General features: G+C 52.5%; 54 protein-coding genes, 5 tRNA genes and 1 pseudogene (1 of these 60 running past the window's edge). 37 read left to right on the forward strand and 23 right to left on the reverse strand.

What is annotated here, in order from left to right; genetic code table 11:
• Window positions 1-95: 95 nt before the first annotated feature.
• From ACJHWT_RS15710 to csiR, 9 genes and pseudogenes are all read left to right on the forward strand, one after another.
• A pseudogene (locus ACJHWT_RS15710) lies at window positions 96-347 on the forward strand (hypothetical protein); the annotation flags it as partial.
• Window positions 348-482: 135 nt separating this feature from the next.
• Entirely contained in the window at window positions 483-803 is a 321-nt protein-coding gene (locus ACJHWT_RS15715) for a DUF5375 domain-containing protein (protein WP_000856729.1), read from the forward strand.
• Between the two features lie 14 nt (window positions 804-817).
• Window positions 818-3,151, forward strand: coding sequence for a primase-helicase zinc-binding domain-containing protein (locus ACJHWT_RS15720; protein ID WP_025491910.1), 2,334 nt, complete (start codon window positions 818-820; stop codon window positions 3,149-3,151).
• Between the two features lie 1,185 nt (window positions 3,152-4,336).
• Complete coding sequence (gene glaH, locus ACJHWT_RS15725) at window positions 4,337-5,314, forward strand: glutarate dioxygenase GlaH (RefSeq protein WP_000993114.1); 978 nt, start codon at window positions 4,337-4,339, stop codon at window positions 5,312-5,314.
• A gap of 19 nt (window positions 5,315-5,333) precedes the next feature.
• A complete protein-coding gene (lhgO, locus tag ACJHWT_RS15730) occupies window positions 5,334-6,602 on the forward strand; it encodes an L-2-hydroxyglutarate oxidase (protein WP_000271981.1) in 1,269 nt (422 codons plus the stop codon).
• Window positions 6,603-6,624: 22 nt separating this feature from the next.
• Entirely contained in the window at window positions 6,625-8,073 is a 1,449-nt protein-coding gene (gene gabD / locus ACJHWT_RS15735) for an NADP-dependent succinate-semialdehyde dehydrogenase (protein ID WP_000772878.1), read from the forward strand.
• 13 nt (window positions 8,074-8,086) lie between these two features.
• Window positions 8,087-9,367 (forward strand): 4-aminobutyrate--2-oxoglutarate transaminase, encoded by a 1,281-nt coding sequence (gabT, locus tag ACJHWT_RS15740; RefSeq protein WP_000097670.1) that lies wholly within the window; start codon window positions 8,087-8,089, stop codon window positions 9,365-9,367.
• Between the two features lie 237 nt (window positions 9,368-9,604).
• The gene (gene gabP, locus ACJHWT_RS15745) at window positions 9,605-11,005 is read left to right on the forward strand and encodes a GABA permease (RefSeq protein WP_001298180.1); all 1,401 of its coding nucleotides are present in this window, start codon (window positions 9,605-9,607) and stop codon (window positions 11,003-11,005) included.
• Between the two features lie 20 nt (window positions 11,006-11,025).
• Window positions 11,026-11,688, forward strand: coding sequence for a DNA-binding transcriptional regulator CsiR (csiR, locus tag ACJHWT_RS15750; protein ID WP_000156819.1), 663 nt, complete (start codon window positions 11,026-11,028; stop codon window positions 11,686-11,688).
• On the opposite strand, the gene kbp is transcribed toward csiR, so the two are convergent.
• Window positions 11,689-12,138, reverse strand: a complete 450-nt coding sequence (kbp, locus tag ACJHWT_RS15755) for a potassium binding protein Kbp (protein ID WP_000522415.1) — start codon at window positions 12,136-12,138, stop codon at window positions 11,689-11,691.
• Window positions 12,139-12,221: 83 nt separating this feature from the next.
• Window positions 12,222-12,380, reverse strand: a complete 159-nt coding sequence (locus tag ACJHWT_RS15760; protein WP_000508177.1) for a YqaE/Pmp3 family membrane protein — start codon at window positions 12,378-12,380, stop codon at window positions 12,222-12,224.
• 182 nt (window positions 12,381-12,562) lie between these two features.
• Between ACJHWT_RS15760 and ACJHWT_RS15765 the strand changes: the two genes are divergently transcribed.
• On the forward strand, window positions 12,563-12,862 hold the full coding sequence (locus ACJHWT_RS15765) for an ArsR/SmtB family transcription factor (protein ID WP_000137280.1): 300 nt from the start codon (window positions 12,563-12,565) through the stop codon (window positions 12,860-12,862).
• 9 nt (window positions 12,863-12,871) lie between these two features.
• A complete protein-coding gene (gene ygaP / locus ACJHWT_RS15770; RefSeq protein WP_001229479.1) occupies window positions 12,872-13,396 on the forward strand; it encodes a thiosulfate sulfurtransferase YgaP in 525 nt (174 codons plus the stop codon).
• A 46-nt stretch (window positions 13,397-13,442) separates the two neighbouring features.
• On the opposite strand, the gene stpA is transcribed toward ygaP, so the two are convergent.
• Window positions 13,443-13,847 carry a DNA-binding protein StpA gene (gene stpA, locus ACJHWT_RS15775; protein ID WP_000115388.1) on the reverse strand — a complete coding sequence of 135 codons (405 nt, stop codon included), beginning with the start codon at window positions 13,845-13,847 and terminating at the stop codon, window positions 13,443-13,445.
• Between the two features lie 666 nt (window positions 13,848-14,513).
• On the opposite strand from stpA, the gene alaE reads away from it, so the two are divergent.
• Window positions 14,514-14,963: an L-alanine exporter AlaE gene (gene alaE, locus ACJHWT_RS15780; protein ID WP_000492658.1), complete on the forward strand. Its 450-nt coding sequence runs from the start codon at window positions 14,514-14,516 to the stop codon at window positions 14,961-14,963.
• Between the two features lie 36 nt (window positions 14,964-14,999).
• On the opposite strand, the gene ACJHWT_RS15785 is transcribed toward alaE, so the two are convergent.
• Entirely contained in the window at window positions 15,000-15,344 is a 345-nt protein-coding gene (locus ACJHWT_RS15785; protein WP_000281320.1) for a DUF2002 family protein, read from the reverse strand.
• 151 nt (window positions 15,345-15,495) lie between these two features.
• Between ACJHWT_RS15785 and ACJHWT_RS15790 the strand changes: the two genes are divergently transcribed.
• The 14 genes from ACJHWT_RS15790 (at window position 15,496) to emrB (ending at window position 29,513) form a co-directional block, all read left to right on the forward strand.
• Entirely contained in the window at window positions 15,496-15,825 is a 330-nt protein-coding gene (locus tag ACJHWT_RS15790; protein ID WP_001295174.1) for a DUF883 domain-containing protein, read from the forward strand.
• Between the two features lie 247 nt (window positions 15,826-16,072).
• Window positions 16,073-16,318 carry a glutaredoxin-like protein NrdH gene (gene nrdH / locus ACJHWT_RS15795; protein WP_001223227.1) on the forward strand — a complete coding sequence of 82 codons (246 nt, stop codon included), beginning with the start codon at window positions 16,073-16,075 and terminating at the stop codon, window positions 16,316-16,318.
• On the forward strand, window positions 16,315-16,725 hold the full coding sequence (nrdI, locus tag ACJHWT_RS15800) for a class Ib ribonucleoside-diphosphate reductase assembly flavoprotein NrdI (protein WP_000080947.1): 411 nt from the start codon (window positions 16,315-16,317) through the stop codon (window positions 16,723-16,725). The genes nrdH and nrdI overlap by 4 nt, the downstream gene beginning before the upstream one ends.
• Window positions 16,698-18,842, forward strand: coding sequence for a class 1b ribonucleoside-diphosphate reductase subunit alpha (gene nrdE / locus ACJHWT_RS15805; RefSeq protein WP_000246584.1), 2,145 nt, complete (start codon window positions 16,698-16,700; stop codon window positions 18,840-18,842). The genes nrdI and nrdE overlap by 28 nt, the downstream gene beginning before the upstream one ends.
• A 9-nt stretch (window positions 18,843-18,851) precedes the next feature.
• A complete protein-coding gene (nrdF, locus tag ACJHWT_RS15810; RefSeq protein ID WP_000777931.1) occupies window positions 18,852-19,811 on the forward strand; it encodes a class 1b ribonucleoside-diphosphate reductase subunit beta in 960 nt (319 codons plus the stop codon).
• Window positions 19,812-20,166: 355 nt separating this feature from the next.
• Entirely contained in the window at window positions 20,167-21,369 is a 1,203-nt protein-coding gene (proV, locus tag ACJHWT_RS15815) for a glycine betaine/L-proline ABC transporter ATP-binding protein ProV (RefSeq protein ID WP_000985490.1), read from the forward strand.
• Complete coding sequence (proW, locus tag ACJHWT_RS15820) at window positions 21,362-22,426, forward strand: glycine betaine/L-proline ABC transporter permease ProW (RefSeq protein WP_000774965.1); 1,065 nt, start codon at window positions 21,362-21,364, stop codon at window positions 22,424-22,426. Before proV ends, proW begins: the two co-directional genes overlap by 8 nt.
• A 57-nt stretch (window positions 22,427-22,483) precedes the next feature.
• Entirely contained in the window at window positions 22,484-23,476 is a 993-nt protein-coding gene (proX, locus tag ACJHWT_RS15825) for a glycine betaine/L-proline ABC transporter substrate-binding protein ProX (protein WP_001216531.1), read from the forward strand.
• Between the two features lie 191 nt (window positions 23,477-23,667).
• Window positions 23,668-24,852 carry an MFS transporter gene (locus ACJHWT_RS15830; RefSeq protein WP_000165685.1) on the forward strand — a complete coding sequence of 395 codons (1,185 nt, stop codon included), beginning with the start codon at window positions 23,668-23,670 and terminating at the stop codon, window positions 24,850-24,852.
• 123 nt (window positions 24,853-24,975) lie between these two features.
• Window positions 24,976-25,713, forward strand: coding sequence for an L-valine exporter subunit YgaZ (gene ygaZ / locus ACJHWT_RS15835; RefSeq protein ID WP_000445658.1), 738 nt, complete (start codon window positions 24,976-24,978; stop codon window positions 25,711-25,713).
• Window positions 25,703-26,038, forward strand: coding sequence for an L-valine transporter subunit YgaH (gene ygaH, locus ACJHWT_RS15840; protein ID WP_000119759.1), 336 nt, complete (start codon window positions 25,703-25,705; stop codon window positions 26,036-26,038). The genes ygaZ and ygaH overlap by 11 nt, the downstream gene beginning before the upstream one ends.
• A gap of 90 nt (window positions 26,039-26,128) precedes the next feature.
• On the forward strand, window positions 26,129-26,659 hold the full coding sequence (emrR, locus tag ACJHWT_RS15845; RefSeq protein ID WP_000378442.1) for a multidrug efflux transporter EmrAB transcriptional repressor EmrR: 531 nt from the start codon (window positions 26,129-26,131) through the stop codon (window positions 26,657-26,659).
• Window positions 26,660-26,785: 126 nt separating this feature from the next.
• On the forward strand, window positions 26,786-27,958 hold the full coding sequence (emrA, locus tag ACJHWT_RS15850) for a multidrug efflux MFS transporter periplasmic adaptor subunit EmrA (protein ID WP_001295175.1): 1,173 nt from the start codon (window positions 26,786-26,788) through the stop codon (window positions 27,956-27,958).
• A gap of 16 nt (window positions 27,959-27,974) precedes the next feature.
• Window positions 27,975-29,513 carry a multidrug efflux MFS transporter permease subunit EmrB gene (gene emrB, locus ACJHWT_RS15855; protein ID WP_001295176.1) on the forward strand — a complete coding sequence of 513 codons (1,539 nt, stop codon included), beginning with the start codon at window positions 27,975-27,977 and terminating at the stop codon, window positions 29,511-29,513.
• A gap of 63 nt (window positions 29,514-29,576) precedes the next feature.
• Here the strand turns inward: emrB and luxS are convergent, their stop codons facing one another.
• From luxS to mltB, 15 genes are all read right to left on the reverse strand, one after another.
• The gene (luxS, locus tag ACJHWT_RS15860) at window positions 29,577-30,092 is read right to left on the reverse strand and encodes an S-ribosylhomocysteine lyase (RefSeq protein WP_001130208.1); all 516 of its coding nucleotides are present in this window, start codon (window positions 30,090-30,092) and stop codon (window positions 29,577-29,579) included.
• Between the two features lie 149 nt (window positions 30,093-30,241).
• Window positions 30,242-31,798: a glutamate--cysteine ligase gene (gene gshA / locus ACJHWT_RS15865; protein WP_000611804.1), complete on the reverse strand. Its 1,557-nt coding sequence runs from the start codon at window positions 31,796-31,798 to the stop codon at window positions 30,242-30,244.
• 72 nt (window positions 31,799-31,870) lie between these two features.
• On the reverse strand, window positions 31,871-32,299 hold the full coding sequence (locus ACJHWT_RS15870; protein WP_001287454.1) for a YqaA family protein: 429 nt from the start codon (window positions 32,297-32,299) through the stop codon (window positions 31,871-31,873).
• Entirely contained in the window at window positions 32,296-32,862 is a 567-nt protein-coding gene (gene yqaB, locus ACJHWT_RS15875; protein WP_000273309.1) for a fructose-1-phosphate/6-phosphogluconate phosphatase, read from the reverse strand. The genes ACJHWT_RS15870 and yqaB overlap by 4 nt, the downstream gene beginning before the upstream one ends.
• A 282-nt stretch (window positions 32,863-33,144) precedes the next feature.
• Window positions 33,145-33,221: transfer RNA gene (locus tag ACJHWT_RS15880), tRNA-Arg, on the reverse strand.
• Between the two features lie 63 nt (window positions 33,222-33,284).
• A tRNA-Arg gene (locus ACJHWT_RS15885) sits at window positions 33,285-33,361 on the reverse strand.
• A gap of 62 nt (window positions 33,362-33,423) precedes the next feature.
• Window positions 33,424-33,500, reverse strand: a tRNA-Arg gene (locus tag ACJHWT_RS15890).
• A gap of 198 nt (window positions 33,501-33,698) precedes the next feature.
• Window positions 33,699-33,775: transfer RNA gene (locus ACJHWT_RS15895), tRNA-Arg, on the reverse strand.
• A 3-nt stretch (window positions 33,776-33,778) separates the two neighbouring features.
• Window positions 33,779-33,871 (reverse strand) — tRNA-Ser (locus ACJHWT_RS15900).
• Window positions 33,872-34,186: 315 nt separating this feature from the next.
• Window positions 34,187-34,372 (reverse strand): carbon storage regulator CsrA, encoded by a 186-nt coding sequence (gene csrA, locus ACJHWT_RS15905; protein WP_000906486.1) that lies wholly within the window; start codon window positions 34,370-34,372, stop codon window positions 34,187-34,189.
• A gap of 234 nt (window positions 34,373-34,606) precedes the next feature.
• A complete protein-coding gene (gene alaS, locus ACJHWT_RS15910) occupies window positions 34,607-37,237 on the reverse strand; it encodes an alanine--tRNA ligase (protein WP_000047196.1) in 2,631 nt (876 codons plus the stop codon).
• A gap of 127 nt (window positions 37,238-37,364) precedes the next feature.
• On the reverse strand, window positions 37,365-37,865 hold the full coding sequence (recX, locus tag ACJHWT_RS15915) for a recombination regulator RecX (RefSeq protein ID WP_000140506.1): 501 nt from the start codon (window positions 37,863-37,865) through the stop codon (window positions 37,365-37,367).
• Window positions 37,866-37,932: 67 nt separating this feature from the next.
• Complete coding sequence (gene recA, locus ACJHWT_RS15920; RefSeq protein ID WP_000963143.1) at window positions 37,933-38,994, reverse strand: recombinase RecA; 1,062 nt, start codon at window positions 38,992-38,994, stop codon at window positions 37,933-37,935.
• 79 nt (window positions 38,995-39,073) lie between these two features.
• Window positions 39,074-39,571 carry a nicotinamide-nucleotide amidase gene (gene pncC / locus ACJHWT_RS15925; RefSeq protein ID WP_000132231.1) on the reverse strand — a complete coding sequence of 166 codons (498 nt, stop codon included), beginning with the start codon at window positions 39,569-39,571 and terminating at the stop codon, window positions 39,074-39,076.
• A 144-nt stretch (window positions 39,572-39,715) separates the two neighbouring features.
• Window positions 39,716-40,801: a lytic murein transglycosylase B gene (gene mltB, locus ACJHWT_RS15930; RefSeq protein ID WP_000476837.1), complete on the reverse strand. Its 1,086-nt coding sequence runs from the start codon at window positions 40,799-40,801 to the stop codon at window positions 39,716-39,718.
• A 255-nt stretch (window positions 40,802-41,056) separates the two neighbouring features.
• Between mltB and srlA the strand changes: the two genes are divergently transcribed.
• The 7 genes from srlA (at window position 41,057) to gutQ (ending at window position 46,004) form a co-directional block, all read left to right on the forward strand.
• Complete coding sequence (gene srlA / locus ACJHWT_RS15935; protein ID WP_000573321.1) at window positions 41,057-41,620, forward strand: PTS glucitol/sorbitol transporter subunit IIC; 564 nt, start codon at window positions 41,057-41,059, stop codon at window positions 41,618-41,620.
• Window positions 41,617-42,576, forward strand: coding sequence for a PTS glucitol/sorbitol transporter subunit IIB (gene srlE, locus ACJHWT_RS15940; protein ID WP_000196936.1), 960 nt, complete (start codon window positions 41,617-41,619; stop codon window positions 42,574-42,576). The genes srlA and srlE overlap by 4 nt, the downstream gene beginning before the upstream one ends.
• A 10-nt stretch (window positions 42,577-42,586) precedes the next feature.
• A complete protein-coding gene (gene srlB / locus ACJHWT_RS15945; protein WP_000216198.1) occupies window positions 42,587-42,958 on the forward strand; it encodes a PTS glucitol/sorbitol transporter subunit IIA in 372 nt (123 codons plus the stop codon).
• A 3-nt stretch (window positions 42,959-42,961) separates the two neighbouring features.
• Complete coding sequence (srlD, locus tag ACJHWT_RS15950; protein WP_001077354.1) at window positions 42,962-43,741, forward strand: sorbitol-6-phosphate dehydrogenase; 780 nt, start codon at window positions 42,962-42,964, stop codon at window positions 43,739-43,741.
• Window positions 43,742-43,846: 105 nt separating this feature from the next.
• Window positions 43,847-44,206: a transcriptional regulator GutM gene (gene gutM / locus ACJHWT_RS15955; protein ID WP_000252908.1), complete on the forward strand. Its 360-nt coding sequence runs from the start codon at window positions 43,847-43,849 to the stop codon at window positions 44,204-44,206.
• 66 nt (window positions 44,207-44,272) lie between these two features.
• Window positions 44,273-45,046 (forward strand): glucitol operon DNA-binding transcriptional repressor SrlR, encoded by a 774-nt coding sequence (gene srlR, locus ACJHWT_RS15960; protein ID WP_000804544.1) that lies wholly within the window; start codon window positions 44,273-44,275, stop codon window positions 45,044-45,046.
• Window positions 45,039-46,004, forward strand: a complete 966-nt coding sequence (gene gutQ / locus ACJHWT_RS15965) for an arabinose-5-phosphate isomerase GutQ (protein ID WP_001287404.1) — start codon at window positions 45,039-45,041, stop codon at window positions 46,002-46,004. The genes srlR and gutQ overlap by 8 nt, the downstream gene beginning before the upstream one ends.
• Here the strand turns inward: gutQ and norR are convergent.
• Window positions 46,001-47,515 carry a nitric oxide reductase transcriptional regulator NorR gene (gene norR, locus ACJHWT_RS15970; RefSeq protein ID WP_000010724.1) on the reverse strand — a complete coding sequence of 505 codons (1,515 nt, stop codon included), beginning with the start codon at window positions 47,513-47,515 and terminating at the stop codon, window positions 46,001-46,003. The two genes, gutQ and norR, sit on opposite strands and share 4 nt — an antisense overlap.
• A gap of 186 nt (window positions 47,516-47,701) precedes the next feature.
• Between norR and norV the strand changes: the two genes are divergently transcribed.
• A complete protein-coding gene (norV, locus tag ACJHWT_RS15975; protein ID WP_000029612.1) occupies window positions 47,702-49,141 on the forward strand; it encodes an anaerobic nitric oxide reductase flavorubredoxin in 1,440 nt (479 codons plus the stop codon).
• A complete protein-coding gene (gene norW / locus ACJHWT_RS15980) occupies window positions 49,138-50,271 on the forward strand; it encodes an NADH:flavorubredoxin reductase NorW (protein ID WP_000064720.1) in 1,134 nt (377 codons plus the stop codon). The genes norV and norW overlap by 4 nt, the downstream gene beginning before the upstream one ends.
• Before the next feature lie 223 nt (window positions 50,272-50,494).
• Here the strand turns inward: norW and hypF are convergent, their stop codons facing one another.
• From hypF to ascG, 3 genes are all read right to left on the reverse strand, one after another.
• Entirely contained in the window at window positions 50,495-52,747 is a 2,253-nt protein-coding gene (gene hypF, locus ACJHWT_RS15985; protein ID WP_001107662.1) for a carbamoyltransferase HypF, read from the reverse strand.
• 152 nt (window positions 52,748-52,899) lie between these two features.
• Window positions 52,900-53,427, reverse strand: a complete 528-nt coding sequence (hydN, locus tag ACJHWT_RS15990) for an electron transport protein HydN (protein WP_001078777.1) — start codon at window positions 53,425-53,427, stop codon at window positions 52,900-52,902.
• A 148-nt stretch (window positions 53,428-53,575) separates the two neighbouring features.
• Entirely contained in the window at window positions 53,576-54,586 is a 1,011-nt protein-coding gene (gene ascG, locus ACJHWT_RS15995) for a DNA-binding transcriptional regulator AscG (protein ID WP_032148775.1), read from the reverse strand.
• Between the two features lie 259 nt (window positions 54,587-54,845).
• Between ascG and ascF the strand changes: the two genes are divergently transcribed.
• On the forward strand, window positions 54,846-56,303 hold the full coding sequence (ascF, locus tag ACJHWT_RS16000; RefSeq protein ID WP_001107889.1) for a PTS cellobiose/arbutin/salicin transporter subunit IIBC: 1,458 nt from the start codon (window positions 54,846-54,848) through the stop codon (window positions 56,301-56,303).
• An 8-nt stretch (window positions 56,304-56,311) separates the two neighbouring features.
• A protein-coding gene (ascB, locus tag ACJHWT_RS16005; protein WP_000110356.1) for a 6-phospho-beta-glucosidase AscB crosses the window boundary here: on the forward strand, window positions 56,312-57,671 show its 5' portion. 65 nt of this gene lie beyond the right edge of the window; the window shows 1,360 of its 1,425 coding nt (coding positions 1-1,360); the start codon lies at window positions 56,312-56,314; its stop codon lies beyond the right edge, outside the window.

Raw genomic sequence — 57,671 nt, forward strand, 5'->3', positions numbered from 1 at the left:
ACAAAATGAGTCAAAAGTGATCTCCATCGATGTTATTCAGCGATCTGTTCAAATGTTATTACCCGATCTCGATGGAAGTTATTGAGTGATCTCCTTTCATGAAAATACGCACCTGTGACCGTCCTGACCTGTTCAGACGCAGCCCCGTAAACCGGCATGCGGTACTGAAAGAAATGGCCGGAGACCCGGAATTACAGAAATGGCGGGAGAAATATCTGGATATTTACCCGCAGGACACTGTTCCGGCCAGCCGGGCGGCACCGGTGGCGCGGGAATGGCGGGAAATTCCCCGCACGGAGCCTGACCCGGAAATCACCCCGGATAACAGTTACCGCAATTATCTGTAATTAAAAAACGACACCCGAAAAATTAAATGTGCGTATTCGCGCAGGGATACGCACGTCTTCAGGAGACGCAGATATGCCTTATCAGTTAATGCAACCGGCACGGAATGCAGTCATCTGTCACAGGGAGGAAAACAAATGAAAACACCCTTACCGCCCGTCTTACGCGCTGCCCTTTACCGTCGCGCTGTCGCCTGTGCCTGGCTGACCGTGTGCGAACGTCAGCACCGCTACCCGCATCTCACCCTTGAATCACTGGAGGCGGCCATCGCCGCTGAGCTGGAGGGCTTTTATCTGCGCCAGCACGGTGAGGAAAAAGGGCGTCAGATAGCCTGTGCCCTGCTGGAAGATTTAATGGAATCCGGCCCCCTGAAGGCCGCGCCGTCGCTGTCCTTTCTCGGGCTGGTTGTGATGGATGAACTCTGTGCCCGTCACATAAAAGCGCCGGTACTGCACTGAAGGAGAACAACACCATGAAAATGAACGTAACCGCCACCGTCAGCCATGCGCTCGGCCACTGGCCGCGTATTCTCCCGGCGCTGGGGATTCAGGTGCTGAAGAACCGTCATCAGCCCTGTCCGGTCTGTGGCGGGAGTGACCGTTTCCGTTTTGATGACAGGGAGGGGCGCGGCACCTGGTACTGCAATCAGTGTGGTGCCGGTGACGGCCTGAAACTGGTTGAAAAGGTGTTTGGTGTTTCCCCGTCCGACGCGGCCACAAAGGTGGCAGCCGTGACCGGCAGCCTGCCCCCGGCTGACCCGGTAGTGACGGCTGCCGCCGGTGCTGAAACAGACGCTGCCCGGAAGAACGCCGCCGCACTGGCACAAACCCTGATGGCGAAAACCCGTCCCGGAACCGGTAACGCCTACCTGACCCGCAAGGGCTTTCCCGGCCGGGAATGCCGGATGCTGACCGGCACACACAGAGCCGGTGGCGTGAGCTGGCGTGCCGGTGACCTTGTGGTGCCACTGTATGACGACAGCGGCGAACTGGTTAACCTTCAGTTAATCAGTGCTGACGGCCGTAAGCGCACCCTGAAAGGCGGACAGGTCAGGGGCACCTGTCACACCCTTGAAGGACAGAATCAGGCCGGGAAACGTCTGTGGATAGCGGAGGGATACGCGACCGCACTTACCGTGCATCACCTGACCGGTGAAACGGTGATGGTGGCGCTTTCTTCCGTGAATCTCCTTTCTCTGGCCAGCCTTGCCCGGCAGAAGCATCCGGCCTGTCAGATTGTCCTTGCTGCTGACCGTGACCTCAGCGGTGACGGCCAGAAAAAAGCCGCCGCAGCCGCAGATGCGTGTGAAGGTGTTGTTGCCCTGCCGCCGGTCTTCGGTGACTGGAATGATGCCTTCACGCAGTACGGCGGGGAAGCCACCCGTAAGGCCATTTATGATGCCATCCGGCCACCGGCTGAAAGCCCGTTCGACACCATGAGCGAAGCGGAGTTTTCCGCCATGAGTACCAGCGAAAAGGCCATGCGTATCTATGAGCATTACGGCGAGGCGCTCGCGGTCGATGCCAACGGCCAGCTTCTGTCCCGCTATGAAAATGGTGTCTGGAAGGTGCTGCCGCCACAGGACTTTGCCCGGGATGTGGCCGGGCTGTTTCAGCGTCTGCGCGCGCCGTTCTCCTCCGGGAAGGTGGCCTCCGTGGTGGACACCCTGAAGCTGATTATTCCGCAGCAGGAAGCCCCCTCCCGCCGCCTGATTGGCTTTCGTAACGGCGTGCTCGACACGCAGAACGGCACGTTCCACCCGCACAGTCCGTCACACTGGATGCGCACCCTGTGCGATGTGGATTTCACCCCGCCGGTGGACGGTGAAACGCTGGAGACCCACGCCCCCGCGTTCTGGCGCTGGCTTGACCGTGCCGCCGGTGGCCGTGCGGAAAAACGCGACGTGATTCTGGCCGCACTGTTTATGGTGCTGGCAAACCGCTACGACTGGCAGCTCTTTCTGGAGGTGACCGGTCCCGGCGGCAGCGGCAAAAGTATCATGGCCGAAATAGCCACCCTGCTGGCCGGGGAGGATAACGCCACGTCGGCCACCATCGAGACGCTGGAATCCCCGCGTGAACGTGCCGCGTTAACTGGCTTCTCACTGATACGCCTGCCGGACCAGGAAAAATGGAGCGGCGACGGTGCCGGACTCAAGGCCATCACCGGCGGCGATGCGGTGTCCGTTGACCCGAAATACCGGGATGCATACTCCACGCATATCCCGGCGGTGATTCTGGCCGTGAACAATAACCCGATGCGCTTCACCGACCGCAGCGGCGGCGTGTCACGCCGGCGGGTGATTATTCACTTCCCGGAACAGATAGCCCCGCAGGAGCGCGACCCGCAGCTTAAGGACAAAATCACCCGCGAGCTGGCGGTCATCGTGCGTCACCTGATGCAGAAGTTCAGCGACCCGATGCTCGCCCGGTCACTGCTTCAGTCCCAGCAGAACTCAGACGAGGCGCTGAACATCAAACGGGATGCCGACCCGACGTTTGATTTTATCGGCTATCTGGAAACCCTGCCGCAGACCAGCGGCATGTATATGGGGAACGCCAGTATCATCCCGCGTAATTACCGTAAATACCTCTATCACGCCTATCTGGCCTACATGGAGGCAAACGGCTACCGGAATGTACTCAGTCTGAAAATGTTCGGGCTGGGGCTGCCGGTGATGCTGAAGGAATACGGACTGAATTACGAGAAGCGCCATACCAAACAGGGGATACAGACCAACCTGACACTGAAAGAGGAAAGCTACGGCGACTGGCTGCCAAAATGTGACGACCCTGCAACAGCCTGACCCACCTGACCGGCATCTGCCGGTCTTTTTTTATCCCTGAATTCCCCGAAGGTGAACAATCCACTGTTCACCCTTCACCGTATATTCACCCGTTATCACACTGAAATTAAAAGAGAAAAACGAAAGGTGAACAGTGTGAACAATCAAATCAAAAAAAACTTTTTTCTCCCTGTGTGATTTCAGCACGGGGGATTAATCACCGGTATGAGTCACACCGGCAGAATGCCGGAGGTGAAGAATCGAATGTTCACCCTTCACCCATTATTCACCACCTATCCAACTGAAATAAAAGGAGAAAGCAGAAAGGTGAACAGTGTGAACAGTTCTTTCGAAAAAAAATTTTTTTCCTGTACGATATAGCATCAATCCAAGTAAAAATGCGCTTTCATTTCACATTAACTTACAGCCATTGGTATACGATTAGGTATACGTACAAAAACTGAATTAAACAAAATCATTAAAAATCAAAGCAATACAATATTTATTCAAACTCCGCCAGCCCAATCATGATTGGACGGTGTAAGGACTACACCAACAAAAACAGGAAGTTATAAGTCTCAGCAGGACACCGACCAGACGGTGAGGAGACAAAAAAGGATACGCAACGGAGTCGCGACTCCCTATGACATTAAAGCCCGCTGATGCGGGCTTTTTTATTGGTCCTGACCCGCCCTGAATAGAATTCATCCAATTACAGTCCAGACATATACAGTATCCCTCAGCTCAGTATGAGCTTCTCGACAAATGGTCACTGTTATTTACCCGTTGCCAGAAAGAGAATAATTTGCCCCCATAGCCAGCCTTCCCGGAATCTGTATATTCATTAATATTGTTATCGATTCCATCAAGTAACATAGGTTGGATGCGATTGATCTTACTCACATTAGTCGACACGGAACTCAGTAAGTTGAACTCTGGAAAAGCAGTTTAAATAGCATTTAAACAAATGCCACCAGTTCGAAAAAGAGTATAAGCACACTTAATATATTGTTTTAATTATTCATTTCCTTTCAACCCAATTCTTATCCCTCACATTATTTGTTATTAATTTGTTGTTTTTGATCGCAATAAGAAAACAATATGTAACTTTTATGCGCATTTTTCAGAAATGTAGATATTTTTAGATTATGGCTACGAAATGAGCATCGCCATATCACCCTACATCTCATAAGAGGATCGCTTCTGATGAATGCACTGACCGCCGTACAAAATAACGCTGTCGATTCAGGCCAGGACTATAGCGGATTCACTCTCATCCCGTCGGCGCAATCCCCGCGTCTGCTGGAACTCACCTTCACCGAACAGACGACCAAACAGTTTCTCGAACAGGTTGCCGAATGGCCCGTGCAGGCGCTGGAGTACAAATCTTTTCTGCGTTTTCGGGTAGGCAAAATTCTTGACGATCTGTGTGCGAACCAGCTGCAACCATTGCTGTTGAAGACCCTGCTAAACCGTGCTGAAGGTGCGCTGTTGATCAATGCGGTGGGTGTCGATGATGTGAAGCAAGCGGATGAGATGGTGAAGCTGGCGACGGCGGTAGCGCATCTGATTGGCCGTTCCAATTTCGACGCGATGAGCGGTCAGTATTACGCGCGTTTTGTAGTGAAAAATGTCGATAACTCAGACAGCTATCTGCGTCAGCCGCACCGCGTAATGGAGCTGCATAACGACGGCACCTACGTCGAAGAGATCACTGACTATGTGCTGATGATGAAAATCGACGAGCAGAACATGCAGGGTGGAAATTCGTTGCTGCTGCATCTCGATGACTGGGAACATCTGGACCACTATTTCCGCCATCCACTGGCGCGTCGCCCGATGCGCTTTGCCGCGCCGCCGAGCAAAAACGTCAGCAAAGATGTTTTCCATCCAGTGTTCGACGTTGATCAACAGGGTCGCCCGGTGATGCGTTATATCGACCAGTTCGTCCAGCCAAAAGACTTCGAAGAAGGCGTGTGGCTGAGTGAGCTTTCCGATGCCATTGAAACCAGCAAAGGCATTCTTTCTGTGCCCGTTCCCGTTGGCAAATTCCTGTTGATTAACAATCTATTCTGGCTGCACGGTCGCGACCGCTTTACTCCACACCCGGATCTGCGCCGTGAACTGATGCGTCAGCGTGGCTATTTCGCTTACGCCACTAACCACTACCAGACGCATCAGTAAGCGCAAAGGAATTGAGCGGATGTATGATTTTGTGATTATTGGCGGCGGCATCATCGGCATGTCGACCGCCATGCAACTGATTGATGTTTATCCGGATGCCCGCATTGCGTTGCTGGAAAAAGAGTCCGGTCCGGCCTGTCATCAGACAGGCCACAACAGCGGCGTGATCCATGCCGGGGTTTATTACACGCCCGGTAGCCTGAAGGCGCAGTTTTGCCTGGCGGGGAACCGCGCCACCAAAGCCTTTTGCGATCAAAACGGCATTCGCTATGACAACTGCGGCAAGATGCTGGTCGCCACCTCTGAACTCGAAATGGAACGGATGCGCGCGTTGTGGGAACGTACGGCGGCGAATGGTATCGAGCGCGAGTGGCTAAACGCCGAGGAACTGCGCGAGCGCGAACCGAATATCACCGGGCTCGGCGGCATTTTTGTGCCGTCCAGCGGCATTGTCAGCTATCGCGAAGTGACGGCGGCGATGGCAAAAATCTTCCAGGCCAGAGGCGGCGAGATTATTTATAACGCCGAAGTCAGCGCCCTCAGTGAGCATAAAAACGGCGTGGTGATACGTACCCGTCAGGGCGGTGAATATGAAGCATCGACGCTGATTAGCTGTTCCGGGCTGATGGCTGACCGGCTGGTGAAAATGCTCGGCCTCGAACCGGGCTTTATTATCTGCCCGTTCCGTGGCGAGTATTTCCGCCTTGCGCCGGAGCATAACCAGATTGTTAACCACCTGATTTACCCCATTCCCGACCCCGCGATGCCATTTTTGGGCGTGCATCTCACCCGCATGATCGATGGCAGCGTGACCGTCGGGCCAAACGCGGTGCTGGCTTTCAAACGCGAAGGCTATCGTAAGCGCGACTTCTCATTTAGCGACACGCTGGAGATTTTGGGCTCGTCGGGGATTCGCCGGGTGCTGCAAAACCATCTACGCTCAGGACTGGGCGAGATGAAAAACTCGCTGTGCAAAAGCGGCTATCTGCGGCTGGTGCAAAAGTATTGTCCCCGGCTTTCGTTAAGCGATCTCCAGCCCTGGCCCGCTGGTGTGCGGGCGCAGGCGGTATCGCCGGACGGCAAGCTGATTGACGATTTTCTGTTTGTCACCACCCCGCGCACGATCCACACCTGCAATGCGCCCTCCCCGGCAGCGACATCAGCAATTCCTATTGGTGCGCATATTGTCAGCAAGGTACAAACGCTGTTGGCAAGCCAGAGTAACCCCGGACGCACGCTGCGAGCGGCACGTAGTGTGGATGCCTTACACGCCGCATTTAATCAATAACCTTTGAAAACAGGACGTAACAATGAAACTTAACGACAGTAACTTATTCCGCCAGCAGGCGTTGATTAACGGGGAATGGCTGGACGCCAACAATGGCGAGGTCATCGACGTCACCAATCCGGCGAACGGCGACAAGCTGGGTAGCGTGCCGAAAATGGGCGCTGATGAAACCCGCGCCGCTATCGACGCCGCCAACCGCGCTCTGCCCGCCTGGCGCGCGCTCACCGCCAAAGAACGCGCCACCATTCTGCGCAACTGGTTCAATTTGATGATGGAGCATCAGGACGATTTAGCGCGCCTGATGACCCTCGAACAGGGTAAACCGCTGGCTGAAGCGAAAGGCGAAATCAGCTACGCCGCCTCCTTTATTGAGTGGTTTGCTGAAGAAGGCAAACGTATTTATGGCGACACCATTCCCGGTCATCAGGCCGATAAACGCCTGATTGTTATCAAGCAGCCGATTGGCGTCACTGCTGCTATCACGCCGTGGAACTTTCCGGCGGCGATGATTACCCGTAAAGCCGGTCCGGCGCTGGCGGCAGGCTGCACGATGGTGCTGAAACCTGCCAGTCAGACGCCGTTCTCTGCGCTGGCGCTGGCGGAACTGGCGATTCGCGCAGGCGTTCCGGCTGGCGTATTTAACGTGGTCACCGGTTCGGCGGGCGCGGTCGGTAACGAACTGACCAGCAACCCGCTGGTGCGCAAACTGTCGTTTACCGGCTCGACCGAAATTGGCCGCCAGTTAATGGAACAGTGCGCGAAAGACATCAAGAAAGTGTCGCTGGAACTGGGCGGCAACGCGCCGTTTATCGTCTTTGACGATGCCGACCTCGACAAAGCCGTGGAAGGCGCACTGGCCTCGAAATTCCGCAACGCCGGGCAAACCTGCGTCTGCGCCAACCGTTTATACGTGCAGGACGGCGTGTATGACCGCTTTGCCGAAAAATTGCAGCAGGCGGTGAGCAAACTGCACATCGGCGACGGGCTGGAGAATGGCGTCACCATTGGGCCGCTGATTGATGAAAAAGCGGTAGCAAAAGTGGAAGAGCATATTGCCGATGCGCTGGAGAAAGGTGCGCGTGTGGTTTGCGGCGGTAAAGCGGATGAACGCGGCGGCAACTTCTTCCAGCCGACCATTCTGGTGGACGTTCCGGCCAACGCCAAAGTGTCGAAAGAAGAGACGTTCGGCCCCCTTGCCCCGCTATTCCGCTTTAAAGATGAAGCCGATGTGATTGCGCAGGCCAATGACACCGAGTTTGGCCTTGCCGCCTATTTCTACGCCCGTGATTTAAGCCGCGTCTTCCGCGTGGGCGAGGCGCTGGAGTACGGCATCGTCGGCATTAATACTGGCATTATTTCCAATGAAGTGGCCCCGTTCGGCGGCATTAAAGCCTCGGGTCTGGGTCGTGAAGGTTCGAAGTATGGCATCGAAGATTACTTAGAAATCAAATATATGTGCATCGGTCTTTAACTGGAGAACGCGAATGAGCAGCAATAAAGAGTTAATGCAGCGCCGTAGTCAGGCAGTTCCTCGTGGCGTTGGGCAAATTCACCCCATTTTCGCTGACCGCGCGGAAAACTGCCGGGTGTGGGACGTTGAAGGTCGTGAGTATCTTGATTTCGCGGGCGGCATTGCGGTGCTCAATACCGGGCACCTGCATCCGAAAGTGGTTGCGGCGGTGGAAGCGCAGTTGAAAAAGCTGTCGCACACCTGCTTCCAGGTGCTGGCTTACGAACCGTATCTGGAGCTGTGCGAGATTATGAATCAGAAGGTGCCGGGAGATTTCGCCAAAAAAACGCTGCTGGTTACGACCGGTTCCGAAGCGGTGGAAAACGCGGTGAAAATCGCCCGCGCCGCCACTAAACGTAGCGGTACTATCGCCTTTAGCGGTGCGTATCACGGGCGCACGCATTACACGCTGGCGCTGACCGGCAAGGTGAATCCGTACTCTGCGGGCATGGGGCTGATGCCGGGTCATGTTTATCGCGCGCTTTATCCTTGCCCGCTGCACGGCATAAGCGAGGATGACGCTATCGCCAGCATCCACCGGATCTTCAAAAATGACGCCGCGCCGGAAGATATCGCCGCCATCGTGATTGAGCCGGTTCAGGGCGAAGGCGGTTTCTACGCCGCGACGCCAGCCTTTATGCAGCGTTTACGCGCGCTGTGTGACGAGCACGGGATCATGCTGATTGCCGATGAAGTGCAGAGCGGCGCGGGGCGTACCGGCACGCTGTTTGCGATGGAGCAGATGGACGTTGCGCCGGATCTTACCACCTTTGCGAAATCGATCGCGGGCGGCTTCCCGCTGGCGGGCGTCACCGGGCGCGCGGAAGTGATGGATGCCGTCGCTCCAGGCGGTCTGGGCGGCACCTATGCCGGTAACCCGATTGCCTGCGTGGCAGCGCTGGAAGTGTTAAAGGTATTCGAGCAGGAAAATCTGCTGCAAAAAGCCAACGACCTGGGGCATAAGCTGAAAGACGGATTGCTGGCGATAGCCGAAAAACACCCGGAGATCGGCGATGTACGCGGGCTGGGAGCGATGATTGCCATCGAGCTGTTTGAAGATGGCGATCACAGCAAACCGGACGCCAAACTCACCGCCGAGATCGTGGCGCGTGCCCGCGATAAAGGCCTGATTCTTCTCTCCTGCGGCCCGTATTACAACGTGCTGCGCATCCTTGTACCGCTCACCATTGAAGACGCTCAGATCCGTCAGGGTCTGGAAATCATCAGCCAGTGTTTTGCTGAGGCGAAGCAGTAGATCCGTACCCATGCCGGAGGCGACGCTGCGCGTCTTGTCCGGCCTACGCGAATCCAGGTCGGATAAAGCGTTTACGCTGCATCCGACAATCTGTACGTGAACAGGAATAAATCTATGTCGGCCGGATAAGGCGGAGCCGCTCTCCGGTAAAAAGAACCAATAACAATTACACGCGTGACCCGACGCGGGAAATGTCGGGGCGCTCTCCCAAGTGACACACTTTCGAGAGGATTCAGGATGGGGCAATCATCGCAACCACATGAGTTAGGCGGCGGGCTGAAGTCACGCCACGTCACCATGTTGTCTATTGCCGGTGTTATCGGCGCAAGTCTGTTTGTCGGTTCCAGCGTCGCCATCGCCGAAGCGGGCCCGGCGGTATTACTGGCCTATCTGTTCGCCGGATTACTGGTGGTTATGATTATGCGGATGTTGGCGGAAATGGCAGTTGCCACGCCCGATACCGGTTCGTTTTCCACCTATGCCGATAAAGCTATTGGCCGTTGGGCGGGCTATACCATCGGCTGGCTGTACTGGTGGTTTTGGGTACTGGTTATCCCGCTGGAAGCCAACATCGCCGCCATGATCCTGCACTCGTGGGTTCCAGGCATTCCCATCTGGTTATTTTCCCTCGTCATTACCCTCGCCTTAACCGGCAGTAATTTATTAAGCGTTAAAAACTACGGCGAATTTGAGTTCTGGCTGGCGCTGTGTAAAGTCATCGCTATCCTGGCCTTTATTTTCCTTGGTGCAGTCGCAATTAGCGGTTTTTACCCGTATGCCGACGTGAGCGGTATTTCAAGATTGTGGGATAGCGGCGGCTTTATGCCCAACGGCTTCGGTGCGGTATTAAGCGCGATGTTGATCACCATGTTCTCGTTTATGGGCGCAGAAATTGTCACCATTGCCGCCGCGGAATCCGACACGCCGGAAAAACATATTGTCCGCGCCACCAACTCGGTTATCTGGCGTATCTCTATTTTCTATTTGTGTTCTATTTTTGTCGTTGTGGCATTAATACCGTGGAATATGCCAGGGCTGAAAGCCGTTGGTTCTTATCGCTCGGTTCTGGAATTGCTCAATATTCCTCATGCGAAATTAATCATGGACTGCGTGATATTACTTTCCGTAACCAGTTGCCTGAACTCGGCGCTGTATACCGCTTCCAGGATGCTCTACTCCTTAAGCCGTCGCGGTGATGCTCCCGCGGTAATGGGTAAAATCAACCGCAGTAAAACCCCGTACGTAGCGGTGTTACTCTCCACCGGCGCGGCATTCTTAACGGTGGTGGTGAACTATTACGCGCCTGCGAAGGTGTTTAAATTTCTGATCGACAGCTCCGGCGCTATCGCCCTGCTGGTTTATTTAGTCATCGCCGTTTCACAATTGCGGATGCGCAAAATTCTGCGAGCAGAAGGAAGCGAAATTCGCCTGCGGATGTGGCTTTATCCGTGGCTCACCTGGCTGGTCATCGGTTTTATTACCTTTGTGTTGGTAGTGATGCTATTCCGCCCGGCGCAACAGTTAGAAGTGCTCTCCACCGGCTTATTAGCGATTGGGATTATCTGTACCGTGCCAATTATGGCTCGCTGGAAAAAGCTGATAATGTGGCAAAAAACACCCATTCATAATACGCGCTGATAATGATCAGGAGTCACACCATGACCATTACCTCTCTGGATGGCTATCGCTGGCTGAAGAACGATATTATTCGCGGCAATTTTCAGCCGGATGAAAAATTACGGATGAGTTTGCTGACATCGCGTTATGCACTTGGCGTCGGACCGTTGCGGGAGGCGCTTTCGCAACTGGTGGCAGAACGACTGGTCACGGTGGTGAATCAAAAAGGGTATCGGGTGGCGTCTATGTCAGAGCAGGAGCTGCTCGATATTTTCGACGCCCGCGCCAATATGGAAGCGATGCTGGTGAGTCTGGCGATTGCCCGCGGTGGCGATGAATGGGAGGCAGACGTTCTTGCGAAGGCGCATCTGCTCAGTAAGCTTGAGGCCTGTGACGCCAGTGAGAAAATGCTTGATGAGTGGGATCTGCGTCATCAGGCGTTTCATACTGCAATTGTGGCGGGCTGTGGTTCTTACTATTTGCTGCAAATGCGTGAACGGTTGTTTGATCTGGCAACGCGTTATCGATTTATCTGGCTGCGGCGAACAGTGCTTTCGGTGGAAATGCTGGAAGATAAACACGATCAGCACCAGACCCTGACTGCGACGGTACTGGCGCGAGATACCGCGCGCGCCAGTGAGTTAATGCGCCAGCATTTACTGACGCCAATTCCCATTATCCAGCAGGCGATGGCTGGCAATTAACTACTCTTCAGGAATACGCAACACTTGCCCCGGGTAAATTTTATCCGGGCTTTTTAGCATCGGTTTATTCGCTTCGAAGATTTTATTGTACAGATTAGCGTTACCGTAGACCTGTTTGGAAATGGCACTCAGAGTGTCGCCAGACTTAACGGTATAAAACTGGCTGGCAGTGGCTGGTGTCGCCGTTTTCACCTGATCATCGACACTGGCAATACCGGAAATATTCCCCACCGCAACAAGGATTTTCTCCTTCGCCTCCTGACTTAAGCCGTCACCCGTGACCGTCGCTTTGCCGTCGGCAATTTGAATGTTCACTTTATCGGCATCAGGTATACCGGTTTTGTTCAGATGCTCCTGCACCTTCTTCGCCTGATCGTCTTTATCGTGCTGACCTGTAACCGCGTCCCAGAGTTTTTCTCCGGCATCTTTCACAAAATTGAACAGACCCATAGCTACCTCATTCGTTAACGGAAACACTCAGAAAGTGTAGCAGAGGAACGCGGCGCGTTAACGCCGCGGGGGTGAACACAGGTTTAATCGCGGGTTTGCACCCAGAACGCGTGAATCAAACCGGGGATATACCCAAGCAGTGTCAGCAGAATATTAATAATGAACGCCCAACCGAACCCTTTACCGAGCAGCACGCCGAGCGGCGGCAGAATGATGGTGATGACGATTCTCCAGAAACCCATATGTACTCCCTATAAGAAAATTACTCATTGTTTAAAAAGAGATTTTATCTCTTAAGCGTAGTAATTTTAGCGGAGCCTGCCAGTTTCAGCTTACGCTTTTACTCTCATTTACGCTGCTGAGGCTGGTATATGTTGCATTTTTAATTTAGAGTTTACTTAATTTAGAAAATACTTAAATATCTATGACTGAACTCGCGCAATTACAGGCTAGTGCCGAACAGGCAGCGGCCTTATTGAAAGCAATGAGCCACCCTAAACGGTTGCTGATTCTGTGCATGCTTAGCGGTTCCCCCGGCACCAGTGCGGGAGAGCTGACGCGCATTACCGGACTAAGTGCCTCTGCAACATCACAGCATCTCGCTCGTATGCGGGACGAAGGGCTTATCGACAGCCAACGGGATGCCCAACGCATTCTATATTCCATTAAAAATGAGGCGGTAAATGCCATTATCGCCACCCTGAAAAATGTCTATTGTCCGTAAGGAGTCACTATGGCTTTGACAACCATTTCGCCGCATGATGCACAAGAATTAATCGCACGCGGCGCAAAGTTAATCGATATTCGTGACGCTGATGAATATCTTCGTGAACATATTCCTGAAGCAGATCTGGCTCCATTATCCGTGCTGAAACAGTCAGGTCTTCCGGCTAAATTACGTCGCGAGCAAATAATATTCCACTGCCAGGCAGGTAAACGCACCAGTAATAACGCCGATAAATTAGCAGCGATTGCCGCCCCCGCAGAAATCTTTTTACTCGAAGATGGGATTGATGGCTGGAAAAAAGCAGGATTACCAGTAGCGGTAAATAAATCTCAACCCTTGCCGTTAATGCGCCAGGTGCAGATCGCTGCGGGTGGTTTAATATTAATCGGCGTTATACTAGGTTATACCGTAAATAGCGGTTTCTTCTTATTAAGCGGCTTTGTTGGTGCCGGGTTAATGTTTGCAGGAATTAGCGGTTTTTGTGGGATGGCAAGGTTGTTAGATAAGATGCCGTGGAACCAACGAGCTTGAGAAGCGACGCCGGACGCGCCATAGCAGCAACATCCGGCCTCAGTAATTAGATCAGGAAATCGTCGAGAGATTTACCTTCTGCCAGCGCCTGAGCGATTGGCTTCGGTGTACGGCCCTGACCGGTCCAGGTTTTAGTTTCACCGTTAACATCGATGAATTTATATTTCGCCGGACGCGGCTGGCGTTTTTTACCAGCGCGTGGTGCCGCAGCAGAGCTATTACCCAATAACTCTTCCGGGTTAATTCCGTCAGCTTTCATCAGCTCCAGCCAGGTGCTAATTTTTTCCTGGCGCTCTGCCAGTTCACGCTGCTGTTGTTGTTCTTCTTCACGTCTTTCTTTAGTGACAACCCTGAATTTTTCGAGCATTTCTTCAAGAACGTCAATGGAGAATTCGCGAGCCATCGCACGGAGGGTGCGAATGTTATTTAAACTTTGTAACATTACGGACATAATAAAGAAAACCTTTTAACGCCAAAACAAAAAAGTATTTCGTCGCGTAGTGTAAGCGATCACTTATTATATTTCCACAAAATTTAATCTATTTACAGTCCTGCACGAGATTATTTCAGCTGTTATTTTCTGAAACCCTCAGAATAATTTCAAGATTATATATTAGCCATTTTGATGAGTAATTTAGGTTATTGGTGAACAGAGCGGCGCTCTCTGCTCGCTAATTCCGCAAGCCCGACAAAACCAAAGTGAATAAAAATGCAACTCAACAGAATAAAAGAAAACATCTATCACTGGTGCTTTCTGCTGTCAATGTACATTATCTGGCATAAAAAATGCTGAAAATGACCCGATCACTACATACACCGAATTCTCTACGCTTATAGCGTTACCCCCCCCCAAACCTTCATGAGTGAAAATAAAGGTAAACACATATCCAATTGATTTAATTAAAAATAAATCATATCGGCATGTAAAAATCCACAATGTGCAAAAAACGCGCCGCTACGGAATATTTTATCTACAAAAACAGATTAAATAAAAATTTTTCACTAATTGATTAGTCATAGCCAGCGATATACGCTATGCAAAAATGCAGATGGCAATGAGATCCACTGCTTTCATCTCCATTCACATCCCATTACGCTTTTATTAAGGAGCATTAGCATGTTCTCACCGCAGTCACGCTTGCGTCATGCAGTTGCAGATACGTTCGCGATGGTTGTTTACTGTTCTGTCGTGAACATGTGTATTGAAGTTTTCCTCTCCGGAATGAGCTTCGAACAGTCTTTTTATTCCAGATTGGTAGCGATTCCGGTAAACATCTTAATTGCATGGCCATACGGTATGTACCGCGATCTGTTTATGCGCGCAGCACGCAAAGTTAGCCCGTCGGGCTGGATAAAAAATCTGGCGGATATCATGGCTTATGTGACGTTCCAGTCACCGGTGTATGTGGCGATCTTGTTAGTGGTGGGCGCAGACTGGCATCAGATTATGGCGGCGGTCAGTTCAAACATCGTTGTTTCGATGTTGATGGGGGCGGTTTATGGCTACTTCCTCGATTATTGCCGCCGACTGTTTAAAGTCAGCCGTTACCAGCAGGTAAAAGCCTGACCCTTCTTTTCGCGACTGGCATCGCCAGTCGCGTCTTTAACTGGCTTCGCCAAATAAACCATTCAAATAACGTTCAAGCGCAACACGCGAACTAAAGCCATGCGGGATACCGTAATGCTCGTGTCGCTCGCCTGCTAAATAGAGCGGAAATTGTTGATAATGATCGCAAGTTTTAATATCGGAAGCGGGTTCAGCCAGTGTTGAACTACGTTCTTTTAATGTTGGATGAATCACCAGGGCGGTACGTCCCATTCGCGCTTCGCGATTAACATAGACATAATTTTCCCCACGGCGGTAACCATAAGCCTTCTGGGTTACCACATCGACAGTAAAACCGACTTTTTCAAGTACGCGCGCCACCTCGTCTGGTCGTAAATACATATTTGATCCTCGTTATTATCAACCGCGGGCCTACCTTACCTGATTGCGCATTCACAACGCTTTCAGAAAAGTCCATAAAGCTGCGATGAACCTCAGTTAAGAAAATTATGGTCTACACTGAAAATTACATCGAATTCTAATGGGGGATCATATGTTTAACCGACCGAACCGCAACGACGTTGATGATGGCGTGCAGGATATCCAGAATGATGTCAATCAATTAGCTGATAGTCTCGAATCTGTATTGAAGTCCTGGGGCAGCGACGCCAAAGGGGAAGCTGAAGCCGCACGCAGTAAAGCGCAGGCTCTACTGAAAGAAACCAGGGCGCGAATGCATGGTCGTACTCGCGTCCAGCAAGCCGCGCGTGATGCCGTTGGCTGCGCGGATTCTTTTGTTCGTGAAAGACCCTGGTGTAGCGTGGGTACAGCAGCTGCGGTAGGTATTTTTATCGGCGCACTGTTAAGCATGCGCAAATCGTAGTGCAATAATGATAATAAATACGCGTCTTTGACCCCGAAGCCTGGCTTCGGGGTTTCTTTTTGCCTGGTGAATCACAAAAATCCCCCTACCCCGTCACGCTTATACCCAGGGTAATTTCGACCACTATTTGCTATATATTGTATGGTTGAATCTTTTTTCAACTACATCTAGTATCTCTGTATCAACAGAGAGACAACCCGACGCGTATCATCGCGCCGTATCTTCATTTTAAACGGAAATACGAATCATGCGCATTACTATTTACACTCGTAACGATTGCGTTCAGTGCCACGCCACCAAACGGGCGATGGAAAACCGGGGCTTTGACTTTGAAATGATTAATGTCGATCGCGTTCCTGAAGCGGCGGAAGCGCTGCGTGCTCAGGGCTTTCGTCAGTTGCCGGTTGTGATTGCAGGCGATCTTAGCTGGTCTGGTTTCCGCCCGGACATGATCAATCGTCTGCATCCAGCGCCACACGCTGCCAGTGCATGAGCCAGCTCGTCTACTTTTCCAGCAGCTCCGAAAATACGCAGCGTTTTATCGAACGTTTAGGGCTGCCCGCGGTGCGCATCCCGCTCAATGAGCGGGAACGGATTCAGGTAGACGAGCCTTACATCCTGATCGTGCCCTCTTACGGCGGCGGCGGTACGGCTGGCGCGGTGCCACGACAGGTCATTCGCTTTTTAAACGACGAGCATAACCGGGCGTTGCTGCGCGGCGTTATTGCTTCGGGTAATCGCAACTTTGGTGAGGCATATGGCCGCGCCGGAGATGTGATTGCCCGGAAATGCGGCGTGCCATGGCTGTACCGCTTTGAACTCATGGGTACGCAAAGCGATATCGAAAACGTTCGTAAAGGAGTAACCGAATTTTGGCAACGACAACCGCAGAACGCCTGACGCAGGAAACTATGGATTACCACGCGCTGAATGCGATGCTTAACCTTTACGATAGCGCAGGTCGCATTCAGTTCGATAAAGATCGCCAGGCAGTAGACGCCTTTATGACGACGCATGTGCGTCCGAACAGTGTGACCTTCAGTAGCCAACAGCAGCGCCTGAACTGGCTGGTCAACGAAGGTTACTATGATGAAAGCGTTCTTAATCGGTACTCTCGCGACTTTGTCATTACGCTGTTTGCCCACGCACACGCCAGCGGTTTTCGTTTTCAGACATTCCTCGGAGCATGGAAGTTTTACACCAGCTATACGTTGAAGACATTCGACGGTAAACGTTATCTGGAAGATTTTGCCGATCGAGTCACGATGGTGGCGCTGACGCTGGCACAAGGCGATGAAACACTGGCGACGCAACTGACCGATGAGATGCTGTCAGGACGCTTTCAGCCTGCAACACCGACATTCCTCAACTGTGGTAAGCAGCAGCGCGGCGAACTGGTTTCCTGTTTTTTGCTGCGTATTGAAGACAATATGGAGTCGATTGGCCGGGCAGTAAATTCCGCACTGCAACTGTCGAAACGCGGCGGCGGCGTTGCATTTTTGCTGTCGAATCTGCGGGAAGCGGGCGCGCCAATTAAACGTATTGAAAATCAATCTTCTGGCGTGATTCCGGTGATGAAAATGCTGGAAGACGCATTTTCCTATGCCAACCAGCTCGGCGCGCGTCAGGGTGCTGGCGCAGTCTATTTACATGCCCATCATCCCGATATTCTGCGTTTTCTCGATACGAAACGGGAAAATGCCGACGAGAAAATCCGCATTAAAACACTGTCGCTGGGCGTGGTGATCCCGGATATCACTTTCCATCTGGCAAAAGAGAATGCGCAGATGGCGCTGTTTTCGCCCTATGACATAGAGCGAGTTTATGGCAAGCCATTTGCCGATGTCGCCATCAGTGAACACTATGCCGAACTGGTTGCCAATGAACGCATCCGCAAAAAATACATCAACGCCCGTGATTTCTTCCAGCGACTGGCAGAAATCCAGTTTGAGTCCGGCTATCCCTACATCATGTATGAAGACACGGTTAACCGTGCTAACCCTATCGCCGGGCGCATAAATATGAGCAATCTCTGCTCAGAAATTTTGCAGGTTAACAGCGCCTCAGAGTATGACGAGAATCTCGACTATGCCCGCACAGGCCATGATATTTCCTGCAATTTAGGTTCGTTGAATATTGCCCACACCATGGATTCCCCCGACTTTGCCCGCACGGTAGAGACTGCCGTGCGCGGTTTAACGGCGGTGTCAGATATGAGTCATATCCGCAGCGTGCCGTCCATCGAAGCCGGAAATGCCGCCTCACACGCCATCGGACTGGGGCAGATGAATTTACACGGTTATCTGGCGCGAGAAGGCATCGCTTATGGATCGCCGGAAGCACTCGATTTCACCAATCTCTATTTCTATACCATCACCTGGCACGCACTGCGTACCTCGATGTTGCTGGCGCGCGAACGCGGTGAAACCTTCGCCGGGTTCAAACAGTCACGCTATGCCAGTGGTGAATATTTTAGCCAATATCTGCAAGGGAACTGGCAGCCGAAAACGGCGAAAGTTGGCGAACTGTTTACCCGTAGCGGTATTACGTTACCTACCCGTGAGATGTGGGCGCAGCTGCGCGACGACGTGATGCGCTACGGCATTTACAACCAGAATCTTCAGGCGGTGCCGCCAACCGGTTCTATCTCTTATATCAACCATGCTACGTCGAGTATTCATCCGATTGTGGCGAAAGTAGAGATACGCAAAGAGGGCAAAACAGGACGCGTTTACTACCCTGCCCCGTTTATGACTAACGAGAATCTGGCGCTGTATCAGGACGCTTACGAAATTGGCGCAGAAAAGATCATCGACACCTACGCGGAAGCGACTCGCCATGTCGATCAGGGGCTGTCGCTGACGCTGTTTTTCCCCGATACCGCCACCACTCGCGATATCAACAAAGCGCAGATTTACGCCTGGCGCAAGGGTATCAAAACGCTCTATTACATTCGCCTGCGTCAGATGGCGCTGGAAGGCACTGAAATTGAAGGCTGCGTCTCCTGTGCACTTTAAGGAATATCTATGAAACTCTCACGTATCAGCGCCATCAACTGGAACAAGATATCTGACGATAAAGATCTGGAGGTGTGGAATCGCCTGACCAGCAATTTCTGGCTACCAGAAAAGGTGCCACTGTCGAACGATATACCTGCATGGCAGACATTAAGTGTCGTAGAACAACAACTGACAATGCGCGTTTTTACTGGCCTGACGCTGCTCGACACGCTGCAAAATGTTATCGGCGCGCCTTCGCTGATGCCCGATGCGCTCACGCCTCATGAAGAGGCAGTATTATCGAATATCAGCTTTATGGAGGCGGTTCATGCCCGCTCTTACAGTTCGATTTTCTCGACGCTGTGCCAGACCAAAGATGTCGATGCCGCCTACGCCTGGAGTGAAGAAAACGCGCCGTTGCAGCGAAAAGCACAGATTATTCAGCAACATTATCGCGGTGATGATCCGCTGAAAAAGAAAATCGCCAGTGTGTTTCTTGAATCTTTTTTGTTCTATTCCGGTTTCTGGCTGCCGATGTATTTTTCCAGCCGCGGAAAGCTAACCAATACCGCAGACCTGATCCATCTGATTATCCGCGATGAAGCAGTCCACGGTTACTACATCGGCTATAAATATCAGAAAAACCTGGAAAAGATCTCCCAGGCACGACGTGAAGAATTGAAGAGTTTCGCCTTCGATTTGTTGCTGGAACTCTATGACAACGAGTTGCAATACACCGATGAGCTGTACGCCGAAACCCCGTGGGCTGACGATGTGAAAGCGTTTCTCTGTTACAACGCCAATAAGGCGTTGATGAATCTGGGCTACGAGCCGCTATTTCCCGCAGAAATGGCGGAAGTGAATCCGGCAATCCTCGCCGCGCTTTCGCCGAATGCCGATGAAAATCACGATTTCTTTTCCGGTTCAGGCTCTTCATATGTGATGGGAAAAGCGGTCGAAACAGAAGATGAAGACTGGAATTTCTGAGGGGGTTATTTTCAAAAATATCACTACCCGCTGCAGGGAAATAATTCCCGCCAAATAGCTTTATATCACGTAAATAATTTGTGGTGATCTACACTGATACTCTGTTGCATTATTCGCCTGAAACCACAATATTCAGGCGTTTTTTTGCTATCTTTGACAAAAAATATCAACTTTTCTCGATTTGCTCTCAGCCCTTATATCATGGGAAATTCCGGCGATTTGCTCACATCAATATTCATGCCACATTTGCCCTCAGGGGTTGCCTCAGATTCTCAGTATGTTAGGGTAGAAAAAAGTGACTATTTCCATTGGGTAATGTATCGACATAAACAAATAACAGGAATCTTTCTATTGCATGGCAATTAAATTAGAAATTAAAAATCTTTATAAAATATTTGGTGAGCATCCACAGCGAGCTTTCAAATATATCGAACAAGGACTTTCAAAAGAACAAATTCTGGAAAAAACTGGGCTATCGCTTGGCGTAAAAGACGCCAGTCTGGCCATTGAAGAAGGCGAGATATTTGTCATCATGGGATTATCCGGTTCGGGTAAATCCACAATGGTACGCCTTCTCAATCGCCTGATTGAACCCACCCGCGGGCAAGTGCTGATTGATGGTGTGGATATTGCCAAAATATCCGACGCCGAACTCCGTGAGGTGCGCAGAAAAAAGATTGCGATGGTCTTCCAGTCCTTTGCCTTAATGCCGCATATGACCGTGCTGGACAATACTGCGTTCGGTATGGAACTGGCCGGAATTAATGCCGAAGAACGCCGGGAAAAGGCCCTTGATGCACTGCGTCAGGTCGGGCTGGAAAATTATGCCCACAGCTACCCGGATGAACTCTCTGGCGGGATGCGTCAACGAGTGGGATTAGCCCGCGCGTTAGCGATTAATCCGGATATATTATTAATGGACGAAGCCTTCTCGGCGCTCGATCCATTAATTCGCACCGAGATGCAGGATGAGCTGGTAAAATTACAGGCGAAACATCAGCGCACCATTGTCTTTATTTCCCACGATCTCGATGAAGCCATGCGTATTGGCGACCGAATTGCCATTATGCAAAATGGTGAAGTAGTACAGGTCGGCACACCGGATGAAATTCTCAATAATCCGGCGAATGATTATGTCCGTACCTTCTTCCGTGGCGTCGATATTAGCCAGGTGTTCAGTGCGAAAGATATTGCCCGTCGTACACCAAACGGCTTAATTCGTAAAACCCCCGGCTTCGGCCCGCGTTCGGCACTGAAATTATTGCAGGATGAAGATCGCGAATATGGCTACGTCATCGAACGCGGTAATAAGTTTGTCGGCGCTGTGTCTATCGATTCGCTTAAAGCCGCGTTAACGCAGCAGCAAGGTCTTGATGCGGCGCTGATTGATGCGCCGTTAGCGGTCGATGCACAAACGCCTCTTAGCGAGTTGCTCTCTCATGTCGGACAGGCCCCCTGTGCGGTGCCCGTGGTCGATGAGGACCAACAGTATGTCGGCATCATTTCGAAAGGAATGCTGCTGCGCGCTTTAGATCGTGAGGGGGTAAATAATGGCTGATCAAAATAATCCGTGGGATACCACGCCAGCGGCGGACAGTGCCGCACAGTCCGCAGACGCCTGGGGTACACCGGCTGCTGCACCGACTGACGGCGGTGGTGCTGACTGGCTGACCAGTACGCCTGCGCCAAACGTCGAGCATTTTAATATTCTCGATCCGTTCCATAAAACGCTGATCCCGCTCGACAGTTGGGTCACTGAAGGGATCGACTGGGTCGTTACCCATTTTCGTCCCGTCTTTCAGGGCGTGCGCGTTCCGGTTGATTACATCCTCAACGGTTTCCAGCAATTGCTGCTGGGTATGCCCGCTCCGGTGGCGATTATCGTTTTCGCTCTCATCGCCTGGCAAATTTCCGGTGTCGGAATGGGCGTGGCGACACTGGTTTCGCTGATTGCCATCGGCGCAATCGGTGCCTGGTCACAGGCAATGGTTACTCTGGCGCTGGTGCTAACCGCCCTGCTGTTCTGTATCGTCATCGGTTTGCCGTTGGGGATCTGGCTGGCGAGAAGTCCGCGAGCGGCGAAAATTATTCGTCCACTGCTTGATGCCATGCAGACCACGCCCGCGTTTGTTTATCTGGTACCAATCGTCATGCTGTTTGGTATCGGTAACGTGCCGGGCGTGGTGGTGACGATCATCTTTGCTCTGCCGCCGATTATCCGTCTGACGATTCTGGGAATTAACCAGGTTCCGGCGGATCTGATTGAAGCCTCGCGCTCATTCGGTGCCAGCCCGCGCCAGATGCTGTTCAAAGTTCAGTTACCGCTGGCGATGCCGACCATTATGGCGGGCGTTAACCAGACGCTGATGCTGGCCCTTTCTATGGTGGTCATCGCCTCGATGATTGCCGTCGGCGGGCTGGGTCAGATGGTGCTTCGCGGTATCGGTCGTCTGGATATGGGGCTTGCCACCGTTGGCGGCGTCGGGATTGTGATCCTCGCCATTATCCTCGACCGCCTGACGCAGGCCGTTGGGCGCGACTCACGCAGTCGCGGCAACCGTCGCTGGTACACCACTGGCCCTGTCGGTCTGCTGACCCGCCCATTCATTAAGTAACTCTGCACTTGCCCGGTGACGCCGGGCATTATCACCCTGCCAAAAAAAGGAATAACAATGCGACATAGCGTACTTTTTGCGACAGCGTTTGCCACGCTTATCTCTACACAAACTTTTGCTGCCGACCTGCCGGGCAAAGGCATTACTGTTAATCCGGTTCAGAGCACCATCACCGAAGAAACTTTCCAGACGCTGCTGGTCAGCCGCGCGCTGGAGAAATTAGGTTATACCGTCAATAAACCCAGCGAAGTGGATTACAACGTTGGCTACACCTCGCTTGCTTCCGGCGATGCAACCTTCACCGCAGTGAACTGGACGCCACTGCATGACAACATGTACGAAGCTGCCGGTGGCGATAAGAAATTTTATCGTGAAGGAGTATTTGTTAACGGCGCGGCACAGGGTTACCTGATCGATAAGAAAACTGCCGACCAGTACAAAATTACCAACATCGCGCAACTTAAAGATCCGAAGATCGCCAAACTGTTCGATACCAACGGCGACGGTAAAGCGGATTTAACCGGCTGTAACCCAGGCTGGGGCTGCGAAGGTGCGATCAACCACCAGCTTGCCGCGTATGGACTGACCAATACCGTGACGCATAATCAGGGGAACTACGCAGCGATGATGGCTGACACCATCAGTCGTTACAAAGAGGGTAAGCCGGTGTTTTACTACACCTGGACGCCGTACTGGGTGAGTAACGAACTGAAACCGGGGAAAGATGTGGTCTGGTTGCAGGTGCCGTTCTCCGCACTGCCGGGCGATAAAAATGCCGATACCAAACTGCCGAATGGCGCGAATTACGGCTTCCCGGTCAGTACCATGCATATCGTTGCCAACAAAGCCTGGGCCGAGAAAAACCCGGCAGCAGCGAAACTGTTTGCCATTATGCAGTTACCAGTGGCTGATATTAACGCCCAGAACGCCATTATGCATGACGGCAAAGCCTCAGAAGGCGATATTCAGGGCCACGTTGATGGCTGGATCAAAGCCCACCAGCAGCAGTTCGATGGCTGGGTGAATGAGGCGCTGGCAGCGCAGAAGTAATTTTTATTCGGGCGGATAAGGCGTTTTTGCCTCATCCGCCGCTCTGTACACAATGCCTGATGCGACGCTGGTGCGTCTTATCATACCTACAAACCACACCGCACATTTCAACAATCTATCTTTCATCCCATATTCATCAACATCCGCTATTATTGATTTCCAGCTTAATCATCACCTGATGAACAAAAATAATGACTAAACCTAATCATGAGCTTAGCCCGGCGCTGATCGTGCTGATGTCTATCGCCACCGGCCTGGCGGTAGCCAGTAACTATTACGCCCAGCCATTGCTCGACACCATCGCGCGTAACTTTTCCCTTTCCGCCAGTTCGGCAGGCTTTATTGTTACCGCCGCGCAGTTGGGCTATGCCGCAGGTCTGCTGTTTCTTGTTCCCCTCGGTGATATGTTTGAACGCCGCCGCCTGATTGTCTCGATGACCTTACTGGCGGCATGCGGCATGTTAATCACTGCCAGCAGTCAGTCGCTGGCGATGATGATCCTCGGTACGGCATTAACCGGTTTATTCTCGGTCGTGGCACAAATTCTGGTTCCGCTGGCAGCGACGCTGGCTTCACCGGACAAACGCGGCAAAGTGGTCGGCACCATTATGAGCGGTCTGCTGTTGGGGATCTTGCTGGCACGAACCGTTGCCGGGTTGCTGGCAAACCTCGGCGGCTGGCGCACAGTCTTTTGGGTTGCCTCGGTGTTAATGGCACTGATGACGCTGGCATTATGGCGTGGTCTGCCACAAATGAAATCAGAAACCCACCTCAACTACCCACAGTTGCTTGGTTCCGTTTTCAGCATGTTTATCAGCGATAAGATCCTGCGCACCCGTGCGTTGCTGGGCTGCCTGACCTTTGCCAACTTCAGCATTCTCTGGACCTCAATGGCCTTTTTGCTTGCCGCTCCACCTTTTAACTACAGCGATGGCGTCATTGGTCTGTTTGGACTTGCGGGAGCTGCCGGAGCGTTGGGTGCTCGTCCGGCGGGCGGTTTTGCCGATAAGGGCAAATCGCACCACACCACAACTTTCGGTCTGCTGCTGCTGTTACTTTCATGGCTGGCAATCTGGTTTGGTCACACTTCCGTACTGGCGCTGATTATCGGCATCCTGGTGCTGGACCTCACCGTGCAGGGCGTGCATATCACTAACCAGACGGTAATTTATCGAATACACCCTGATGCGCGTAATCGCCTGACCGCAGGTTACATGACCAGCTACTTTATTGGCGGTGCCGCCGGTTCGCTAATTTCAGCCTCAGCCTGGCAACATGGCGGTTGGGCTGGCGTTTGTCTGGCTGGCGCGACGATTGCCCTGGTTAACTTACTGGTCTGGTGGCGAGGTTTTCATCGTCAGGAAGCCGCAAATTAAGCAATCAGCAACCGTTTTCGTGGCTTTACACTTATAAGGGTGTTAAGAAGCCCATCAGTCTGATAAGGTTAAGATATTCATTCAGTCTATTTATAATATTAACAATCGTTAAGCGTACACTCTATGGAAAGCCCTACTCCACAGCCTGCTCCTGGTTCGGCGACCTTCATGGAAGGATGCAAAGACAGTTTACCGATTGTTATTAGTTATATTCCGGTGGCCTTTGCGTTCGGTCTGAATGCGACCCGTCTGGGATTCTCTCCTCTCGAAAGCGTTTTTTTCTCCTGCATCATTTATGCAGGCGCGAGCCAGTTCGTCATTACCGCGATGCTGGCAGCCGGGAGTAGTTTGTGGGTTGCTGCACTGACCGTCATGGCAATGGATGTTCGCCATGTTTTGTATGGCCCGTCACTGCGTAGCCGTATTATTCAGCGTCTGCAAAAATCGAAAACCGCCCTGTGGGCATTTGGCCTGACGGATGAGGTTTTTGCCGCCGCAACCGCAAAACTGGTACGCAATAATCGCCGCTGGAGCGAGAACTGGATGATCGGCATTGCCTTCAGTTCATGGTCATCGTGGGTATTTGGTACGGTAATAGGGGCATTCTCCGGCAGCGGCTTGCTGCAAGGATATCCCGCCGTTGAAGCAGCATTAGGTTTTATGCTTCCGGCACTCTTTATGAGTTTCCTGCTCGCCTCTTTCCAGCGCAAACAATCTCTTTGCGTTACCGCAGCGTTAGTTGGTGCCCTTGCAGGCGTAACGCTATTTTCTATTCCCGTCGCCATTCTGGCAGGCATTGTCTGTGGCTGCCTCACTGCGTTAATCCAGGCATTCTGGCAAGGAGCGCCCGATGAGCTATGAGGTTCTGCTGCTTGGGTTACTGGTTGGCACGGCGAATTATTGCTTCCGCTATTTGCCGCTGCGCCTGCGTGTGGGTAATGCCCGCCCAACCAAACGTGGCGCGATAGGCATATTGCTCGACACCATTGGCATCGCCTCGATATGCGCTCTGCTGGTTGTCTCTACCGCACCAGAAGTGATGCACGATACACGCCGTTTCGTGCCCACGCTGGTCGGCTTCGCGGTACTGGGTGCCAGTTTCTATAAAACACGCAGCATTATCATCCCAACACTGCTTAGTGCGCTGGCCTACGGGCTCGCCTGGAAAGTGATGGCGATTATATAACCCACAAGAATCATTTTTCTAAAACAATACATTTACTTTATTCGTCACTGTCGTTACTATATCGGCTGAAATTAATGAGGTCATACCCAAATGGATAGTTCGTTTACGCCCATTGAACAAATGCTAAAATTTCGCGCCAGCCGCCACGAAGATTTTCCTTATCAGGAGATCCTTCTGACTCGTCTTTGCATGCACATGCAAAGCAAGCTGCTGGAGAACCGCAATAAAATGCTGAAGGCTCAGGGGATTAACGAGACGTTGTTTATGGCGTTGATTACGCTGGAGTCTCAGGAAAACCACAGTATTCAGCCTTCTGAATTGAGTTGTGCTCTTGGATCATCCCGTACCAACGCGACGCGTATTGCCGATGAACTGGAAAAACGCGGTTGGATCGAACGTCGTGAAAGCGATAACGATCGCCGCTGCCTGCATCTGCAATTAACGGAAAAAGGTCACGAGTTTTTGCGCGAGGTTTTACCACCGCAGCATAACTGCCTGCATCAACTCTGGTCCGCGCTCAGCACAACAGAAAAAGATCAGCTCGAGCAAATCACCCGCAAATTGCTCTCCCGTCTCGACCAGATGGAACAAGACGGTGTGGTTCTCGAAGCGATGAGCTAACGCGTCATCTCGCTCAAAAATCCAGATTTATAAAAGAAAAAATGACTGGCCAGCATCGCAACATGCTGGCCTTTTTGGCAAGCAGGTCGGCTCAGCCGATGAGTTAAGAAGATCGTGGAGAACAATATGAGCGCAAATGCGGAGACTCAAACCCCGCAGCAACCGGTAAAGAAGAGCGGCAAACGTAAGCGTCTGCTCCTCCTTCTCACCTTGCTCTTTATAATTATTGCCGTAGCGATAGGGATTTATTGGTTTTTGGTACTGCGTCATTTCGAAGAAACTGATGACGCATACGTGGCAGGGAATCAGATTCAAATTATGTCTCAGGTGTCTGGCAGCGTGACGAAAGTCTGGGCCGATAACACCGATTTTGTAAAAGAAGGCGATGTGCTGGTCACTCTCGACCCGACAGATGCTCGCCAGGCGTTTGAAAAAGCCAAAACTGCACTGGCTTCCAGCGTTCGCCAAACCCACCAGCTGATGATTAACAGCAAACAGTTGCAGGCGAATATTGAGGTGCAAAAAATCGCCCTCGCGAAAGCACAAAGCGACTACAACCGCCGTGTGCCGCTGGGCAATGCCAACCTGATTGGTCGCGAAGAGTTGCAACACGCCCGCGACGCCGTCACCAGTGCCCAGGCGCAACTGGACGTCGCTATTCAACAATACAATGCCAATCAGGCGATGATTCTGGGGACTAAACTGGAAGATCAGCCTGCCGTACAACAGGCTGCCACCGAAGTACGTAACGCCTGGCTGGCGCTGGAGCGTACCCGTATTGTCAGTCCGATGACCGGTTATGTCTCCCGCCGCGCGGTACAGCCTGGGGCGCAAATTAGCCCAACGACGCCGCTGATGGCGGTCGTTCCAGCCACCAATATGTGGGTGGATGCCAACTTTAAAGAGACGCAGATTGCCAATATGCGTATCGGTCAACCGGTCACCATCACCACCGATATTTACGGCGATGATGTGAAATACACCGGTAAAGTGGTTGGTCTGGATATGGGCACAGGTAGCGCGTTCTCACTGCTTCCGGCGCAAAACGCCACCGGTAACTGGATCAAAGTCGTTCAGCGTCTGCCTGTTCGTATTGAACTGGACCAGAAACAGCTGGAGCAATACCCGCTGCGTATCGGTTTATCCACGCTGGTGAGCGTCAATACCACTAACCGTGACGGTCAGGTACTGGCAAATAAAGTACGTTCCACACCGGTAGCGGTAAGCACCGCGCGTGAAATCAGCCTGGCACCTGTCAATAAACTGATCGACGATATCGTAAAAGCTAACGCTGGCTAATCCAGAGGTGCGTGTGATGCAACAGCAAAAACCGCTGGAAGGCGCGCAACTGGTCATTATGACGATTGCGCTGTCACTGGCGACATTCATGCAGGTGCTGGACTCCACCATTGCTAACGTGGCGATCCCCACTATCGCCGGGAATCTGGGCTCATCGCTCAGCCAGGGAACGTGGGTAATCACTTCTTTCGGGGTGGCGAATGCCATCTCGATCCCGCTTACCGGCTGGCTGGCAAAGCGCGTCGGGGAAGTGAAACTGTTCCTCTGGTCCACCATCGCCTTTGCTATTGCGTCGTGGGCGTGTGGTGTCTCCAGCAGCCTGAATATGCTGATCTTCTTCCGCGTGATTCAGGGGATTGTCGCCGGGCCGTTAATTCCGCTTTCGCAAAGTCTATTGCTGAATAACTACCCGCCAGCCAAACGCTCGATCGCGCTGGCGTTGTGGTCGATGACGGTGATTGTCGCGCCAATTTGCGGCCCGATCCTCGGCGGGTATATCAGCGATAATTACCACTGGGGCTGGATATTCTTCATCAACGTACCGATTGGCGTGGCGGTGGTGTTGATGACACTGCAAACCCTGCGCGGACGCGAAACCCGCACCGAACGGCGGCGGATTGATGCCGTGGGGCTGGCACTGCTGGTTATTGGTATCGGTAGCCTGCAGATTATGCTCGACCGCGGTAAAGAGCTGGACTGGTTCTCATCACAGGAAATTATCATCCTTACCGTGGTGGCAGTGGTGGCTATCTGCTTCCTGATTGTCTGGGAGCTGACCGACGATAACCCGATAGTCGATCTGTCGTTGTTTAAGTCGCGCAACTTCACCATCGGCTGTTTGTGTATCAGCCTCGCGTATATGCTCTACTTCGGCGCTATTGTTCTGCTGCCGCAGTTGTTGCAGGAGGTCTACGGTTACACGGCAACGTGGGCAGGTCTGGCCTCTGCGCCGGTAGGAATTATTCCGGTGATCCTGTCGCCGATTATCGGCCGCTTCGCGCATAAACTGGATATGCGGCGGCTGGTAACCTTCAGCTTTATTATGTATGCCGTCTGCTTCTACTGGCGTGCCTATACCTTTGAACCAGGTATGGATTTTGGCGCGTCGGCCTGGCCGCAGTTTATCCAGGGGTTTGCGGTGGCCTGCTTCTTTATGCCGCTGACCACCATTACGCTGTCTGGTTTGCCACCGGAACGACTGGCGGCGGCATCGAGCCTCTCTAACTTTACGCGAACGCTGGCGGGGTCTATCGGCACATCCATCACCACCACCATGTGGACCAACCGCGAGTCGATGCACCATGCGCAGTTGACTGAGTCGGTAAATCCGTTCAACCCGAATGCTCAGGCGATGTACAGTCAACTGGAAGGGCTTGGTATGACGCAACAGCAGGCATCAGGCTGGATTGCCCAGCAGATAACCAATCAGGGGCTGATTATTTCCGCTAATGAGATCTTCTGGATGTCAGCCGGGATATTCCTCGTCTTGCTGGGGCTGGTGTGGTTTGCTAAACCGCCATTTGGCGCAGGTGGCGGCGGAGGTGGTGCGCACTAAGTACAACTAAGCCAGTTCATTTGAACTGGCTTTTTTCAATTAATTGTGAAGATAGTTTACTGACTAAATGTGCAGTTCCTGCAACTTCTCTTTCGGCAGCGCCAGTTCTTCGTTGCTGTTGATGCGCACGTCACGTTCCAGAATGTTACGCGCAATATCCTGCGCTTCCTGCAACGAGTGCATCTGGTAAGTGCCACACTGGTAGACGTTCAGTTCCGGGATCTGATTCTGATCCTGCACTTTCAGCACGTCTTCCATTGCCGCTTTCCAGGCATCAGCGACACGCTGCTCATCTGGCGTACCAATCAGACTCATATAAAAACCGGTGCGGCAGCCCATTGGCGAGATATCGATAATCTCTACACCATTACCGTTAAGATGGTTACGCATAAAACCAGCAAACAGGTGCTCCAGGGTATGGATCCCTCTTTCTGGCATCACTTCTTTGTTCGGCACGCAGAAGCGCAGATCGAACACGGTGATTGCGTCGCCATGCGGGGTGTTCATTGTTTTCGCCACCCGAACTGCAGGCGCTTCCATCCGGGTATGATCGACTGTGAAGCTATCTAACAACGGCATTTAGCCACCTCCGGTAATTTTTTTAAAAATTTTCTGAACTCTTTCTTCCCAGGCGAGTCTGAGTATATGAAAGACGCGCATTTGTTATCATCATCCCTGAATTCAGAGATGAAATTTTGGCCACTCACGAGTGGCCTTTTTCTTTTCTGTCAGGCGTGTTTTTCCAGCCACACCGCAAACGGTTCGGTATCAGCGGCTTCCATTTCCTGCTGACGGCGTTCAGACGCCTCGCGCTCGGCTACAAAATCCTCTTCGCGCAGAATTTCCAGCGGCTCTTCACGCAGCAGATTACGGTAGGCTTCTGCAAACGCTTTGCCTGTTCCGCCAATACCAGTATCAATCATAGACCTTAAGATACGGGCAGAGAAAGTCAGATCGGGATTATCGAAGCAGGCGACCAGTTCATCACACACTTTCTGATACGCTTCGCCGCCGTTAATGCTATCCAGCGTTTGCGCGACGCGTTTCAGATCGCGGAACAGATCTTTACCCACCTGCGGTAACGGGAACTGCGCAGTTTCGCAGCCGATACCCAGCGTCAGGCCCGGTTTGCGACCTTCGAGGATCACCCGGTTCCAGTTAACGCGTGTACAGGCAAGTTCGCTACTGCTCATTTCCGGTGCGTCAGCCAGCGCACACCAGACCATAAACAGGTCGAGGAATCGCACCTGTTGTTCATCTACACCAATCGGCGAGAACGGGTTGATATCCAGCGAGCGGACTTCAATATATTCAATGCCGCCACGTAACAGCGCATCAGAAGGCGACTCACCACTGCGGGTAACGCGTTTTGGACGAATCGGCGCGTACAGTTCGTTTTCAATCTGCAGCACATTGCTGTTGATTTGCAGCCGCTTACCGTCTTTCTCAATACCAATCTTCGCGTACTCTTCCGATGGCGTTTTGATTGCCTGTTTAAGGCCCGCCACGTACTCGTAGAGATCATTGAAGGTGATACCAAGATTGCTTTGCGATTTATTGGTATAGCCAAGATCGCTCAAACGAAGAGAGGTCGCATACGGCAGGTAATACATACCGCACTCGGTTTTCTCAAACGGCAGCGACGTTGGTTTTCCTTGCAAGAAAGAAGAACAAATCGCTGGAGACGCACCAAACAGATAAGGAATGACCCAACCGAAGCGATAGTAGTTACGGATAACACGGAAATAACCCGCAGATATTTTCTCTTTGGCATCAGCGCCCGAGATATCACCGCACTTCGCTTGCCAGAATGCCATTGGCAAAGAGAAATTATAGTGCACGCCGGAAATGGTTTGCATCAGCGCGCCGTAGCGATTTTTCAGCCCTTCACGGTACAGCGTTTTAAAGCGACCGGTGTTAGAAGTGCCGTACTGTGCCAGTTCGATGTCCTGACCTTCTGCGATGTAGCATGGCATACTTAACGGCCACATCCGCTCATCGCCCATATTGCGCGCCGTATAACGATGCAGATCGCGCATAAAGGTCAACATATGTTCAATATCACCATCCACTGGTGTAATGAATTCCAGCAATGCTTCCGCAAAATCGGTAGTAATCCATTTGTGCGTCAGTGCGGAACCTAATGCTTCAGGATGACCTGTTGTTGCCAGTGTTCCATCAGCATTAACACGCAAAGTTTCGCGCTCCAGCCCACGCTGTATCCCCTTTAACGCCTGAGGATGTTTTTCCAGCCAGGCCAGCGCCTGTGATACGTCCGGGATCAAATTGACCTCCCGCCTGTCAAAATCGTTTTAATTAGCATAACTGTAATGGTGACCATATGTGCAGGCCTACAATTAGTGCCACCACATCATGCCCTGAACGGTCGCTGCTGCAACTGCAACATAGCGTAACGCTTTACCAAGGCACAAAAAAAAGATTACCGGCCCCCAGGAGATGCGCATCCATCCCGCTAACAGACACAGTAAATCGCCAACCACGGGCATCCAGCTTAATAATAGTGTGACTGCACCATAGCGTTTCAGCCAGCCGGTAGCTTTCTCTTGCCAGCGCGATGTTTTACGCAATGGAAAGAAACGCCCAAGGATAACGTTAGTTAACCCTCCAAGGCTATTACCCATTGTTGCTGTTAAAACTAAAACCCAGGGATGACTGATCCCGGAAAGCAACATTGCCACCAGCACGACTTCGGAGTTGCCGGGTAATAGTGTAGCGCTGAGAAAACTACTGGCAAACAACGAGAAAAGCGATAACGCTTCACTCACAGCAAGCGAACATCCACGGCGTCCATGCCTGCTGCACGGGCCGCCTGAATACCGAAATCGGCATCTTCAAAGACCACACACTGCGTCGGTTGCACGCCCATACGCTGCGCGCACAACAAAAATGTGTCTGGCGCGGGTTTATGGTGTTTGACGTGATCGGCAGCGACGACGGCGTCAAAATAACGGCGTAATCCCAGGTGTGCCAGCAATGCCTCAGCGATGGCGCTTTCACTCCCCGTTCCTACAGCCATTGGGCGACGACCATGCCAGCTTTTCACCACTTCAACAAGAGGAAGCGGCTCGACACTATCCAGCAGCATACTTCTTACTGCTTCTGTTTTTTCACGCGCTAACGCATGCGGGTCGAGATCGGCCTGATTCAGCTCAATAATTGCCTGAGCAATACGCCAGGTGGGCGAGCCATTAAGCGCAATCATCGCCTGAACATCGTACTGAAGACCGTAGTGCCCTAATACTTCGCGCCACGCTTTACGGTGCGTAGGCTCCGTATCCAGGATTGTGCCATCCATATCAAAAATTAAACCTGCATAACGCTCGTACATGGTCTTCTCGCAAGTCGAAAAATATGACGCTACTTTAGCGTAATTGCTTGATTTTGTCGCTGATGGCGAAGGAGAAGAAAATTCAGGAAATGGATAAAGTAGTTATTTAGAAATGAGATATTTTTGAAGGAAATTTTTTGGAGAAGATGGTGCATCCGGGAGGATTACTCGCCTTGCGGCTCGCCCTTCGGGCCGTTGCTAAAGCAACGTTATCCTCCCTGGTGCCTGCGGTTAATACCGCTACCTCTTCGATATCTTCATTGCTGAAGATTTCGGATAATATGGTGCATCCGGGAGGATTCGAACCTCCGACCGCTCGGTTCGTAGCCGAGTACTCTATCCAGCTGAGCTACGGATGCATCGGGAAAATTTATTTTACTGCTGATATTGATATCGCTACTAAGGCCATATCAAGTAAGAGATGGTGCATCCGGGAGGATTCGAACCTCCGACCGCTCGGTTCGTAGCCGAGTACTCTATCCAGCTGAGCTACGGATGCATCGGAAAATTTATTTTACTGCTGATATTGATACCGCTACTAAAGCCATATCAAGTAAGAGATGGTGCATCCGGGAGGATTCGAACCTCCGACCGCTCGGTTCGTAGCCGAGTACTCTATCCAGCTGAGCTACGGATGCATCGGGAAACTTACTTTACTGCAGATTTTTTGATACCGCTACTAAAGCCGTATCAAGTAAGAGATGGTGCATCCGGGAGGATTACTCGCCTTGCGGCTCGCCCTTCGGGCCGTTGCTAAAGCAACGTTATCCTCCCTGGTGCCTGCGGTTATTACCGCCACCTCTTCCATACCTTCATCGCTGAAGGTACGTAGAATATGGTGCATCCGGGAGGATTCGAACCTCCGACCGCTCGGTTCGTAGCCGAGTACTCTATCCAGCTGAGCTACGGATGCAAATGGCGGTGAGGCGGGGATTCGAACCCCGGATGCAGCTTTTGACCGCATACTCCCTTAGCAGGGGAGCGCCTTCAGCCTCTCGGCCACCTCACCACACGCCTCTTACGAGTGCTTCGAAGAACTTGTTTATCGCTCATCGTCGCTGCGTGGCGCACATATTACTTTCTGAGACTTATAAGTCAAACAATTTTTCCCACACTTTTATCGTTTGCACACTTCACGTTCAATTAGTCTGTAAAAACGTCAAAAAGAGTGTTTTATCAACAGAAAAATGGAGGTCTGACAGATAGCAGTAATGTAAAAAAATGGAGACTTAAGTTGAATGAACGGGAGTAAAGCGAAAAGACTATAGAGTGAAGGAGAAATTTTGAGGGTGCGTCTCACCGATAAAGATGAGACGCGGAAAGATTAGTAACTGGACTGCTGGGATTTTTCAGCCTGGATACGCTGGTAGATCTCTTCACGGTGAACAGAAACTTCCTTCGGGGCATTTACGCCAATACGTACCTGGTTGCCCTTTACCCCTAAAACTGTCACGGTGACCTCATCCCCAATCATGAGGGTCTCACCAACTCGACGAGTCAGAATCAGCATTCTTTGCTCCTTGAAAGATTAAAAGAGTCGGGTCTCTCTGTATCCCGGCATTATCCATCATATAACGCCAAAAAGTAAGCAATGACAAACACATTACATCTAAGCAGTCATGGCATTACATTCTGTTAAACCTAAGTTTAGCCGATATACACAACTTCAACCTGACTTTATCGTTGTCGATAGCGTTAATGCGAATGCCGTGAAGCGAGTCCACGGCATTGCCTTACGCTTATATTATTGCAATTTCGCGCTGACCCAGCCTTTCACACTGGCTAACGCTGCAGGTAAGGCCGCAGCATCCGTACCACCGGCTTGCGCCATGTCAGGACGTCCACCACCCTTGCCGCCCACCTGCTGAGCGACCATACCAATCAGTTCCCCTGCTTTCACACGATCTGTGACGTCCTTAGATACGCCTGCAATCAGAGAAACCTTACCTTCGGCTACCGTTGCCAGCACGATAATTGTCGACCCCAGCTGATTTTTTAAATCGTCAACCATGGTACGCAACATTTTCGGCTCAACACCGCTAAGCTCGCTAACCAACAGCTTAACACCATTAACATCAATTGCCTTACTGGAAAGATTTGCGCTCTCCTGTGCGGCAGCTTGTTCTTTAAGCTGTTGTAGTTCTTTTTCTAACTGACGCGTACGTTCCAGTACTGAGCGCACTTTATCAGCCAGATTATTGCTATCGCCTTTCAGCAGATGTGCGACTTCGCTTAAGCGATCGCTGTCTGCATGAACGGTGGCGATAGCGCCTTCTCCGGTTACCGCTTCAATACGACGAACGCCTGCAGCAGTACCCGATTCAGAGATGATGCGGAACAGACCAATATCACCAGTGCGGCTGGCGTGAGTACCGCCACACAGCTCGGTGGAGAAATCGCCCATGCTCAGCACGCGTACGCGCTCATCATACTTCTCGCCGAACAGCGCCATCGCACCTTTCGCTTTCGCCGCTTCGAGATCCATGATGTTGGTTTCGATCGGCAAATTGCGACGAATCTGTGCGTTCACCAGGTCTTCGACCGCACGAATCTCTTCCGGTTTCATCGCTTCGTTGTGTGAGAAGTCGAAGCGCAGCACCTTGTCGTTAACCAGTGAACCTTTCTGCGATACATGAGTACCCAGAACCTGGCGCAGCGCAGCGTGCATCAGGTGCGTTGCGGAGTGATTCAGACGAATACGGGCGCGACGAGCCTCATCAACATCAGCCTGCACAGCGTCGCCCACTTTCAGAGAACCCGCAGCAAGTTTACCGATGTGACCAATCGCCTGGCCGTATTTCTGCGTATCTTCCACCACGAAGGAGAAGTTAGCGCCTTTCAGTTCGCCTTTATCACCAACCTGACCGCCGGATTCCGCATAGAATGGCGTTTGATCCAGCACGACCACAGCTTCCTGGCCTGCATTGATGGCATCAACCGCTTTACCATCAACAAACAGCGCGGTCACTTTGCCGTTCAGTTCCAGATGGTCATAGCCTTTAAATTCAGATGCACTGTCAACACGGATCATTGCGTTGTAATCGGCACCAAAGCCGCTGGCTTCGCGCGCGCGACGACGCTGCTCTTCCATTGCTGCTTCAAAACCAGCTTCGTCAACTTTGATGTTGCGCTCACGACAAACGTCAGCCGTCAGGTCAACCGGGAAGCCATAGGTGTCGTACAGACGGAAAGCAGTTTCACCATCCAGCGTATCACCAGAAAGTTTTGCCAGCTCTTCATCCAGCAACGCCAGACCGCGCTCCAGAGTACGAGCAAACTGCTCTTCTTCAGTCTTCAGCACCTGCTCAACCTGCGCCTGCTGGCGTTTCAGGTCTTCACCCGCAGAGCCCATAACGTCGATCAGCGGACCAACCAGTTTGTAGAAGAAGGTTTCTTTCGCGCCGAGCATATTACCGTGACGCACTGCGCGACGAATGATACGACGCAGTACATAACCACGGTTTTCATTGGACGGCATTACGCCATCCGCGATCAGGAACGCACAAGAACGAATGTGGTCAGCGATTACGCGCAGCGATTTATTGCTCAGATCGGTTGCGCCAGTGACTTTCGCTACCGCCTGGATCAACGTGCGGAACAGGTCGATGTCATAGTTAGAGTTAACGTGTTGCAGCACCGCAGCAATACGCTCCAGACCCATACCGGTATCTACAGACGGCTTCGGCAGCGGTTCCATCGTGCCATCGGCCTGGCGGTTGAACTGCATGAAGACGATGTTCCAGATCTCAATGTAGCGGTCGCCGTCTTCTTCCGGACTTCCCGGAGGGCCACCCCAAATGTGGTCGCCGTGATCGTAGAAGATTTCGGTGCACGGGCCGCACGGACCAGTGTCACCCATCTGCCAGAAGTTGTCAGATGCGTATGGCGCACCTTTGTTATCGCCGATGCGAATAATACGTTCGCGCGGGATCCCTACTTCTTTTTCCCAGATTTCGTAGGCTTCGTCGTCGCTTTCATAGACGGTAACCCACAGACGCTCTTTCGGCAGGGCAAACCATTTTTCGCTGGTCAGCAGTTCCCATGCAAACTGAATGGCATCGTGTTTGAAATAGTCGCCGAAGCTGAAGTTGCCCAGCATTTCGAAGAAGGTATGGTGACGCGCGGTGTAACCGACGTTTTCCAGGTCGTTGTGTTTACCACCCGCACGCACGCAGCGTTGGGAAGTGGTAGCGCGGGAATAATTACGCTTGTCGAGCCCAAGGAACACATCCTTGAACTGGTTCATCCCGGCGTTGGTAAACAACAAAGTTGGGTCGTTATGGGGTACCAGGGAGCTGCTGGCAACTACCTGATGTCCCTTACTATGGAAAAAGTCGAGAAACGCCTGACGGATCTCAGCGGTGCTCTTGCTCATAATTATCCTGAAATCAAGCTAACGAAATATCGCCACCAGCTCCAGCGTGTCTTAACCGCCGGGCTGGTAACTGAAAAGTGGGAATAAGATAAGTTTTCTTGACTGGGAAGTAAAATACCGTATGCGTTCAGTCGGCAAAATTTCGCCAAATATCCTGGATATCTTCCATCAGATAGCCACGATAGAGCAGAAAACGCTGGATCTTAACTTTTTCTGAAAAGACAGTTGGCAAAGGTTCACCATATTTTCGCGTCGCCTGATCGCGCGCCAGTGCGCACCAGTCGATGTCACATTCACGCATCGCTTTTTCTGTCGCTTCGCGGGAAATACCTTTCTGATTCAGTTCCTGGCGAATACGCGCAGGTCCATAACCTTTGCGGCTACGGCTGGCGATAAAGCGCGCAACAAATCGGCTGTCATCGAGATAGCCATGTTCATGGCACCAGGCAATAACGCGCTCGTAATCTTCTGCCGTAGCATCAATCTCTTCTGGGCCATTTTTGCCCATAATCGGTGCCGCGAGTTTACGTCGCAGTTCTTGCTCACTGTGATCGCGCACCGCCAGAATGCGTACCGCACGATCCAACAGGCGAGCATATGCCGGGCGACGGGACGTTGATTCTGTCATGGCATATCCTTACAACTTAAAAAGCAAAAGGGCCGCAGATGCGACCCTTGTGTATCAAACAAGACGATTAAAAATCTTCGTTAGTTTCTGCTACGCCTTCGCTATCATCTACAGAGAAATCCGGCGTTGAGTTCGGGTTGCTCAGCAGCAACTCACGTACTTTCTTCTCGATCTCTTTCGCGGTTTCCGGGTTATCTTTCAGCCAGGCAGTTGCATTCGCTTTACCCTGACCGATCTTCTCACCTTTGTAGCTGTACCACGCGCCTGCTTTCTCGATCAGCTTCTCTTTTACGCCCAGGTCAACCAGTTCGCCGTAGAAGTTGATACCTTCGCCGTAGAGGATCTGGAATTCAGCCTGTTTAAACGGCGCAGCGATTTTGTTCTTCACCACTTTCACGCGGGTTTCGCTACCCACCACGTTTTCGCCCTCTTTCACCGCGCCGATACGACGGATGTCGAGACGAACAGAGGCGTAGAATTTCAGCGCGTTACCACCGGTAGTGGTTTCCGGGTTACCGAACATCACACCAATTTTCATACGGATCTGGTTGATGAAGATCAGCAGCGTGTTGGACTGCTTCAGGTTACCCGCCAGCTTACGCATCGCCTGGCTCATCATACGTGCCGCAAGGCCCATGTGAGAGTCGCCGATTTCGCCTTCGATTTCCGCTTTCGGCGTCAGTGCCGCCACGGAGTCAACGACGATAACGTCTACTGCGCCAGAACGCGCCAGGGCGTCACAGATTTCCAGTGCCTGCTCGCCGGTGTCCGGCTGGGAGCACAGCAGGTTGTCGATATCGACGCCCAGTTTACGTGCGTAGATTGGGTCCAGCGCGTGTTCAGCATCGATAAACGCACAGGTTTTACCTTCACGCTGCGCTGCGGCGATCACCTGCAACGTCAGCGTGGTTTTACCGGAAGATTCCGGTCCGTAGATTTCGACGATACGGCCCATCGGCAGACCACCTGCCCCAAGCGCGATATCCAGTGAAAGCGAACCGGTAGAGATGGTTTCCACATCCATGGAACGGTCTTCACCCAGGCGCATGATGGAGCCTTTACCAAATTGTTTCTCAATCTGGCCCAGTGCTGCCGCCAACGCTTTCTGTTTGTTTTCGTCGATAGCCATTTTTACTCCTGTCATGCCGGGTAATACCGGATAGTCAATATGTTCTGTTGAAGCAATTATACTGTATGCTCATACAGTATCAAGTGTTTTGTAGAAATTGTTGCCACAAGGTCTGCAATGCATACGCAGTAGCCTGACGGCGCACCGCATCACGGTCGCCGCTGAAGCATTCCCGCCGGGTAATGCCTTCACCGCGGGCAGTGGCAAAAGCAAACCAGACGGTGCCGACAGGCTTCTCTTCACTGCCGCCATCCGGCCCGGCGATACCACTAATAGACACGGCGTAATCAGCACGAGCCGCTTTCAGTGCGCCTATCGCCATTTCCACCACGACGGGTTCGCTCACCGCGCCATGCTGCGCCAGCGTCTCTTCGCGTACGCCGATCATTTGCGCTTTCGCTTCGTTACTGTAGGTGACAAATCCGCGTTCAAACCAGGCGGAACTGCCGGCAATATCGGTAATCACTTTCGCTACCCAACCGCCGGTACAAGACTCAGCAGTTGTTACGGTTGCGCCACGGGCTTTCAGCGCCTGCCCAACCTGTTCGCTTAACTGCATCAGTTCACTGTCAGTCATCACAACCTCTGTCAGTCAAAAATTTATGCCGGACAAGATAGCACTTTCGTCAGGAAGATGGTGTTGGCGTTGCAATTTTACGAGGAGGATTCAGAAAAAAGCTGATTAGCCAGAGGGAAGCTCACGCCCCCCTCTTGCAAATAGTTACTGCACGCGCGCCAGCGCCACGGCTTGTCCTAACTGCCAGACCGCCATTGCGTAATGGGTGCTGTGGTTATAACGGGTAATGGTGTAGAAGTTCGGCAGACCGTACCAGTACTGGTAACCGGTACCGACATCCAGACGCAGCAGGCTGGCTTGTTGATGGTTGCCCAGCGGCTGCTGTGGCGTTAAACCTGCCGCGGCAAGCTGCGAAATGCTGTACCTGGTTTTGAAGCCATTTGGCAAGCCTGGAGCCTGACCGTTTGCCATTACCGCGACCTGATCGCCTTTCACCCAGCCGTGCGCTTTGAAATAGTTCGCCACGCTACCGATCGCATCAACCGGATCCCACAGGTTGATATGCCCATCGCCGCTGAAATCCACTGCATATTGTTTGTAAGACGACGGCATAAACTGTCCGTAGCCCATCGCCCCGGCAAAGGAACCTTTCAGATTGAGCGGATCGTCCTGCTCGTCGCGCGCCATCAACAGGAAGGTTTCCAGCTCGCCAGAGAAATACTCCGCGCGGCGTGGGTAGTTAAATGACAGCGTTGCCAGCGCATCGAGGATGCGAGTTTTCCCCATCACGCGCCCCCAGCGGGTTTCAACGCCGATAATCCCGACGATAATTTCCGGCGGTACGCCATACACCTGCCACGCGCGATTCAACGCATCTTCATACTGATTCCAGAAAACCACACCGTTCTGTACATTGTCCGGCGTAATAAATTTTTTGCGATAACGCAGCCATGCGCCGTTCGGACCTGATGGCGGTTTCACCGATGTCGTTGGTGCCTGGTTATCCATCAGCCGCAGTACCGAATCCAGACGTTTCGCCTGGGAGAGAATTTCCTGCAACTGCTGACGATCGAAACCGTGTTTGTTCACCATTTTGTCGATGAACTGCTGGGCATTCGGGTTATTAGCGAAATCGCCGCCCATCTGCATCACATTGTGCTGCGGCTCAAGCAGGAAGCCGCCAGACGGCGTTCCGGTGGTCGTTTCAGTCTCAGTAGGTTTTGGCTTGCTGCTACAGGCGGCAAGCAACACAAAAAGGGGAAGCAATGTTACATAACGACGCTTGAACATGAGGGGTCCATTTAACAGATTCAACCAAGGGCAAGTATGGTAAAGCATCACGCCCCGCACAAGGAAGCGGTAGTCACTGCCCGATACGGACTTTACATAACTCAACTCATTCTCCTCGCTATCCTTTTACTCAAACTTTCAAATTAAAATATTTATCTTTCATTTTGCGATCAAAATAACACTTTTAAATCTTTCAATCTGATTAGATTAGGTTGCCGTTTGGTAATAAAACAATAAATCCTGAAGGAGAGAACAATGATAGAAACCATTACTCATGGTGCAGAGTGGTTTATCGGGCTGTTCCAAAAGGGCGGAGAGGTGTTTACCGGGATGGTGACCGGCATTCTTCCGCTGTTGATTAGCCTGCTGGTTATCATGAACGCACTGATTAATTTTATCGGTCAGCATCGTATTGAACGTTTTGCTCAACGTTGCGCCGGTAATCCTGTTTCCCGTTACCTGCTGTTACCGTGCATTGGCACGTTTGTCTTTTGCAATCCGATGACCTTAAGCCTGGGTCGCTTTATGCCGGAAAAATACAAACCCAGCTACTACGCAGCGGCCTCTTATAGCTGCCACTCAATGAATGGCCTCTTCCCTCATATCAACCCTGGCGAACTGTTTGTTTATCTTGGCATTGCCAGCGGTCTGACGACGCTGAATCTGCCACTTGGCCCACTGGCAGTGAGTTATCTGCTGGTTGGTTTGGTCACCAACTTCTTCCGCGGCTGGGTAACCGATCTGACCACCGCTATTTTCGAGAAAAAGATGGGCATTCAACTTGAACAAAAAGTTCACCTGGCAGGAGCAACATCATGACACGCATTCGGATCGAAAAAGGAACGGGTGGCTGGGGCGGCCCGCTTGAGCTGGAAGCCACGCCGGGCAAAAAAATCGTCTATATCACCGCCGGTACCCGGCCTGCGATTGTTGACAAACTGGCACAGCTTACTGGCTGGCAAGCTATCGACGGATTTAAAGAAGGTGAACCCGCGGAGGCGGAAATTGGTGTCGCGGTAATCGACTGTGGCGGCACATTACGCTGCGGCATCTATCCGAAACGGCGTATTCCCACCATTAATATCCACTCGACGGGCAAGTCCGGCCCGCTGGCGCAGTACATTGTGGAAGATATTTATGTCTCTGGTGTAAAAGAAGAAAACATCACTGTAGTGGGTGAGGCGACACCACAACCCTCTTCCGTGGGCCGTGACTATGACACCAGCAAGAAAATCACCGAACAAAGCGATGGTTTACTGGCGAAGGTGGGAATGGGTATGGGTTCTGCCGTTGCCGTGTTGTTTCAATCTGGTCGTGACACCATCGACACTGTATTAAAAACCATTCTGCCGTTTATGGCGTTCGTCTCGGCGCTTATCGGCATCATTATGGCTTCCGGTCTTGGCGACTGGATTGCCCACGGTCTTGCTCCGCTGGCGAGCCATCCTCTGGGGCTGGTCATGCTGGCGCTCATCTGCTCCTTCCCGCTGCTTTCACCTTTCCTCGGCCCAGGCGCAGTTATCGCACAGGTTATCGGCGTATTGATTGGCGTGCAGATTGGTCTCGGCAATATTCCGCCGCATCTGGCTTTACCTGCACTGTTTGCCATCAACGCGCAGGCGGCCTGCGACTTCATCCCGGTCGGTTTGTCGCTGGCGGAAGCTCGTCAGGACACGGTTCGCGTCGGTGTCCCTTCTGTTCTGGTGAGCCGCTTTTTAACCGGCGCGCCAACTGTACTGATCGCCTGGTTTGTCTCCGGTTTTATCTATCAATAGAGGCTGAAACATGACCGTTATTTATCAGACCACCATCACCCGTATCGGCGCGAGTGCCACTGACGCCCTCAGCGACCAGATGCTCATCACCTTTCGTGAAGGCGCGCCTGCGGATCTCGAAGAGTATTGCTTCATTCATTGCCACGGCGAGTTGAAAGGTGCACTCCATCCCGGTTTGCAATTTTCTCTCGGGCAGCATCACTATCCGGTGACCGCCGTTGGCAGCGTGGCGGAAGACAACCTTCGCGAACTGGGTCATGTCACCCTGCGCTTCGATGGTTTAAGCGAAGCGGAATTTCCGGGCACTGTCCATGTGGCAGGCCCTGTACCCGACGATATCGCGCCGGGATCGGTTTTGAAGTTTGAATCTGTTAAGGAGTAAAAAATGAATCAGGTTGCCGTTGTCATCGGTGGTGGGCAAACCTTAGGCGCGTTCCTGTGCCACGGTCTGGCTGCCGAGGGGTATCGCGTGGCGGTTGTCGATATTCAGAGCGACAAAGCCGCAAATGTGGCACAAGAAATTAACGCCGAATATGGTGAAGGAACAGCGTACGGTTTTGGTGCTGACGCCACCAGCGAGCAAAGCGTTCTGGCGCTTTCTCGTGGGGTAGATGAAATCTTTGGTCGCGTGGATTTGCTGGTCTACAGCGCCGGAATAGCAAAAGCAGCCTTTATCAGCGACTTCCAGCTCGGCGATTTTGACCGTTCGCTACAGGTGAATCTGGTGGGTTATTTCCTGTGTGCCCGTGAATTTTCGCGTTTGATGATCCGCGACGGGATTCAGGGTCGCATTATTCAGATCAACTCGAAATCCGGCAAAGTGGGCAGCAAACACAACTCTGGCTACAGCGCAGCGAAATTTGGTGGCGTCGGGCTGACTCAATCACTGGCACTGGATCTGGCGGAGTACGGCATTACGGTGCATTCGCTGATGCTCGGTAACCTGCTGAAATCGCCTATGTTCCAGTCACTGTTGCCACAATACGCGACCAAGCTGGGTATCAAACCGGAGCAAGTCGAGCAGTATTACATCGATAAAGTACCGCTCAAACGCGGCTGCGATTATCAGGATGTGCTGAATATGCTGCTGTTCTACGCCAGTCCTAAGGCGTCGTACTGCACTGGTCAGTCGATCAATGTCACCGGCGGTCAGGTGATGTTCTGATTAACAGCGGAGATCCGTTAAGGATCTCCGCGCGACTAATAGAATGCCTGATGCGCTACGCTTATCAGGCCTACAGGACTTCCGCCACTACATTACGGAGAAGTTATGGTATCCGCACTCATCACCGTCGCCGTTATCGCCTGGTGTGCGCAACTGGCCTTAGGCGGTTGGCAAATTTCTCGTTTTAACCGTGCCTTCGACACGCTATGCCAGCAAGGGAGGGTTGGCGTGGGCCGTTCCAGCGGGCGCTTTAAACCGCGGGTCGTGGTCGCTATTGCGCTGGACGATCAGCAGCGCATCGTCGACACCTTGTTTATGAAAGGACTGACCGTCTTCGCCCGACCGCAAAAAATTCCCGCAATTACCGGCATGCATGCGGGTGATTTACAGCCCGATGTGATCTTTCCCCATGATCCACTATCACAGAATGCTCTATCATTGGCGCTTAAACTGAAACGTGGATAATTTCGTTGTGAATGTTACTTGCTTGCGAAGTTATCATTTTGAAACCTAAATCAGGTAATCACGCCCATGAAACCTCGTCAGCGTCAGGCCGCCATTCTGGAGTATCTACAAAAGCAGGGTAAATGCTCGGTTGAAGAATTGGCGCAATACTTTGACACCACAGGCACAACCATTCGCAAAGATCTGGTCATTCTGGAACATGCCGGAACCGTCATTCGTACTTATGGCGGCGTGGTGTTGAACAAAGAGGAATCCGATCCGCCTATCGATCATAAAACGCTTATCAACACCCACAAAAAAGAGCTGATTGCAGAAGCTGCCGTTGGTTTTATTCATGATGGCGACTCAATAATTCTTGATGCTGGCAGTACCGTGTTGCAGATGGTGCCTCTGCTATCGCGCTTTAATAACATCACGGTGATGACCAACAGCCTGCACATCGTCAATGCGCTATCCGAACTGGATAACGAACAAACTATCCTGATGCCAGGCGGAACATTTCGCAAAAAATCGGCCTCATTTCACGGGCAACTGGCAGAGAATGCCTTCGAGCATTTCACCTTCGATAAATTGTTTATGGGCACCGACGGCATCGATCTCAATGCGGGCGTAACCACCTTTAACGAGGTCTATACCGTCAGTAAGGCGATGTGTAATGCCGCGCGCGAAGTGATTTTGATGGCTGACTCATCGAAGTTTGGTCGTAAAAGCCCCAACGTGGTTTGTAGTCTTGAAAGCGTCGATAAGCTGATTACCGACGCAGGTATCGATCCAGCGTTTCGTCAGGCGCTGGAAGAAAAAGGGATCGACGTGATCATAACCGGAGAGAGCAATGAGTGAAGCACTACTGAACGCGGGACGTCAGACGTTAATGCTGGAGTTGCAGGAAGCAAGCCATTTACCGGAACGTCTGGGCGATGATTTCGTTCGCGCCGCCAATATCATCCTGCACTGCGAAGGCAAAGTGGTGGTTTCGGGAATTGGCAAATCGGGCCACATTGGTAAGAAAATCGCCGCAACGCTTGCCAGCACCGGCACACCGGCTTTTTTTGTCCATCCGGCAGAAGCACTGCACGGCGATCTGGGGATGATTGAAAGCCGCGATGTGATGCTGTTTATCTCTTATTCCGGTGGCGCGAAGGAACTGGATCTCATTATTCCGCGTCTGGAAGACAAATCTATCGCGCTGCTGGCAATGACCGGAAAACCGACGTCACCGCTGGGCCTGGCGGCGAAAGCGGTGCTGGATATCTCCGTAGAACGCGAAGCCTGCCCGATGCACCTTGCGCCGACCTCCAGCACCGTGAATACCCTGATGATGGGCGACGCGCTGGCGATGGCAGTCATGCAGGCGCGTGGTTTTAATGAAGAAGATTTTGCCCGCTCCCACCCAGCCGGGGCACTGGGCGCTCGCTTGCTGAACAAAGTGCATCATCTTATGCGTCGTGACGATGCCATCCCGCAGGTGGCGTTAACCGCCAGCGTGATGGACGCGATGCTGGAACTTAGCCGCACCGGTTTAGGTCTGGTGGCAGTGTGCGATGATCAACGACTGGTGAAAGGCGTCTTTACCGACGGTGATTTACGTCGCTGGCTGGTTGGCGGCGGCGCACTCACCACGCCAGTCAATGAAGCGATGACGGTCGGCGGCACCACGTTGCAATCGCAAAGCCGTGCCATCGACGCCAAAGAAATCCTGATGAAACGCAAAATCACCGCCGCACCGGTAGTGGATGAAAACGGCAAACTCACCGGCGCAATTAACCTGCAGGATTTCTATCAGGCCGGGATTATTTAATCCTTCAGCCCCAGACGTTTCGCCAGCCGATGCAGGTTGGCGACGTCGGTTTCCAGCATCCGCGCACAGGCGGCCCAGTTGTGATGATTTTGCGCCAGTGCCTGACGAATGGTTTCACGCTGGAACGCTTCTGTCGCTTCACGCAGGTTTTGCTTAACAACGGGCACCGCCGCCGCTTCTGGCGGCGGCAACGTCACCTCAGGAAAAGCAAAATGTTGCGCCTCAAGAATCACTTCATCGCCGCTGCGGGTTGCTCTCGCCAGCACTACCGCCCGATGAATAGCATGTTCCAGTTCACGAACGTTCCCCGGAAAATTGTAGTGTTGCAGTAAATTTCGCGCTCCGGCACTTAATACCACTCGGGAGAGCCCCAGCCGCAAACGACACTGCTCGCAGAAATACCCCGCCAGCAGAATGACATCATCGCCCCGCTCACGCAGCGGCGGCACTGAAAGTGGAAACACGCTCAGGCGGTGGAACAAGTCAGCGCGAAATCGCCCTGCCAGTACCTCTTCGCGTAAGTCACGGTTAGTCGCCGCCAGCACGCGCACATCGACCCGCAAACTGCGGTCATCGCCAACGCGTTGAATATCGCCATACTGCAACACCCTCAGCAGCTTGGCCTGCAATGCCAACGACAACTCGCCGATCTCATCGAGAAACAGCGTGCCGTTATCCGCCATTTCAAACTTCCCGCTGCGGTTACTGATAGCACCAGTAAACGCCCCTTTCACATGCCCGAACAACTCACTTTCCGCCACACTTTCCGGCAGTGCGGCACAGTTGAGATAGACCAGCGGATTCACCGCCCGTGGCGAGGCTTCATGAATCGCTTTCGCCACCAGCTCCTTACCGGTTCCCGTCTCACCGCTAATTAAAACGTTGAGATCGGATGCCGCCACAATCTCAATCTCTTTTTTCAATTGCGTCATGCCAGGGGACAAACCAATCATCTGCGTCTGTTTCACCGCTTCAAACGGCGCGGCATCGCCTGGCAGCATATTCTGGCTTTCCAGTTGTTCAATCAGCAATGCATTGCTTAACGCTCCCGCCGCCAGTGCGGCAATCAGCCGTAGCTCTTCGTCGCTGAAAACATCGAACTGATCGGGCTGCATCCCGTCGAGCGTCAAGGCACCGATCAGGTTTTGCCCGGCAAACAACGGCAAACCAACGCAGGCGTGAACCTTCAGACTCTCCTGCCCTGGAATCAAACCGTCATAAGGATCGGGCAATTCGCTGTCTGCGGGAAAGCGCACCACATCACCCGCGCGGGCAATCGCTTCCAGCCGTGGATGACCTTCCAGCGCAAAGCGTCTACCGAGTACATCCTTCGCCAGCCCGTCGATGGCAAGCGGAATAAACTGCCGCGAGTCGTAACGTAGCAACGCAGACGCATCGCACTCCAGCACCTGACGCAGCGTGGTGATCAGGCGCTGAAAACGATCCTGATGACCAATCCCACGCTGCAATTCGATGGCGATATTCGCCAGCACATCAACGGAAAAACTCATCTTTGCCTCACTGTCAATTTGACTATAGATATTGTCATATCGACCATTTTATTGATAGTCATTTTGACTACTCATTAATGAGCACAATTTTATTTATAGAGTAAAAACAATTAGATAAAAAACTGGCACGCAATCTGCAATTAGCAAGACATCTTTTTAGAACACGCTGAATAAATTGAGGTTGCTATGTCTATTGTGGTGAAAAATAACATTCATTGGGTTGGTCAACGTGACTGGGAAGTGCGTGATTTTCACGGTACAGAATATAAAACGCTGCGCGGCAGCAGCTACAACAGCTACCTCATCCGCGAAGAAAAAAACGTGCTGATCGACACCGTCGACCATAAATTCAGCCGCGAATTTGTGCAGAACCTGCGTAATGAAATCGATCTGGCGGATATCGATTACATCGTAATTAACCATGCTGAAGAGGACCACGCCGGGGCGCTGACCGAACTGATGGCACAAATTCCCGATACGCCGATCTACTGTACTGCCAACGCTATCGACTCGATAAATGGTCATCACCATCATCCGGAGTGGAATTTTAATGTAGTGAAAACTGGCGACACGCTGGATATCGGCAACGGCAAACAACTCATTTTTGTCGAAACGCCAATGCTGCACTGGCCGGACAGCATGATGACTTACCTGACAGGCGACGCGGTGCTGTTCAGTAACGATGCTTTCGGTCAGCACTACTGCGACGAGCATCTGTTCAACGATGAAGTGGATCAGACGGAGCTTTTCGAGCAGTGCCAGCGTTACTACGCCAATATCCTGACGCCGTTCAGCCGCCTGGTAACGCCGAAAATTACCGAGATCCTGGGCTTTAACTTACCAGTCGATATGATAGCGACCTCTCACGGCGTGGTATGGCGCGATAACCCGACGCAAATTGTCGAGCTGTACCTGAAATGGGCGGCGGATTATCAGGAAGACAGAATCACCATTTTCTACGACACCATGTCGAATAATACCCGCATGATGGCCGATGCTATAGCCCAGGGTATTGCGGAAACCGACCCACGCGTAGCGGTGAAAATTTTCAACGTCGCCCGAAGCGATAAAAACGAAATCCTGACCAATGTCTTCCGCTCAAAAGGCGTGCTGGTCGGCACTTCGACGATGAATAACGTGATGATGCCGAAAATCGCCGGGCTGGTGGAGGAGATGACCGGATTACGCTTCCGTAACAAACGCGCCAGCGCTTTCGGCTCTCACGGCTGGAGCGGCGGTGCGGTGGATCGTCTTTCCACGCGCCTGCAGGATGCGGGTTTCGAAATGTCGCTTAGCCTGAAAGCCAAATGGCGACCGGACCAGGACGCTCTGGAGTTATGTCGTGAACACGGTCGCGAAATCGCCCGTCAGTGGGCGCTCGCGCCGCTGCCACAGAGCACGGTGAATACGGTGGTTGAAGAAGAAACCTCTGCCGCCACGACGGCTGACCTCGGCCCACGGATGCAATGCAGCGTCTGCCAGTGGATTTACGATCCGGCAAAAGGCGAGCCAATGCAGGACGTTGCGCCAGGAACGCCGTGGCGTGAAGTCCCGGATAACTTCCTGTGCCCGGAATGCTCTCTCGGCAAAGACGTCTTTGACGAACTGGCATCGGAGGCAAAATGAGCAACGGCATTGTGATCATTGGTTCGGGCTTCGCCGCCCGCCAACTGGTGAAAAATATTCGCAAACAGGACGCCAGTATTCCATTAACCCTGATTGCCGCCGACAGCATGGATGAGTACAACAAACCTGACCTCAGCCATGTTATCAGTCAGGGGCAACGTGCCGACGACCTTACCCGCCAGACGGCAGGTGAATTTGCCGAGCAGTTTAATCTGCGCCTGTTTCCGCACACCTGGGTAACGGATATCGATGCCGAAGCCCATGTGGTGAAAAGTCAGAATAATCAGTGGCAATACGACAAGCTGGTGCTGGCAACCGGTGCCAGCGCCTTTGTCCCGCCAGTGCCCGGGCGTGAGTTAATGCTGACGTTAAATAGTCAGCAAGAGTATCGCGCCTGTGAAACGCAACTGCGGAATGCCCGACGCGTGTTGATTGTTGGCGGTGGCTTGATTGGTAGCGAACTGGCGATGGATTTTTGTCGTGCAGGCAAAGCGGTCACGCTAATCGACAACGCTGCCAGTATTCTGGCAGCGTTAATGCCACCGGAAGTAAGCAGCCGCTTGCAGCATCGGTTGACGGAGATGGGCGTTCATCTGCTGTTAAAATCTCAGTTGCAGGGGCTGGAAAAAACGGATTCTGGCATTCTGGCAACGCTGGACCGCCAGCGCAGCATCGAAGTGGATGCGGTAATTGCCGCCACCGGACTGCGCCCGGAAACCGCCCTGGCACGACGCGCCGGGCTGACGATTAATCGCGGCGTTTGCGTCGATAGTTATCTGCAAACCAGTAATGCCGATATTTATGCGCTGGGCGATTGCGCGGAAATTAACGGTCAGGTATTGCCGTTCCTCCAGCCGATTCAACTTAGCGCGATGGTGCTGGCAAAAAATCTTCTCGGCAATAACACGCCGCTGAAACTCCCGGCGATGCTGGTGAAAATCAAAACGCCGGAATTACCGCTGCATCTGGCAGGCGAAACCCAGCGTCAGGATTTACGCTGGCAAATTAATACCGAACGCCAGGGAATGGTGGCGCGCGGTGTTGATGATGCCGACCAGCTTCGCGCCTTTGTGGTCAGTGAGGATCGGATGAAAGAGGCGTTTGGATTGTTGAAAACGTTGCCGGTGTAGGCGAGCTACAGTGCCCCAAATGTCGGATGCGGCGCTGACGCGTCTTATCCGACCTACAGGGAACGCATGTGTTGATCACATAATACGTTTATGTCGCATCCTGCACTGTCCCAAAATGTCGGATGCGACGCTGGCGCGTCTTATCCGACCTACGGGGACGCACGTGTAGGCCGGATAAGGCGTTTACGCCGCATCCGGCAATGGTGTCCAAATGCAACACGCTTTATCCGTTCTGGACTTCACCCGCTAACCAGCGCGCCGCAGCAATAACCCCCTGCCCCAGAGACAATCCACCATCGCCCGCCGGTAAACTCTGCGGGAAGAGCAACGTAAAATCAGCAAGATAATGCGCCAGACGTGCACGCAGCAAACGGTTATGAATAACTCCGCCGCTAAATACCAGCGTAGTGATACCCCGCATCGTGGCCTGCTCACGCATCAACGCGGCAAAACCCTGCGCCAGCGCATCATGAAACGCCCACGCGCGTTGATTAACCGGAGCCTGCCAGCTCAGCCACTGCTGCCAGAAAGTGGCGAGATCCAGTTGATTGTCCACCAGCGGCATCGTCACCGGATGCGTCACGCCGTGGCACGAAGCCGCCAGCGCCTCCAGCGCACAAGCCGCTTCACCTTCATAACTTAACGTGGCTGGCGCACAGCCCAGTCCCGCCGCCACAGCATCGAACAAACGCCCACACGATGACGCCAGCGGCGCGTTAATTCCACGCTCAATGGCCCGCGCCAGCACGCTCCAGTTTTGCTGTTGCACACTTGCCGTTTCAGGGTAATTCTGCCACTCCGGCACAAAGCGCAGGCACTGCGCCAGCAGGTTACGCCACGGCTGCTTCGCCGCCAAATCGCCACCAGCAAGCGCCACCGCTGGCAAGCCGCCCAGGTGCTGGCATTCGCGATAGTTCACCCGCAGGCACTCGCCGCCCCATAAAGCGCCGTTCTCCCCCATACCGATACCGTCGAGCGTCAACGCAATGACATCACCGCCATCCAGCGGCCAGTGATGTTCTGCCAGACACGCCGCCGCATGAGCATGATGATGCAGCACCGTTTGCGTCGGCAGATTCATTTCGCGCGCCCACTGGCTGGAGACATAGCCCGGATGCGCGTCATGCACAACGTATTGCGGAGTGAAATCGTAGATGTTTTGCATCAGGCGTAACGCTTCGCGCCACTGCATCTGGATGCCATCGTCACTTAAATCGCCCAGATGCTGGCTCAACACCGCTTGTTCACCGCGCACCAGGCAGAAGGTATTTTTCAGATCCGCGCCGAGACACAGCACAGGCGGAACATTTTTAAAGCCCGGAGGCAAAGCCAGCGCATCCGGCACATACCCCCGCGAACGGCGCAGCATTTCGCCGCTTTCGCGCACCACCGAATCATCCATCCGCTGCACGATGTCGCGGTTATGTATCAAGAATCCGTCGGCAATGCCCTGCAAATCCGCCAGCGCCTGTTCGTTGCTGATAGCCGGTGGTTTACCGCTCAGGTTGCCGGAGGTCATCACCAGCGGGCATTGCAGTTCCTGTAACAGCAAATGCTGGAGCGGGTTCGCAGGCAACATCACCCCAACTTCGTTAAGGCCAGGGGCGATATCATCACAAAGCTCAGGAACGTATTTTTTATCCACCAGCACAATCGGCGCGGCGGGTGTGGTAAGCAACTGACGGGCAGCGTCTGGTAAACCTTCTGCCACTGGCAACATAACCGCCAGCGGTTTCGCCGGGCGATGTTTGCGCGCCCGCAGTGTCGCCACCGCGTTACTGTTACGTGCATCGCAGGCAAGATGATATCCGCCAATCCCTTTGATGGCGACAATGTTGCCCATTTTTAACTGTGCGATAGCTGCCTGTAATGCCGCCTCTTGTTCTGCATGTTCACCATGACTTACCCATTCAAGATGTGGGCCACACTCCGGGCAGGCCACCGGCTGGGCGTGGAAGCGACGATCGAGCGGGTCGCGATATTCTTTGTCACAGGCCGGACACAGCGGAAACGCCGCCATCACGGTAAACGGGCGGTCGTAAGGCATCGCGCGAATAATGGTGAAACGCGGACCACAGTGAGTACAGTTGATAAACGGATAACGCCAGCGTCGTTCGCCTGGGGTATTCATTTCGGCAAGACAGGCAGGGCAAGTCGCGGCATCGGGAACAATTTGCGTATTCATGGTGCCGCCTGTGCTCTGGCGTATAGTGAACTCGGTGGGCAGTTGTGACCAGATAAACGGCTCACGCTCGACGCTATCAATACGCGCCAGCGGCGGGCAGTGCTGATGCAACTGCACAAGAAACGTTTCCGGGTCTTCCAGCAGCCGGACTTCCACTCCATCGCCGTCATTACAGACATCGCCGTGAAGATTTAATTGCTGTGCTAGCTGCCAGACAAACGGACGAAAACCGACGCCCTGCACTTTGCCACGAATACGCAGTTGGACACCGCAAGATGTGTTTTTTGCCATTGAGTTATTCCCGCCATCATGAATTGCGTAACCCGCCCTGCCGGACACGACAGCGTCGTATCCGGCAATCACAGGTCGGCGATACCGCCCGCTCCGTATTCTACGAATATTTCCGGGAATTCCTTTGATGCCAGAACAGTTCAGTAAGATTTTTAGAACATCAGCGCCGTACGGCGACGTTTTTCTGCACTCAGTTGTTCAAGTTTATTACGATCGACACAAATCAGCGCATGGGTCGGGCAAGCCGCCATACACGCCGGGCCGTCTTCACGATGGTTACAGAGGTCGCATTTATTGGCTTCGGCTTTGTCAGCCCGTACATTCAGCCCCGCGCCGCTGTTGCGAATCACCGGACGTACCACCACTTCCATCGCGCCATACGGGCAAGCCACAACGCAGGTTTTGCAACCAATACAACGTTCCTGCATCACATGAACAAACCCTTTATCACGACTGATAGCACCATTCGGACAGACGTTAGCGCACGGTGCATCTTCACACTGACGGCAAACTGTCGCCGTGGAAATGTTCACACCTTTAATGACATGGATTCGCGGTAAAAAAGTTTCCGGGGTCAGCGATGCACAGTCCTGATTTTCCTGATGAGAAACCACGCACGCCACTTCACAGGTACGGCAACCAATACATTTACTCGCGTCAGCAATGATGAAACGGTTCATCAAATTCTCCAGCAATGACAGTTAATGCGCCGATACATTCACAAATCATGCCAGTTTTTAATTTACTGTTATTTAAAGAAATTAAATTCTGTAATGCAGGAAAAACGATGTCATCGACACTAGTGACGATGACATGTGATGACAATGTTTATCGCGAAAGAGCAATGAGGGAGTCGCGGCGGATCAGTTTTCCGCTGAAGGTTTTCGGCGGTGTGTAAGCACCACCATCGAGCATAAATATCAGCCGCCCAATTATTTCCTGAATCATCTCAGTCACCGGAATTTTTACGCTGGAGAGCGCCGGAACGGTGTAGGGGGCAATAGCGATATCATCGAATCCGATAACTGACACCTGCTCTGGCACCGCTACGCCGCGCTCGTGCAACGCTTTCATCGCACCTATCGCCATATCGTCGTTACTGGCAACTAACGCGCTAAATTTAGCCCCACGTTCGAGCAACGTTTCTACCCCTTCGGCCCCGCTGGCAGGCGTCCATTTACCGTTAGCGATAAGTTTTTCATTGAACGCAATACCATGCTGCGCCAGCGCGTCTTTATATCCGGCAAGACGTTCAATGCTGGTGGGGGAATCCATCGAGCCGGTAAGGAAAGCAATCTCCTGATGTCCGGCGGTTATCAACTCTGCCACGGCGTTAAAGCTGGTCTGTTTATGATCGCACCAGACGCTATGGCTGCTGTTTTTGCGCAGGCGGCGATTAAGCACCATTATCGGCTGACTGTGTGCGTCAATGATGTCATCAATCTCATCCACGCTTAAAAAGCGCGGGTAAATCATGATGGCGTCGCAGCGCAAATCCAGCAGATACTGAATCGCCTGGCGCTCTTCTTCGGCGCTATGTTTACCATCTGCCAATAGCAACTGTCGCCCTTTCTCTTCCGCCATTCGCGCGGCATGAAACAGTAATTCACTAAAATAAATGCCATGGTAAAGCGTGTTGGTCACGACCAGCCCCAGCGTCTGAGTACTCTTCGCCGACAGATTGCGCGCCAGCAAGTTTGGACGGTAACCGCTCTCTTCTACCGCCTGAAACACGCGATCTTTAGTCTCCTGGCTGACGTAGCCATTACCTGAAAGCACGCGGGAAACGGTCGCTTTTGAAACCCCGGCGCGCTTCGCCACTTCCAGCATCGTCGTCATCATTTTCATCCCTTTACACGTAATCAACGCAGTGTACTGCACCGTTTGCCGATTGTCCTTGCGCAATCGGCGGGAAAAATATTCAGGTGACCGGTTTCACAAATATAAAAAATGAACAATTAACTCTCTTGCTTATTTAGTGACAACTATTCATGATTTTGTGAAACCGGTTTCTTAATTCCGTTTCAGCATCGGCATTTTTCCGTCACGTCGACTGATAACTACTACATCTACCCTACTGATAACAGGATAAAATCCGATGGCCAAAAATTATGCGGCGCTGGCACGCTCGGTGATAGCGGCACTGGGCGGCGTTGATAACATCTCGGCAGTCACGCACTGTATGACGCGTTTGCGCTTTGTTATCAAAGATGACCAGCTTATCGACAGTCCGACGTTGAAAACCATCTCCGGCGTGCTCGGCGTGGTACGTAGTGACAACCAGTGTCAGGTGATTATCGGCAATACCGTTTCACAAGCCTTTCAGGAAGTCGTCAGCCTGCTGCCGGGAGATATGCAGCCCGCACAGCCCGTGGGTAAACCCAAACTCACGCTACGTCGCATTGGTGCGGGGATCCTCGATGCGCTGATCGGCACCATGTCACCGCTGATCCCGGCGATTATCGGCGGATCGATGGTCAAACTGCTGGCAATGATCCTCGAGATGAGCGGCGTGCTGACAAAAGGATCGCCGACCTTAACCATTCTGAATGTGATTGGTGACGGTGCTTTCTTCTTCCTGCCGCTGATGGTCGCTGCTTCTGCCGCCATCAAATTTAAAACCAATATGTCGCTGGCGATTGCCATCGCGGGTGTGCTGGTACATCCGAGTTTTATTGAGCTGATGGCGAAAGCGGCCCAGGGTGAACATGTTGAATTTGCCCTGATTCCGGTCACCGCGGTGAAATACACCTACACAGTGATCCCGGCGCTGGTGATGACCTGGTGCCTGTCATATATCGAACGCTGGGTGGACAGCATTACGCCAGCGGTGACGAAAAACTTCCTCAAGCCGATGCTGATTGTGTTGATTGCCGCACCGCTGGCAATCCTGCTGATTGGCCCGATTGGTATCTGGATCGGTAGCGCCATTTCGGCGCTGGTTTACACCATTCATGGTTATCTGGGCTGGCTTTCAGTCGCCATTATGGGCGCACTGTGGCCTCTGCTGGTAATGACCGGGATGCACCGCGTCTTTACGCCAACCATCATTCAGACCATTGCCGAAACCGGCAAAGAAGGTATGGTCATGCCGTCAGAAATCGGCGCTAACCTGTCGCTGGGCGGTTCATCGCTGGCGGTGGCGTGGAAAACAAAAAACCCGGAACTGCGCCAGACGGCGCTGGCTGCGGCGGCATCAGCCATTATGGCGGGGATTTCCGAACCGGCGTTATACGGCGTGGCGATCCGCCTGAAACGTCCGCTTATCGCCAGTCTTATCAGCGGTTTTATTTGCGGCGCGGTTGCCGGTATGGCGGGGCTTGCCAGCCACTCAATGGCAGCGCCGGGGCTATTTACCAGCGTGCAGTTCTTCGATCCGGCGAATCCAATGAGCATCGTCTGGGTGTTCGCCGTCATGGCGCTGGCGGTCGTGCTGTCGTTCATCCTCACACTGTTGCTCGGCTTTGAGGATATTCCTGTTGAGGAAGCGACTGCCGAGGCGCGAAAGCATCAGAGCGCACAACCGACCGTCGCCAAAGAAGTAAGTCTTAATTGAGGATGAAAATGTCAGTATTTCCAGAAGGTTTTTTATGGGGCGGCGCGCTTGCCGCCAACCAGTCTGAAGGTGCGTACCGGGAAGGTGGCAAAGGGCTGACCACCGTCGATATGATCCCACACGGCGAGCATCGAATGGCGGTGAAACTGGGGCTGGAAAAACGTTTTCAGTTGCGCGATGACGAGTTTTATCCCAGCCATGAGGCGACGGATTTTTATCATCGTTATAAAGAAGATATCGCCCTGATGGCAGAGATGGGATTCAAAGTGTTCCGTACCTCAATTGCCTGGAGCCGCCTCTTCCCGCAGGGCGATGAACTGACGCCCAACCAGCAGGGCATTGCTTTTTACCGTTCTGTCTTTGAAGAGTGTAAAAAGTACGGTATCGAACCGCTGGTCACGTTGTGCCACTTCGATGTGCCGATGCATCTGGTCACCGAATATGGCTCCTGGCGTAACCGCAAGCTGGTGGAGTTTTTCAGCCGCTACGCCCGGACCTGCTTTGAAGCATTTGATGGTCTGGTGAAATACTGGCTCACCTTCAATGAAATCAACATTATGTTGCATAGCCCGTTCTCCGGCGCGGGTCTGGTGTTTGAAGAAGGCGAAAATCAGGATCAGGTGAAATATCAGGCTGCGCATCACCAACTGATTGCCAGTGCATTAGCCACCAAAATCGCCCATGAGGTTAACCCGCAAAATCAGGTGGGCTGTATGCTGGCGGGCGGTAACTTCTACCCTTACAGTTGCAAGCCGGAAGATGTCTGGGCGGCGCTGGAGAAAGATCGGGAAAACCTGTTTTTTATCGATGTGCAGGCGCGGGGCGCGTATCCGGCTTACTCTGCCCGCGTATTCCGCGAAAAAGGGGTAACCATCGACAAAGCACCGGGCGATGATGAGATCCTGAAAAACACCGTCGATTTTGTCTCTTTCAGCTATTACGCCTCACGCTGCGCCTCGGCGGAGATGAACGCCAACAACAGCAGTGCGGCGAACGTGGTGAAATCGCTGCGTAACCCATATCTACAGGTAAGCGACTGGGGCTGGGGGATTGATCCACTCGGTCTGCGTATCACCATGAACATGATGTATGACCGCTATCAGAAGCCGCTGTTTCTGGTGGAAAACGGCCTCGGCGCAAAAGATGAACTTGCTGCCAATGGCGAGATTAACGATGACTATCGCATCAGCTATTTACGCGAACATATCCGCGCAATGGGCGAAGCGATTGCAGATGGCATTCCGCTGATGGGCTACACCACTTGGGGCTGTATTGATTTGGTTTCCGCCTCAACGGGTGAAATGAGCAAACGCTACGGTTTTGTCTACGTAGACCGTGACGACGCAGGCAACGGTACGCTGGCGCGCA

The sequence above is a fragment of the Escherichia sp. WS338 genome (assembly GCF_046486405.1).
GTDB lineage: Bacteria > Pseudomonadota > Gammaproteobacteria > Enterobacterales > Enterobacteriaceae > Escherichia > Escherichia coli.

Excerpts from the sequence above, each read along its gene's own strand:
- recA (WP_000963143.1), bottom strand. The coding sequence starts at position 38,994 with ATGGCTATCGACGAAAACAAACAGAAAGCGTTGGCGGCAGCACTGGGC.
- ygaZ (WP_000445658.1), top strand. The coding sequence starts at position 24,976 with ATGGAAAGCCCTACTCCACAGCCTGCTCCTGGTTCGGCGACCTTCATG.
- recX (WP_000140506.1), bottom strand. The coding sequence starts at position 37,865 with ATGACAGAATCAACGTCCCGTCGCCCGGCATATGCTCGCCTGTTGGAT.
- proV (WP_000985490.1), top strand. The coding sequence starts at position 20,167 with ATGGCAATTAAATTAGAAATTAAAAATCTTTATAAAATATTTGGTGAG.
- ACJHWT_RS15760 (WP_000508177.1), bottom strand. The coding sequence starts at position 12,380 with ATGGGTTTCTGGAGAATCGTCATCACCATCATTCTGCCGCCGCTCGGC.
- pncC (WP_000132231.1), bottom strand. The coding sequence starts at position 39,571 with ATGACTGACAGTGAACTGATGCAGTTAAGCGAACAGGTTGGGCAGGCG.
- ACJHWT_RS15715 (WP_000856729.1), top strand. The coding sequence starts at position 483 with ATGAAAACACCCTTACCGCCCGTCTTACGCGCTGCCCTTTACCGTCGC.
- glaH (WP_000993114.1), top strand. The coding sequence starts at position 4,337 with ATGAATGCACTGACCGCCGTACAAAATAACGCTGTCGATTCAGGCCAG.
- kbp (WP_000522415.1), bottom strand. The coding sequence starts at position 12,138 with ATGGGTCTGTTCAATTTTGTGAAAGATGCCGGAGAAAAACTCTGGGAC.
- alaE (WP_000492658.1), top strand. The coding sequence starts at position 14,514 with ATGTTCTCACCGCAGTCACGCTTGCGTCATGCAGTTGCAGATACGTTC.
- hydN (WP_001078777.1), bottom strand. The coding sequence starts at position 53,427 with ATGAACCGTTTCATCATTGCTGACGCGAGTAAATGTATTGGTTGCCGT.
- gutQ (WP_001287404.1), top strand. The coding sequence starts at position 45,039 with ATGAGTGAAGCACTACTGAACGCGGGACGTCAGACGTTAATGCTGGAG.
- ygaP (WP_001229479.1), top strand. The coding sequence starts at position 12,872 with ATGGCTTTGACAACCATTTCGCCGCATGATGCACAAGAATTAATCGCA.
- gutM (WP_000252908.1), top strand. The coding sequence starts at position 43,847 with ATGGTATCCGCACTCATCACCGTCGCCGTTATCGCCTGGTGTGCGCAA.
- srlB (WP_000216198.1), top strand. The coding sequence starts at position 42,587 with ATGACCGTTATTTATCAGACCACCATCACCCGTATCGGCGCGAGTGCC.
- srlR (WP_000804544.1), top strand. The coding sequence starts at position 44,273 with ATGAAACCTCGTCAGCGTCAGGCCGCCATTCTGGAGTATCTACAAAAG.
- ygaH (WP_000119759.1), top strand. The coding sequence starts at position 25,703 with ATGAGCTATGAGGTTCTGCTGCTTGGGTTACTGGTTGGCACGGCGAAT.
- gabD (WP_000772878.1), top strand. The coding sequence starts at position 6,625 with ATGAAACTTAACGACAGTAACTTATTCCGCCAGCAGGCGTTGATTAAC.
- gabP (WP_001298180.1), top strand. The coding sequence starts at position 9,605 with ATGGGGCAATCATCGCAACCACATGAGTTAGGCGGCGGGCTGAAGTCA.
- ACJHWT_RS15785 (WP_000281320.1), bottom strand. The coding sequence starts at position 15,344 with ATGTATTTACGACCAGACGAGGTGGCGCGCGTACTTGAAAAAGTCGGT.
- nrdF (WP_000777931.1), top strand. The coding sequence starts at position 18,852 with ATGAAACTCTCACGTATCAGCGCCATCAACTGGAACAAGATATCTGAC.
- ascG (WP_032148775.1), bottom strand. The coding sequence starts at position 54,586 with ATGACGACGATGCTGGAAGTGGCGAAGCGCGCCGGGGTTTCAAAAGCG.
- emrA (WP_001295175.1), top strand. The coding sequence starts at position 26,786 with ATGAGCGCAAATGCGGAGACTCAAACCCCGCAGCAACCGGTAAAGAAG.
- luxS (WP_001130208.1), bottom strand. The coding sequence starts at position 30,092 with ATGCCGTTGTTAGATAGCTTCACAGTCGATCATACCCGGATGGAAGCG.
- csrA (WP_000906486.1), bottom strand. The coding sequence starts at position 34,372 with ATGCTGATTCTGACTCGTCGAGTTGGTGAGACCCTCATGATTGGGGAT.
- ACJHWT_RS15765 (WP_000137280.1), top strand. The coding sequence starts at position 12,563 with ATGACTGAACTCGCGCAATTACAGGCTAGTGCCGAACAGGCAGCGGCC.
- stpA (WP_000115388.1), bottom strand. The coding sequence starts at position 13,847 with ATGTCCGTAATGTTACAAAGTTTAAATAACATTCGCACCCTCCGTGCG.
- csiR (WP_000156819.1), top strand. The coding sequence starts at position 11,026 with ATGACCATTACCTCTCTGGATGGCTATCGCTGGCTGAAGAACGATATT.
- srlE (WP_000196936.1), top strand. The coding sequence starts at position 41,617 with ATGACACGCATTCGGATCGAAAAAGGAACGGGTGGCTGGGGCGGCCCG.
- ACJHWT_RS15830 (WP_000165685.1), top strand. The coding sequence starts at position 23,668 with ATGACTAAACCTAATCATGAGCTTAGCCCGGCGCTGATCGTGCTGATG.
- norW (WP_000064720.1), top strand. The coding sequence starts at position 49,138 with ATGAGCAACGGCATTGTGATCATTGGTTCGGGCTTCGCCGCCCGCCAA.
- mltB (WP_000476837.1), bottom strand. The coding sequence starts at position 40,801 with ATGTTCAAGCGTCGTTATGTAACATTGCTTCCCCTTTTTGTGTTGCTT.
- proW (WP_000774965.1), top strand. The coding sequence starts at position 21,362 with ATGGCTGATCAAAATAATCCGTGGGATACCACGCCAGCGGCGGACAGT.
- srlD (WP_001077354.1), top strand. The coding sequence starts at position 42,962 with ATGAATCAGGTTGCCGTTGTCATCGGTGGTGGGCAAACCTTAGGCGCG.
- norV (WP_000029612.1), top strand. The coding sequence starts at position 47,702 with ATGTCTATTGTGGTGAAAAATAACATTCATTGGGTTGGTCAACGTGAC.
- ACJHWT_RS15790 (WP_001295174.1), top strand. The coding sequence starts at position 15,496 with ATGTTTAACCGACCGAACCGCAACGACGTTGATGATGGCGTGCAGGAT.
- hypF (WP_001107662.1), bottom strand. The coding sequence starts at position 52,747 with ATGGCAAAAAACACATCTTGCGGTGTCCAACTGCGTATTCGTGGCAAA.
- srlA (WP_000573321.1), top strand. The coding sequence starts at position 41,057 with ATGATAGAAACCATTACTCATGGTGCAGAGTGGTTTATCGGGCTGTTC.
- emrR (WP_000378442.1), top strand. The coding sequence starts at position 26,129 with ATGGATAGTTCGTTTACGCCCATTGAACAAATGCTAAAATTTCGCGCC.
- emrB (WP_001295176.1), top strand. The coding sequence starts at position 27,975 with ATGCAACAGCAAAAACCGCTGGAAGGCGCGCAACTGGTCATTATGACG.
- yqaB (WP_000273309.1), bottom strand. The coding sequence starts at position 32,862 with ATGTACGAGCGTTATGCAGGTTTAATTTTTGATATGGATGGCACAATC.
- ascF (WP_001107889.1), top strand. The coding sequence starts at position 54,846 with ATGGCCAAAAATTATGCGGCGCTGGCACGCTCGGTGATAGCGGCACTG.
- nrdH (WP_001223227.1), top strand. The coding sequence starts at position 16,073 with ATGCGCATTACTATTTACACTCGTAACGATTGCGTTCAGTGCCACGCC.
- proX (WP_001216531.1), top strand. The coding sequence starts at position 22,484 with ATGCGACATAGCGTACTTTTTGCGACAGCGTTTGCCACGCTTATCTCT.
- alaS (WP_000047196.1), bottom strand. The coding sequence starts at position 37,237 with ATGAGCAAGAGCACCGCTGAGATCCGTCAGGCGTTTCTCGACTTTTTC.
- gabT (WP_000097670.1), top strand. The coding sequence starts at position 8,087 with ATGAGCAGCAATAAAGAGTTAATGCAGCGCCGTAGTCAGGCAGTTCCT.
- ACJHWT_RS15720 (WP_025491910.1), top strand. The coding sequence starts at position 818 with ATGAAAATGAACGTAACCGCCACCGTCAGCCATGCGCTCGGCCACTGG.
- nrdI (WP_000080947.1), top strand. The coding sequence starts at position 16,315 with ATGAGCCAGCTCGTCTACTTTTCCAGCAGCTCCGAAAATACGCAGCGT.
- norR (WP_000010724.1), bottom strand. The coding sequence starts at position 47,515 with ATGAGTTTTTCCGTTGATGTGCTGGCGAATATCGCCATCGAATTGCAG.
- lhgO (WP_000271981.1), top strand. The coding sequence starts at position 5,334 with ATGTATGATTTTGTGATTATTGGCGGCGGCATCATCGGCATGTCGACC.